Below are 46,212 nucleotides of genomic sequence, written 5' to 3'. Positions count from 1 at the left end.
CCGATGTCGCCGCGGCCATGCCCGGCCATGACGCCGCCCTGGTCGTGCTGGGGGCCGGGGCCGCGCGCCGCTCGACCATCCGGTCGGAGGGCACGCTCACCGTCATCCGCGCGATGCAACAGGCGGGCATCCGCCGCCTTGTCGTGCAATCGACGCTGGGTGCGCGTGACAGCTGGGGCACGCTGAACTTCTGGTGGAAACGGGTGATGTTCGGCGCGCTGCTCGCCCCCGTCTTCCGCGATCACGAGCTGCAGGAGCGGCTGGTGGAGGCCTCGGGCCTCGACTGGACCATCGTGCGGCCGGGGGCCTTCACCGATGCGCCGACCGCCCGCCCGCCGGTGGAGGATGTGCCCGACAGCGCCCGCGGTCTCGACCTCAAGATCAACCGCGCCGACCTGGCCGCGTTTCTTGCGCGCATCGTGGGCGAGGGCGCCTACCTGCGCCGCGCCGTCGGCCTGTCGAGCTGAGAGGAGAGGGCGAAATGAGCTGGATCCTGCTCTTCTCCGCGATCCTCATGGCACTCGTCGCGGGCGTCTTCCTGGGCTTCTCGGATTTCGTCATGCGGGGGCTGGCCGCGGCCCCCGGAACGGCGGGGGCGGCGGGGATGGTCGGGCTCAACCGCACCGTCTACCGCTCGGTTTTCATGGTGCTTCTGATCGGCTTCGCGCCCGGTTCGCTCACGCTGGGCGGTTTGGCGCTCTGGCAGATGCAGGGGGCGGCGCAGGCCCTGACCCTGACCGGCGCACTTGCCTGTCTGCTTGGCGTCATGGCCGTGACGGGGCGTGGCAACGTTCCGATGAACCGCCGCCTCGAGGCGCTGGCCGGGGATGCGCCGGGGCTTGCGGCCTTTTGGCCGGGCTACCGACGCGACTGGACCCGGCTCAACCACCTGCGCACAGGGGCTTCTGCCCTGGCCGCGCTGGCCTGGGGCATCGCGGCGGGCCTTGCGTGATGCAGGCCCGCCCGCGCGCTCAGACCGCGAAGATGTCCGAGAAGACGTGGCGCACGATGTCGTCGCGCGCGATCCCGCGCTCGGCCAGTTCCGCATCGCTCAGCGCCTGCAGGCGGCGGACACGGTCATAGCGGTCCTGCGCGCCCGAGCTTGCGGCAAAGGCTCTCGCAAGCGCGGCGAAGACGCCCTTGACCGGCGCGGCAAGGCGAAGCGGGCGGCTGGGGGCGTGAAGGGTCTGGGTTGCCATGGGACACCTCTTGTCTCGGCTCGTGTTCCTGTTGACCGCCAAGATAGGGCCAACGGCACCGCCGGGTTAGAGGTCATGCTGCAATGCAGCATTGCGCTGCACGCATATATTGCGCGCAGCGCCGGACGCGTCAGGCGGCCTTGTCGAGGCCGAAGGCGTCGTGCAGCGCCTGCACCGCCAGTTCGAGGTATTTCCGGTCGACCAGCACCGAGACCTTGATCTCGGACGTGGTGATGACCTTGATGTTGATGCCCTCGTCGCGCAGCGTCTGGAACATCTTGGCCGCCACGCCCGCGTGGCTGCGCATCCCGATACCGACGATCGAGACCTTGCAGACATCGGTATCGGCCACCAGGCCGGCGAAATCGATCAGCCCCGCCTCCTTGGCATCCGCCATCGCCTTCTCGGCGCGCTTCACCTCGTTCACCGGGCAGGAGAAGGTCATGTCGGTCGTGCCGCCATCCGAGATGTTCTGCACGATCATGTCGACGTTGACGCCCGCCTCGGCCAGCGGCCCGAAGATCGCCGCGGCGATGCCGGGCCGGTCCTCGATGCCCTGCAGGGTCATCTTGGCTTCGTCGCGGGAGAAGGCCACACCGGCCACCACGTTGCTTTCCACGATATCCTCCTCGGCACAGACCAGCGTGCCTGCGTCATCCGACATTTCCTCGAAGCTCGACAGCACCCGCAGCTTCACGTTGTAGCGCATCGCCAGCTCGACCGAGCGGGTCTGCAGCACCTTGGCCCCGAGCGAGGCCAGCTCCAGCATCTCCTCGAAGGCGATCCGGTCGAGCTTGCGCGCCTTGGACGTGATCCGCGGGTCGGTGGTATAGACCCCGTCCACGTCGGTGTAGATGTCGCACCGTTCCGCCTCGAAGGCCGCGGCAAAGGCCACCGCGGTGGTGTCCGAGCCGCCGCGCCCCAGCGTGGTGATCCGGCCCTCGGGGCTGATCCCCTGGAAGCCCGCCACGACGGCGACCTTCATGCCCTCGCCGAATTTCTTCAGGATGTTGGCGGGCGGGATCTCCTCGATCCGGGCCGCGGCATGGGCCGAGGTCGTCTTGAGCGGCACCTGCCAGCCCTGCCAGCTGCGCGCGGGCACGTCCATTTCCTGCAGCGTCAGCGCCATCAGCCCCGCGGTCACGTTCTCGCCCGCGCTGACGACGGCGTCATATTCGCGGGCATCGTAAAGCGGCGAGGTCTCCTCGACGAAGCCCACCAGCTTGTTGGTCTCGCCCGCCATGGCCGAGACGATGACGATCACGTCATAGCCGTTGGCGACCTCGCGGCCCACGCGCTTGGCGGCGCGCCGGATGCGGTCGAGCGTGGCGACCGAGGTGCCGCCGAATTTCATCACCAGAATGGGCATGGTGCGTCCCCCTGCCAGTCGCCGCGCCTCTTACGGCGGCAGGGGGCGACCCGCAAGGGGCCGGTTGCCGCGGGGTGCTGTTCCCGAGGCCTTCATCTTCCCCCAAATACGGAGGCGACCGGCCTGCCACATGCCCCAGGTGCGCAAGGGGCACAGCCCTCGCCACTTGTCCCCCGGCGGGCGTGCGCCCGCCGCCGGGTCGGTGCGCCGAAGGCGCGGCGAAACCCGCTCAGATGGCGTGCGGCCGGCCATCCCAGGTCTCGAAACATCCCGTGCGCGGCAGGTCGAGCGCCTCGAAGCGCGCGACCAGCCCCGCGACGGCCTCGTCCGTTCCGATCTCGGCCTCCGCTCCGCCCATGTCGGTCCTGACCCAGCCGGGGTGATAGATCCCCACCGCGATCCCCCGCGGCGCAAGATCGGTCGCAAGGTTGCGCCCGAGGTTGATGGCCGCCGCCTTCGAGGCGCGGTAGATGTAGCTGCCGCCCGGTGCGCGGGTGGTCGACCCCATCTGGCTCGCCACGATGGCGATCTTCGGAGCCGAACTGCGCCCGAGGTTCGGCAAGAGCGCCTGCACCGCCAGGAAGACGCCGGTGACATTGACCGCAAAACTCCGCGCCCAGAGCTCGGGCGCGTAGCCGTCCTCGAGGCTCTCCCCCCTGTCGAGATAGACACCCGCGTTGCAGATCAGCAGGTCGACCGCCCGGTCCCCCATCTTGTCGGCCAGCACCCGGACCGACATCGGGTCTGTCACGTCGAGCCGCGCCGTGCCGACCCCGTCCCGCGCGGTCGCGGTCACCTCCGCACCCTGCGCCATGTAGGCCGCCGCCAGCCCCGCGCCGATGCCGCGGTTCGCGCCCGTGATCAGAACATGCATGGTCGTTTCCCCTGTCTTGCGTTCCCCGAGGGGTAGCCGCCCCGGCAGGGATTGCAAGCGCGCGCCCGCCGCGCCACGCTGCACGCCCGGAAGGAGACCCATCATGCGTTTCACCCTCGACGAGCTGCACGCCGCTCATGCGCTGGTCACCCGGCACATGGCCCCGACCCCGCAATATGCCTGGCCGCAGCTGGCCGCGCGCACGGGGGCCGAGGTCTGGGTCAAGCACGAGAACCACACCGCCACGGGCGCCTTCAAGCTGCGCGGCGCGATCACCTTCATCGACTGGGTGACGCGCGCCCACCCGCAGGCGCGCGGCATCTGCACCGCGACGCGGGGCAACCACGGGCAGGGGCAGGCGCGGCAGGCGGTGGCGGCGGGGCTGACCGCCAAGGTCTATGTCCCCCACGGCAACTCGGTCGAGAAAAACGCCGCGATGCGCGCCTTCGGCGCGGAGGTCATCGAGTTCGGCGAGGATTTCGACACCGCCCGGCAGGAGGCTTATCGCGTGGCCGAGGCAGAGGGTCTGGTGATCGTGCCGCCCTTCCACCCCGAGCTTGTGCGCGGCGTGGCGACCTACGGGCTGGAATTGCTGAGTGCCGTGCCCGATCTCGACACGGTCTATGTCCCGATCGGCTGCGGTTCGGGCATCTGCGGCACGCTCCTCGCACGCGACGCGCTGGGGCTGCAGACGAAGATCGTGGGCGTCGTCAGCGAGAAGGCCCAGACCGCGAAGCTCTCGGCCGAGGCCGGGCAGTTGATCGAGACCGAGAGCGCGCGCACCTTCGCCGACGGTATGGCCGTGCGGGTGCCGGTGGCCGAGGCGCTGGCGATCTACGGGCCGGGGGCGGAGCGGATCGTCACCGTGTCGGACGCGGAGATCGCCGAGGCGATCCGCATCTATTACCGCGACATTCACAATCTCGCCGAGGGGGCGGGGGCCGCGCCGCTGGCGGCGCTGATGCAGGAGCGCGACCGGATGGCGGGCAGGAAGGTCGGCGTGATCCTGTGCGGAGGCAACATCGACACCGATTGGTTCCTGACGGTGATGTCCGGCGGCGTGCCCGAGGTCTGAGGCGCGCGCCGCGTGCGCGGCGCGGTTGCGAATTTTCGTACGAAAATTCGCATGGCGATCCGTGAATTTTCGTACGAAAATTCGCGTGGCTGGCCGCTGGTCGCGGTCCGTGCCCCCTCGGGGGTATCGGTCCGGATGGCGGATCAGCCGGGCAGGTGGCGCGCCGCCTCTTTCGCGGCGAAGGGCTTCAGGTCCGGGCCGTGCTCGGCGAGCCAGCCCCGGACCCTGTCGGGCTCGCGTTTCGACAGCTCGCGCAGCCACCAGGCCACGGCCTTCTGGATGAACCAGTCACGCTCCGGGGCGAGGGTTTCGCACCAACCGAGGATGCGGGCGCGGGCTGCCGCCTCGGTCGGCGCGGGATGGCGCGACTTGGTGAAGGGCAGGGTGAAGACCAGCGCCGCGCGGCGGGTCCACATGTGTTCCGAGGCGATCCAGCCCTCGACCTGGTCGAGGCGCGCGGGGTTCTGAAGCAGGCGCTTCGCGCCGCCCTGCGCCACGGCATCGGCGATGGCCCAGCTGTCGAATCCGGGCACGAAGCCCGCGATGCAGTCCCATGCGGCCGTGTCGTCCGGGCGCATCCGGGCTTGCAGGAACAGCTTTCCCGCCGCCAGCCGCGCCTCGAATATGTCGCTCTCCCAGAGACCCTGCGCAAGCGCCACGAGCTGAGGCAGATCGAGGGCGCTCCGCCACTCCGCGGCAAGCTCGCCCGTGACCGCGTTCGACAGGCCCAGAACCTCCCGCGTCTGCTTGTGATAGGCGCGCATCTCGTCGGCCCTGACGGGGTTTGCATGGGCGCGCAGCGCGGCGATGGCGTCCTCCGCCTTCATCGCGGCTGCGCGATCTGCCAGTCGAGATGCGCTTTCACCGTCGGCCAGTCCGCCGCCGTCACCGAATAGACCGCCGTGTCGCGGATCGTGCCGTTGGGCTGGCGCATATGCGCGCGCAGGATGCCGTCGAGCTGTGCGCCCAGCCGTTCGATGGCACGGCGGGACTGGTGGTTCAGGCGATGGGTGCGGAATTCCACGGCAAGGCAGCCCCAGGTGTCGAAGGCCTGGCCCAGCATCAGGCGCTTGGCCTCGGTGTTCACCGGCCCGCGCTGCGCCGAGGGGGCGATCCAGGTCGAGCCGATCTCGACCCGAGGCGTGGCATGGTCGATGTTCATGTAGGTCGTCATCCCGACCGGGCGGCCGGTGGCGTCGAGCGTCGCAAAGGGGATCATGGCGCCGATCTCGCGCAGGCGCAGGCGGCGGTCGATCTCCGCAGCCATGCCCTTGGGGGCGGGCACGGTGGTGTACCACAGCCGGTGCAGATCGCCCTCGGCGCTGGCCTCGGACAGGGGCGCGGCGTGGTCGGGCGACAGCGGCACAAGGCTGACGTGGCGGCCCTTCAGCGTCAGGTCAGCCGGGCCGAGGCGGCTCATTCCACGGTCACCGACTTCGCCAGGTTGCGGGGCTGGTCCACGTCGGTGCCCTTATGCAGCGCCGTGTGGTAGGCAATCAGCTGCGCGGGCACCGCGTAGAGCAGCGGCGCGAAGACCGGGTCGACGGTCGGCATCACCAGCGTCTGCCAGACGCCATCGCCCGCGGCCTCGGCCCCCTCGGCGTCGGTGACCAGCCAGACCCGGCCCTCGCGGGCCATGACCTCCTGCATGTTCGAGACGGTCTTGTCGAAAAGCGCATCGCGCGGGGCAAGGACGACCACCGGCACGGTCTTGTCCACCAGCGCGATGGGGCCGTGCTTCAACTCGCCCGAGGCATAGCCCTCGGCGTGGATATAGCTGATTTCCTTGAGCTTCAGCGCGCCCTCCAGCGCCATCGGGAACATCGCGCCGCGCCCGAGGAACAGGACCGAGCGCGCCTCGGCCAACCGCCGGGTGCGTTTCTCGATCTTCGGCTCCAGCGCGAGCGCCTGGTTGATCAGCCCCGGAAGCGCGGCGAAGCCCGCCAGCAGCTCGGCCTCGCGCGGGGCGTCGATGCGCCCGCGCTGGCGGGCGGCCATGATGGCGAGATGGGCCAGAACGCCCAGCTGGTTCATGAAGGCCTTGGTCGAGGCCACGCCGACCTCGACACCGGCGAGGATCGGAAGGGCGAGGTCGCTTTCCCGCGCGATGGAGCTTTCGGCGACATTCACGACCGAGACGATCCGCTCGGCTTTGTCGCGGGCGTAGCGCAGCGCGGCGAGCGTGTCGGCGGTCTCGCCCGACTGGCTGACGAAAAGGGCGGTGGAGCGGTTCGAGACGGGCGGTTCGCGGTAGCGGAACTCGGAGGCGATATCGACGTCGCAGGGCAGGCCCGCGAGTTGCTCGAACCAGTATTTCGCCACGTGGCAGGCGTAATGCGCCGTTCCGCAGGCCACGAGGATCAGCCGGTCGGTCGCGGCGAAATCGAGGTCGCCCTCGCGGATCGAGACCTGTTTGCCGTCCGAGTAATGCCGCAGGCAATCGGCCAGCGCGGTGGGCTGCTCGAAAATCTCCTTGGCCATGAAATGCCGGTGCCCGGCCTTGTCCACGGCGGCGGCCTCGGCGCTGATGACGCGCAGCTCGCGGTTGGCAAGCTGGCCTGCCGCGTCGCGGATCTCGACGCCCGCGCGGGTGACGAAGGCGATGTCGCCCTCGTCGAGATAGGTGATCCGTTGCGTCAGCGGCGCCAGCGCGATGGCGTCGGAGCCCACGAACATCTCGCCCTCGCCATGCCCGATGGCCAAGGGCGAGCCGCGGCGGGCGGCGACGATCAGGTCGTCCTCGCCGTCGAAGAGGAAGGCCAGCGCAAAGGCCCCCTCCAGCCGTTTCACCGTTTCGGCCGCGGCCCCTTGCGGCGTCAGCCCCTCGTCCAGGAACCGCTCGCAGAGCTTCGCCACGGTCTCGGTATCCGTCTCGCTCTCGAAGGGCTTGTCGGACAGTTCGGCGCGCAGCTCGCGGTAATTCTCGATGATGCCGTTATGCACCACCGCGACCCGGCCCGCGCGATGGGGGTGGGCGTTGGCCTCGGACGGGCCGCCATGGGTGGCCCAGCGGGTGTGACCGATGCCGGCCTTGCCTGCCAGCGGCTCGTGGACCAGCCGGTCGGACAGGTTGTAGAGCTTGCCCACCGCGCGGCGGCGGTCGAGCTGGCCATCCTGCAGCGTGGCGATGCCCGCGCTGTCGTAGCCGCGGTATTCCAGCCGCTTCAGCGCCTCGAGGATGAGGGGGGCGACCTCGTGACTGCCCAGAATTCCGACGATCCCGCACATGGGGCTACCCTTTCCTGCCTGCCTTGATCGCGCGCAGCCGCTCCATCAGCCGCACCGCGAGACCGGGCTTGTTCACCTGCTTGGCGCGTCCCAGCGCCAGCGCCCCCTCGGGCACGTCCTCCGTGATGACCGAGCCCGAGGCCGTCATCGCCCGGTCGCCCACCGTGACGGGGGCCACCAGCATCGTGTCCGACCCGATGAAGGCCCCGCGGCCCACGATGGTGCGGTGCTTCATCACGCCGTCGTAGTTGCAGGTGACCGTGCCCGCGCCCACGTTCGTGCCCTCGCCGATCTCGGCATCGCCGATGTAGCTGAGGTGGTTGACCTTGGCGCCTTCGCCGATCTCGGCGGATTTCACCTCGACGAAATTGCCGATGCGGGCGTCATTGCCGATCTTGGCGCCGGGGCGCAGGCGCGCATAGGGGCCGATGACTGCGCCCGCGCTCACATGGCAGCCCTCCAGATGCGAAAACGCGCGGATGCGCGCGCCGCTTTCCACCGTGACCTCGGGGCCGAAGACGACATTCGGCTCGATCTCGGCGTCGCGGCCGACCCAGGTGTCGAGCGCGAAGAAGACCGTCTCGGGGGCCTGCATGGCGACACCCGTCTCGATCATCTCGGCGCGTTTCATCGCCTGGAAGGCCGCTTCCGCCGCGGCCAGTTCCGCGCGGGAGTTGATGCCGAGCGTCTCGGCCTCGGGACACAGGATCGCGGTGGCCGACAGCCCCTCGGCCTGCGCCAGCGCGGGCAGGTCGGTCAGGTAGTATTCCCCCGACGCATTGTCGTTCCCCACGGCGCGCAGGAGCCGCATCATCGTGGCGGCATCGGCGGCCAGAAGGCCCGAGTTGCAGGTCGTCACCGCCAGTTCCCCGGGCGTGGCATCCTTGGCCTCGACGATCCGCTCCAGCCGGTCGCCCTGCAGGATCAGCCGCCCGTAGCGGCCCGGATCGGCGGCCTCGAAGCCCAGCACCACGATGTCATGGGCTGCGCGGGCGGCCTGCATGGTGGTCAGCGTCTCGGCGCGGATGAAGGGCGTGTCGGCGTAAAGCACCAGCGCGTCGCCCTCGAACCCTTCGAGCGCCTCGGCGGCCTGCAACACCGCGTGCCCGGTGCCCAGCTGCTCGGTCTGGCGCACGCAGTTGGCAAAGGGGGCAAGATCGGCCACCGCCGCCTCGACCGCCTCGGCCCCGTGGCCGGTGACGACCACGATCCGGGACGGCTCCAGCGCCGCGCCCGCGGCGAGCGCGTGGGCGATCAAGGGAACGCCGCCCAACGTGTGCAGCGGTTTGGGCCGGTCGGAGTTCATCCGCGTGCCTTGCCCCGCCGCAAGGATGACCAGCGCCATGGGCCGGGGAGTGCCTGTTCCTGCCATTTGTGCCTGCTTTCCCTCTTTTGTTGCCGTTTTACCCCAGACGTGCGGTGGCGCAAGCGCGGGCGGGTTCACTTTGCCCAACGGCCTGTTACAGGGGTCGGCGGAACCCCGCCACCCCGAGGCCCCGATGCGCTGCGTGATTTTCGATCTCGACGGAACCCTTGCCGACACCGCCGGCGACCTGATCGCTGCGGCCAATGCCGCGCTGGGCGTGCTGGGCCATGCCCCGCAACTTCTGATGGGCGCGGACGACGCCACCGCCTTTCGCGGCGGCCGCGCGATGCTGCGGCTGGCCGCTGGACGGCTGGCCCTGCCCGTGTCCGAGGTCGAGGCGATGGTCGAGGCGGGTTATCCCGTGCTGCTCGAGGCCTATGGCGCGGCCATCGACACCCACACGCGGCTCTATCCCGGCGCGATGGAGGCGGTTTATCGCCTGAAAGCCAACGGCATCGCCGTGGGCATCTGCACCAACAAGCCCGCCGGGCTGGCCGAGACGCTGTTGACCCGGCTGGGCATCCGGGGCGAGTTCGCCTCGATGATCGGGGCCGACACCTTGCCCGTGCGCAAGCCCGACCCCGCGCCCCTGCGCGAGGCGATCCTGCAGGCGGGCGGGGCCGAGGGGCGCGCGATCCTGATCGGCGATACGGTGACCGACCGCGAGACGGCGCGCGCCGCCGGGCGGCCCTGCGCGCTGGTGACCTTCGGGCCGACGGGGCGCGCGGTGGCCGATCTGCAGCCCGAGGCGCTGATCGACCATTACGACGGCCTCGACGCGGTGGTCGACCGGCTGATCCCCTGACGGGCATTGACGGCGGGCCTGCGGCGTCCAATTCTCCGCGCATGGAAAAACCCGTGTTCACCGGCAAGTTCACCCAGCAGGAACCGATCCCGGAGGCCGCCATCGAGGCTGCCGTCGCCGTGATGCGTTCGGGCCGCCTGCACCGTTACAACCTCATCGGGGATGAGGAGGGCGAGGTTTCGGCGCTGGAGCGCGAATTTGCCGCCTGCACCGGCGCACGCTTCGCGCTGGCCGTCGCGTCGGGCGGCTACGCCATGGGCTGCGCGCTCAGGGCGCTGGGCGTGGGCCATGGCGACAAGGTGCTGTCGAACGGCTTTACCCTGGCCCCGGTGCCCGGTGCCATCGCCAGCGTGGGCGCCGAGCCGGTCTTCGTCGAGACGACCGAGGCGCTGACCATCGACATCGACGACCTGGCCGCCAAGGCCGAGGCGACGGGCGCGCGCGTTCTGCTTCTCAGCCACATGCGCGGCCATATCTGCGACATGGAGCGGCTGATGGAGGTCGCCGCGGCCCACGGGGTGCAGGTGATCGAGGATTGCGCGCACACGATGGGGGCCGCGTGGAAGGGCGTGCCCTCGGGACGGCACGGGGTGATCGGCTGCTACTCGACCCAGACCTACAAGCACATGAATTCCGGCGAGGGCGGGCTCTTGGTGTCGGACGATCCCGACATCATGGCCCGTGCGATCATGTTGTCGGGTTCCTACATGCTTTTCGGCCGTCACTCTGTGGGCCCTTCTGTGGATAGGTTCGAAAATGTAAAGTACGAGACCCCGAATGTCTCGGGCCGGATGGACCATCTGCGCGCCGCGATCCTGCGTCCGCAGCTGGCTGACCTCGCGGCACAGGTCGCCCGCTGGAACGCGCTCTACCGCACGGTGGAGGAGGGGCTGCGCAACACGCCCGGCCTGTCCGTGATCGAACGACCGCCGCAGGAAAGCATCGTCGGCTCGTCGATCCAGTTCCTGCTGCCGGGCTGGTCGCCCGAGGCGGTGCGTGCGCTTGTCGCCGCCTGCGCGGCGCGGGGGGTGGAACTGAAATGGTTCGGCGCGGCCGAACCGGTCGCCTTCACCTCGCGCTATGACAGCTGGCGCTACGCGCCTGCGCAACGCTTGCCGCGGACCGACGCGATCCTCGCGGGGTTGATCGACATGCGCCTGCCGCTGACCTTTTCCGAGGCCGACGCGCGGCTGATCGCGTCGATCATCAGGGACGAGGTGATGGGCGCACAGGCACAGGCGGCCGAGTAAGGCGGCGTTTTCCTCGAGGAAAACGCTGGAAAACTCGAGTTTTCCAGCCCGGAAAACTGCAGTTTTCCGCCCGCCTCAGACCAGCCGCGAGTTTTCCTTCGCGGCGCGCACGAAATCGCGGAACAGCGGGTGGGGCGCAAAGGGCTTCGACTTCAGTTCCGGGTGGAACTGCACGCCGATGAACCACGGGTGGTCCTCGACCTCGACGATCTCGGGCAGGCGGCCGTCGGGCGACATCCCCGAGAAACACAGGCCCTTGGCCTCCAACGCCTCACGATACTTGATGTCCACCTCGTAGCGGTGGCGGTGCCGTTCCTCGATCGCGGTGGCGCCATAGACCTCGGCCACGCGCGAGCCGGCCTTCAGAACCGCGTCATAGGCCCCCAGTCGCATGGTCCCGCCCTTCGCGTCGGTCTTCTTGCGCGTCACCTTGGCGTTGCCCTGCACCCATTCCTTGAGGTGGTAGACCACCGGCGTGAACCGCTTTTTCCCCGCCTCGTGGTCGAATTCCTCGGAGCCCGCATCGCCCAGGTCGGCGAGGTTGCGCGCCGCCTCGATCACGGCCATCTGCATGCCGAGACAGATGCCGAGATAGGGCACGTTCCGCGTCCGCGCGAACTCGGCGGCCTTGATCTTGCCCTCGGTCCCGCGCTCGCCGAAGCCGCCGGGCACCAGGATCGCGGCGAAGCCCTCGAGATACGGGGCCGGGTCCTCGCGCTCGAAGATCTCGGCGTCGATCCACTCGGCCCGGACCTTCACCCGGTTGGCCATGCCGCCATGGGTCAGCGCCTCGGCGATGGATTTGTAGGCGTCTTCCAGCTGCGTGTATTTGCCCACGATGGCGACGCGCACCTCTCCCTCGGGGTTGTTGATGCGGTCGGCCACGTCCTCCCAGACCGTCAGGTCGGGCTTGGGGGCCGGGCTGATCTGGAAGGCGTCGAGCACCGCCTGGTCCAACCCCTCGCGGTGATAGGCAAGCGGGGCCTCGTAAATCGAGGACAGGTCCTGCGCCGCGATCACCGCGTCGGGCCGCACGTTGCAGAACAGCGCCAGCTTTTCGCGCTCCTTGGCGGGGATCGGCCCCTCGGAGCGGCACACGAGGATGTCGGGCGCAATGCCGATCGAGCGCAGCTCCTTCACCGAGTGCTGCGTCGGCTTGGTCTTCAGCTCGCCCGACGCCTTGATGTAGGGCAGCAGCGTCAGGTGCATGAAGATGCACTGGCCGCGCGGCTTGTCCTGGCTGAACTGGCGGATCGCCTCGAAGAAGGGCAGCCCCTCGATGTCGCCGACGGTGCCGCCGATCTCGCAGAGCATGAAATCGACCTCGTCCTCGCCGATCTTGAGGAAATCCTTGATCTCGTTGGTGACGTGGGGAATCACCTGGATCGTCTTGCCGAGGTAATCGCCGCGGCGTTCCTTTTCGAGCACGTTGGAATAGATCCGGCCGGACGAAACCGAGTCGGTCATCCGCGCCGCGACCCCCGTGAAGCGTTCGTAATGCCCGAGGTCGAGGTCGGTCTCGGCCCCGTCATCGGTCACGAAGACCTCGCCATGCTCGAAGGGCGACATCGTACCGGGATCGACGTTCAGGTAGGGGTCGAGCTTGCGCAGCCGGACGGTGAAGCCGCGGGCCTGCAGAAGCGCGCCGAGCGCGGCCGAGGCCAGACCCTTGCCAAGCGACGAGACCACACCGCCGGTGATGAAAATGTAACGCGCCATGGCTGTATGATCTCCCGTGCCGGGTTTGCCGCAGATGTCCGCGGCCAATGCCCTATCCCTGTGTCACGGGATTTGACAATAACCGGATTCGCCTTGTTGCCGCAAGGCAATCGGCTACATGATGTTGAGTGAGCGGGTCAAAAACCCCAGATATGCGCGCTTTCCGCTCAGTCTGCGCGCGGCGGCAGCGCCGGGGCGTCGCCCGAGACGGGCGGCAGAAGGTCCGAGGCCGGCGGCAGGGCCGGTGCATCCGCGGGGGCCTCGTCGGTGGCGGCCCCCGTGCCGATCCGGTCGAGCACCGAAGACCCGGCCGAGTTTTGCGCCGCGATGATCGTCAGCGTGATCGACGTGGCCAGAAAGGCGATGGCGAAAGCCCAGGTCAGCTTGCCCAGCGCCGTCGCGGCCTGCCGCCCCGTCATCACGCCGCCACCGCCGCCCATGCCGAGGCCGCCCCCTTCGGAACGCTGCAGCAGAACCACGCCGATCAGGCAGATGGCGAGGATGAGATGGACGACGAGAATGACGTTTTCCATGGGCAGGGTCCCTTTTCGAGGCCGGGCTCGGATTTGCGCCTACTTAGGAGATGCGGCATGCCGCCGCAAGACCAACTGGTGCAACTTTAACGTGAATCGCCTCGGCGCATGCAAGCTCTTTTGCGTTGGCGGGCGGTCGTTTCGTGATCTGCACACCGATGTATACCGATTTCCCGCCAGATCAGCGCCGGCCCGGCGTCGGGGTGCGAATTGCGGCGGCGTGTCGCACGGGGCGCGCGCCTCGGCGAGTCTGCGCTTTCAACCGCGCGCCGCGCCCGCTATAGCCGCTCCGGGCTGCAAATCGGAGGATCCGCCATGGCCAATGTCGTCGTCGTCGGCGCCCAGTGGGGCGACGAAGGGAAAGGCAAGATCGTCGATTGGTTGAGCGAGCGCGCCGACGTGATCGCGCGCTTCCAGGGTGGGCACAACGCCGGCCACACGCTCGTGATCGACGGGGCGGTCTACAAGCTGCACGCGCTGCCCTCGGGCGTGGTGCGGGGCAACAAGCTCTCGGTCATCGGCAATGGCGTCGTGCTCGACCCCTGGCACCTGCTGGGCGAGATCGAGACGATCCGCGCGCAGGGGGTGCAGATCACCCCCGAGACGCTGATGATCGCCGAGAACACGCCGCTGATCCTGCCCATCCACGGCGAGTTGGACCGCGCCCGCGAGGAGGCCGCGAGCCCTGGCGCCAAGATCGGCACCACCGGCCGCGGCATCGGCCCGGCCTACGAGGACAAGGTCGGTCGCCGCTCCGTCCGCGTCGCGGACCTTGCCGATGACGCGACGCTCGAGGCGCGGGTGGACCGCGCGCTCACGCATCACAACGCCCTGCGCAAGGGCCTCGGCATCGCCGAGGTCGACCGCGCCGCGCTGATCGCCCAGCTGAAAGAGGTGGCGCCGCAGATCCTGCAATACGCAGGCCCCGTCTGGAAGGTGATGACCGAGAAGCGCAAGGCCGGCAAACGCATCCTCTTCGAGGGGGCGCAGGGCGCGCTTCTGGACATCGACTTCGGCACCTATCCCTTCGTCACCTCCTCGAACGTGATCGCGGGGCAGGCGGCGACGGGCGTCGGCATCGGGCCGGGCGCCATCGACTACGTGCTGGGCATCGTGAAGGCCTACACCACCCGCGTGGGCGAGGGGCCGTTTCCGACCGAGTTGCATGACGCCGACGGCCAGCGCCTTGGCGAGCGGGGCCACGAGTTCGGGACCACCACGGGCCGCAAGCGGCGCTGCGGCTGGTTCGATGCCTGCCTCGTGCGGCAGACCTGCGCCACCTCTGGTGTGAAGGGGATCGCGCTGACCAAGCTCGACGTGCTCGACGGGTTCGAGACGCTGAAGATCTGCGTGGGCTACGACCTCGACGGCCAGCGCCTCGACTACCTGCCGACGGCGGCGGACCAACAGGCGCGTTGCACGCCGATCTACGAGGAAATGCCGGGCTGGTCCGCCTCCACCGAGGGCGCGCGCAGCTGGGCCGACCTTCCGGGCGAGGCGGTGAAATACGTGCGCCGCATCGAGGAGTTGATCGAGTGCCCGGTGGCCCTACTCTCCACCTCGCCCGAGCGGGAGGACACGATCCTCGTGACCGACCCGTTCGCCGACTGACACCTGACCAACCCGAAAGGGATCGCCATGGCGCTCAGCTACAAGACCCGGCGACGGCTGTCGCTGGCGTTTCTCTTCTTTGGCCTGCCGGCCTACATCGCGCTTGCGTGGTGGATCATGAGCCTGTTCGAGCGTCCTTCGCTCTGGGTCGAACTGGCGATCTACACGGTGCTGGGCGTGATCTGGGCCTTCCCGCTCAAGGCCGTGTTCAAGGGGGTGGGTCAGGCCGACCCGGACGCACGGCCGGACGACTGATCCCGCCACTGACCCCGCAACGCGCCATCGCCCCCGCCGAGGGGGCAGACCGTCCCGGTCAGCCCTCGTGCGGGCCTGCGCCCAACCGGAACACGCCGCGCGCCACGCGCTCGACCCGGCCGCTCCGCAGCAGCGTGCTGAAGGCCTCGAACATGTCGTCGCGGTCGATCGAGTTGTCGGTCGCGTCTGCGATCATGCGAAACAGCGTGGGGCGGTCGAACACCTCCGACCCGAACTCCGCCGTGGCATAGACCGCCGCCAGTTCGACCACGTCCTCGATCTCCACCGCGTCGCTCTGCTCGAGGCGCAGGGCGAAGCGTTCGCTATGGGTCAGGGCAATCTCGTCGTCGGCGTGGGGCAAGCCCGCGGGGGCGGCTTCGGGTGCCGGGATCGCCTGTGGCTCTGCCTCGGTGGCCGCGCTCCTGCCTTCGGCGGGGGCGGTCGCGCCGTCCTCGGCAACCGCGGTTCCGCGGCCAAGGCTCATGATCAGCCCGGCGCGCTGCGCGAGCTGCGCAAGGCTGTTGGCCGTCTTGCGCGGCGCGGCCTCGGCGGGCGGCGTGGCCTTCTCGGCCGTGGTCGCGTCCGCGGCAAGCTGCAGCGGCGCAGCGCCTTCGCCACTGGTCACGCGGCGGGGCTGGACCGGGGCGCGGGGCGTCTCGGGCATGTCGTCGATGCGTTGTTCCGACACCAGCACGAGCGGCGTTGCGCGGGCCTCGCCGCGGCGGCGGGTGACATCGACCCGGACGCGGCGTGGACGCATGACCTGTGCAAGGTCCTCGCGGTAATCGGCGGTCGCGTCTTCCTGCGCGTCGGCGTCCTCGGGCGACAGGTGCCGCTCGGCGGTCCGGGCCGCGACCGCGGCCTTGAGATGCTCGATATTGGCCCGGCGGCGCGTGGTGTCGGCATGCGACAGCCGGTCCTCGGTGGCGGTGAACAGGCGGTCGGCGTCCTCGACCTGCGACAGGCGCAAGGGACCATCGCCACCTTCGGAGACCTGCGGGGAAGGCGGCGCGGTCTCCCCGGCAATCGGGGCGTCTGCCTCCCGCGCCGAGGGCGCGCCGCTTGCGGCGGCGATGACTGCCGAGAGGGTCGCATCCTCCTCCGTCTCAGCGGCGGGCGCTGCGGGCACGGCGGGTGCGGCCTCGGCCGACCGGTCGTCGCCGTCGTCGTCCTCATCCTCGTCCAGGGCATCCGGCGCGCCCATGGCGCTGCGCCGGATCATGGCCAGCCTTTCGGCCACCGAAACGCCGTCAAGCGGCGTGGTCGATGCGAAATAGCTGCTTTCGTCGAGGTCGGGGGCCTGCTCCTCGGCTTCGGCGAAGAACGCCGCGGGCAGGGTGTCGGCGTCGTCCTCTTGCTCGCGCCCGGTCCGGTCGTCCTGCGGCGCAAGCTCGGGCGCGGCCACCGGCCCGGCATCGGCTGCGACATCGGGCGTCTCGGCCAGCGCCGCGGCAACCGCGGCCAGCGTGTCGGTGCCGTCACCGACCTCGGCGATTGTCTCCTGCGGGGCCTCGTCCGCGTCGGTCTCTTCCGTGGCTTCGGTCGGCGCAGCGGGCTCGTCGGCCACGGCAGTCCGCACAGGGGCCTCGGCTTCGGCCTCGGCTTCGGGCTCGGCCTCGGGCGGCGTGACGTCCTCTTCCTCCGGCGCGATGTCGCGCGGCGCGGCGGCTTCGGACGCCACCGGCTCTGCAACCGCGTCCGCGCTTTCCTCACCATATTGGCGCAGCAACAGGCCGCTTTCCAGGATGCGCGCATCCACCCGGCGCTGGATCGCCGCCTCGGTGATGCGGTGCAGCATCTCGGTGTCCGGCGTCGGAGGCTCGGCCCCAAAATACCTGTCCTCGGCGGCGAGGTCGCGGAAATACTCCGCGATGGCCTTCATCGCCTCGAACGGCTTGTCGAAGCCCTCGAGGGTGCAGGAAAAGGTGCCGTAGGACACCGTCAAAATCTTGTTCGCGTCGCTCATGGGTCTCTATCGCTCTGCTCGACCGGACGTGTCCGATTTTTTAATGATTGCATTCGTTCTTCCAAAGTGATTCCGCGAAAACGCGTCATGAATAGGGCGTTTCAAGGGAGATAATGCTGAACATGGGCAACAATGTGACGCGCTTCGAGGCAGGGGAGGGGGTGACCCTGCTGGGCGGCGGCACGCTGGGCGCGGGGGATCTTGCGCTTGCCCTGTCGCTGGCCCCCCGCCTTGTCGCAGCCGACGGGGGCGCTGCGAGGGCCCTCGCCGAAGGTCATATGCCCGAGGCGGTCTATGGCGACATGGACAGCCTCGGCCCCGAGGCGATGGCGCGCATCCCCGCCGAGCGGCTGCATGTCATCGCCGAGCAGGAGACGACGGATTTCGACAAGGCGCTGCGCCATGTCGTGGCCCCCGTGATCCTTGCGGTGGGCTTCACCGGCGCGCGCATCGACCACGAGCTTGCGGTCTACCACGTCCTTGCCGCCCGCCCCGACGCGCGCTGCATCGTGCTGGGCGTGGCCGATATCGTGCTCCATGCGCCGCCCCGCCTGCGGCTGGACCTGCCCGCGCAGACGCGCGTGTCGATCTTTCCGCTGGCGCCGGTGACCGGGCGCAGCCGCGGGCTGGACTGGCCCATCGACGGCCTCCGGCTCGACCCGCTGGGGCGCATCGGCACCTCGAACCGCAGCACGGGGGCACAGGTCGAACTGTGCTTCGACGCGCCCGGCGCGCTGCTGATCCTGCCGCGCGATCACCTGGCCGCGGCCCGTGACGCCGTGGCGGCGGCGTCAGTTTGGTCTCGCCCCGCGCGCACGGCTTCGCTATGACGTAGAAAATACCAGTGCTTAAGGAGACGAGCCGCGCCATGACCGCCGAGCTTTCCCCCATCGACAAGGCGAAATACGTCGCCGCCCGCCGCGCCGTCGAATTCGTCGAGGACGGCATGCGCGTCGGCCTCGGCACCGGCTCGACCGCCGCCTGGATGGTGCGCTGCCTCGGCGAGATGGTCCGCGAGGACGGCATGAAGATCACCGGCGTGGCCACCTCGGCCCGCACCGCGCAACTGGCGGCCGAGGTCGGCGTGCCGATCAAGACGCTGGACGAGGTGCGCTGGCTCGACCTGACCATCGACGGGGCCGACGAGTATGACCCGAACCTCAACCTGATCAAGGGCGGCGGCGGCGCGCTGCTGCATGAAAAGATCGTGGCGACCGCGTCCGACCAGATGGTCGTGATCGCGGACCTGTCCAAGCAGGTCGACACGCTGGGCAACTTTCCCCTTCCGGTCGAGGTGATCCCCTTCGGCTGGCAGACCACCAAGGCGCTGATCGAGGAAATGCTGTCGAACGTCGACGTGATGGGCCGCTCGGCCAGCCTGCGGCTGAACGGGGCCGACCCGTTCCGCACGGACGAGGGCAATTTCATCCTCGACCTGCACCTGCGCCGCATCGCCAACCCCACGCAGCTCAGCCTCGTGCTCAACCAGATCCCCGGCGTGGTCGAGAACGGGCTGTTCCTCGACATCTGCGACGTGCTGGTGATCGGCAACGGCGACGGCACGGTCGAGGTGCGCGACATCAACAACGGCACCGTCGAGCATGAGCGCATCGACATCACCGATACCGAGAACCTCTTCGCCGACAGCGCCGACTGACCGCACCGTCCCCGCGCAGGCCGCAACCGCCGCGACAGGACGCGGTCTGGCATCGGGGGCCTGTCCGTGAAATACCGGGGCCGCACTTCAGAAGCGGACGGCAGGGCAGAGATGGCGGATTTCGACTATGACCTCTTCGTGATCGGCGGCGGATCGGGGGGCGTGCGCGCGGCCCGTGTCGCTGCGGCGACCGGCGCAAAGGTTGCGCTGGCCGAGGACAGCCGCCTTGGCGGCACCTGCGTGATCCGCGGTTGCGTTCCGAAAAAGCTGATGGTCTTCGCCAGCGAATACAGCGAGATCTTCTCCGACGCCCGCGCCTATGGCTGGGACATCCACGAGGGCAGTTTCGACTGGGGCCGCTTCGCGGGCCAGCTCAACACCGAGCTTGACCGGCTGGAAGGCGTCTACCGCGGCCTGCTCGAGGGATCGAATGTCGAGATCTTCGACCAGCGCGCCAAGCTTGCCGGCACCCATGAGGTGCGGCTTTCGGACGGCAGCACGAGATCAGCCAAGCACATCCTGATCGCCACCGGCGGCCACCCGGTGCGCCCCGAGATGCCGAACGCGCATCTGGGCATGGTGTCGGACGACATCTTCCACATGGAGAGCCTGCCCAGGTCGATCCTGATCGTCGGGGGCGGCTATATCGCCTGCGAGTTCGCCTGCATCCTGCACGGCCTCGGCGTCGAGGTGACGCAATTCTACCGCGGTGCGCAGATCCTGCGCGGCTTCGACGAAGAGGCCCGCGGCCTCATCGCCGACCAGATGCAGGAGCGCGGCATCGACCTGCATCTGGGAACCAACATCGTCGAGATGTGCCCCGCCGATGCCGAGCGCCCCGAGGGGCCCGCGGGCGAGGGGCTGGGCGCACCGGTCTCCGAGCCGCGCCCCGATGCCGAGGGCGGCAGCGCCGGGCCGGTCTGGGTCAAGGCCTCGAACGGGATGGCGCGCAGCTTCGACGCCGTCCTGTTCGCCACCGGCCGCGCGCCCAACACGCGCGACATGGGGCTGGAGGAGGTGGGCGTGACACTCGGCCGCCGCGGCGAGATCGTGGTGGATGACTTCAGCCAGACCGCCGTGCCCTCGATCTACGCGATCGGCGATGTCACCGACCGGGTGAACCTGACGCCGGTGGCGATCCGCGAGGGGATGGCCTTCGTCGAGACGGTGTTCAAGGGCAACCCCACGCCCGTCGATCACGAGCTGATCCCCTCGGCGGTCTTCACCCAGCCCGAGTTCGGCACCATTGGCCTGTCCGAGGAAGAGGCCCGCGACCGCGAGCCGGTCGAGATCTACTGCACCTCGTTCCGGCCGATGCAGACGGCCTTTGCCGGGCGGCCCGACCGGGTGATGATGAAGCTGGTGGTCTCCAAGGAAACCCGCCGCGTGCTGGGCTGTCATATCGTCGCGCCCCATGCGGGCGAGATGATCCAGCTGGCGGGCATCGCGGTCAAGATGGGCGCGACGAAAGAGGATTTCGACCGCACCGTCGCGGTGCATCCGACCATGTCCGAAGAGCTGGTGACGATGAAATCCCCCGTGCGAAGCGCGTGATGCGCCTTGATCTCGGGGGAAAAACGCACAGCTTGGCGTGAAACCGGGGCATGAGTGCCCCATATGTGACAAGACAGACGTTTTGCAGTTGAGGGGAACGACGATCGATGGCTGGCAATAGTGGCGGACCCTGGGGCGGCGGTGGCGGCTCCGGCGGCGGGGGCGGAGGCAACCGCGGCAACAACGGGTCGGGCGGACCGGGCGGGCGACGCCCCGGCGGCCCCGACCAGCAGATCCCGGAACTAGACGAGATCGTCCGCAAGGGCCAGGAACAGCTGCGCGTCCTGATGGGCGGCCGTGGCGGCCGCAACGGCGGGCCCGGCGGTGGCGGCGGTGGTGGTGGCGACCTGCCGGTCAGCCCGCGCACCCTGACGCTGGTGGGCATCGCGGCAGCCCTCCTGTTCTGGGGATACCAGTCCTTCTACACCGTCCGGCCGGAAGAGCAGTCGGTCGAACTGTTCCTCGGCGAGTTCTCGTCGGTGGGCAATCCGGGCCTGAACTTCGCGCCCTGGCCCGTCATGACCGCCGAGGTGGTCAACGTGACCTCCGAACGGACCGAGGATATCGGCGATATCGTGTCCAACCGCGTCGGTGGTTCCACCGGCCTGATGCTGACGACCGACGCCAATATCGTCGACATCGACTTCCAGGTGGTCTGGAACATCAACGACCCGGCGAAATTCCTGTTCAACCTGCGCGACGGGCGCGACACGGTCCGTGCCGTGGCCGAGGCCACGATGCGCGAGATCATCGCCCAGACCGAGCTGGCGCCGATCCTCAACCGCGACCGAGGCCTGATCGCCGACGGCGTGCGCGAGGGCATCCAATCCACGCTCGACAGCTATGAAAGCGGCATCACGATCATTCGTGTGAACCTCGACCGGGCCGATCCGCCGGCCGAAGTGATCGACGCCTTCCGCGCGGTGCAGGCCGCCGAACAGGAGCGTGACCGCCTCGAACGGCAGGCCGACGCCTATGCCAACCGCGTTCTCGCAGGGGCCCGCGGTGAAGCCGCGCAGGTCCTCGAAGAGGCCGAGGCCTATCGCGCGCAGGTCGTCAACGAGGCCGAGGGTGAGGCAAGCCGCTTCCTTGCGGTTCTCGCCGAATATGACGATGCGCCCGAGGTCACGCGCCGCCGTCTCTATCTCGAGACGATGGAGCGGGTGCTGGGCGACGTGGATCTCGTGATCCTCGACCAGAACGGCAATGGCGGCCAGCAAGGCGTCGTGCCCTACCTGCCGCTCGACCAGTTGCGCCGCAACCAGGGCAACACCTCGACCGTCACGACCGGGAGTTCGAACTGATGCGCCGTATCACCTATCTCATTCCCGTCGTCGTGCTCGGCGTGGCTGTCCTGCTGAGCTCGATCTTCGTGGTCGACGAACGCCAGCGCGCGCTGGTGCTGCAATTCGGCCAGATCCGCCAGGTGATCGAAGAGCCTGGCCTGAACTTCAAGATCCCGTTCATCCAGGAGGTCGTCTATTACGACTCGCGTATCCTCGCGCTCGATACCGAGACGATCGAGGTGACGCCCTCGGACGACCGCCGCCTCGTGGTCGATGCCTTCGCCCGTTACCGGATCGCCGACGTGGTCCGCTTCCGGCAGGCCGTCGGCGTGGGGGGGCTGCGCGCCGCCGAGGATCGCCTGTCCTCGATCCTCAACGCGCAGATCCGCGAAACGCTGGGTGCGGGCGGTGTCACCTCCGACACGATCCTGTCGCCCGAGCGCGTTGATCTCGCCACCAATATCCGCAACGGCGCGCGCACCAGCGCGCTGGCCCTCGGGCTCGACATTCTCGACGTCCGGCTGAAGCAGACCAACCTGCCTGCTCAGAACCTCGAGGCGACCTACGCACGTATGCGCGCCGAGCGGGAACGCGAAGCTGCCGACGAGATCGCCCGCGGTGAGGAAGCCGCGCAGCGCGTGCGCGCCCAGGCCGACCGGACCGTGGTCGAGCTGGTGTCCGAGGCGCGCCGCGAGGCCGAGATCACCCGAGGCGAGGCCGATGCCGAACGCAACCGCACCTTCGCCGAAGCCTTCGGCCAGGACCCGGAGTTCTTCGAGTTCTACCGCTCGATGACCGCCTACGAGCGCGCGCTGCGGCGGCAGAACTCGACCATGGTCATCTCGCCCGACAGCGAATTCTTCGAATACCTGTCGGGTGCCGGTGGCGCAGGGCCCTCCGGTCGGTGACGGGGGCGCCGCAATGCTCCTGATCCTCGTTCTGGGTCTGGGAATGGTTCTCGTGATCGAGGGGCTGGTGTTCGCACTGGCCCCTTCGCGTCTGGAGGACCTGTTGAAGCTCATGCAATCCATCCCGGTGGAAACCCGCCGCCTGATCGGGCTGGGCGCGATGACGCTCGGGGCGGTGCTGGTGTCCTTCGCGGTGTCCGCCGGTCTGTGATCCACGCTGTCGGGCGCGTCCATTACGGCCTGCGCTGGCGTTTGCCCGGGATCGCGTTACCTTGTGTCACGACGATGTGACGCGCGCGGCCGTGCCAGGCGCAGGATCCGGCATTGATCCGGGGGGCTCGCGGCCAAATATGTGATGGGAGAGGGCCGCGCAGCAGCGGCCCGCCAATGGCTTGGACAGGAGGGAAGTTCGTGACGATCCAACAGGCCCGATACATCACCGAGCGCCGCGCCGTGCCCGCGCGGGTCGCAACGCGCGCCGCCGCCAGCGGCCCGGCGCTCTACCGCCTTGCGACGGCGGCATTGATCTCCGCGATGGTGATCCTCGCCACCGTGACCACGGCGCAGCAGGCCCGCGCGCAATCCGCGCCGCCCGCGACCTTTGCCGATCTCGTCGACCAGGTCGGCGACTCGGTCGTGAACATCACCACCTCGGCCATCGTGGCCGGACGCCAGGGCGGCCCCGCCCCGATGGTGCCCGAGGGCTCGCCGCTCGAGGATTTCTTCAATGAGTTCCTCGACCGTCAGAACCCCGAGCGCGCGCCGCGTCGCAGCCAGGCGCTTGGTTCGGGCTTCGTCATCTCCGAGGACGGGTTCATCGTCACGAACAACCACGTCATCGAGGGTGCCGACGAGATCGTCATCGAGTTCCGCGCCGGCTTCGAGTTGGAGGCCGAGATCATCGGCACCGACCCCAACACCGACATCGCGCTTCTGAAGGTCGAGGCGGACGCGCCGCTGCCCTTCGTTCCCTTCGGCGACAGCGAGGCGATGCGCGTGGGTGACTGGGTCATGGCCATGGGCAACCCGCTGGGGCAGGGGTTCTCCGTGTCCGTGGGGATTGTCTCGGCCTCGGGCCGGGCGCTCTCGGGCACCTATGACGACTACATCCAGACCGACGCCGCCATCAACCGCGGCAACTCGGGCGGCCCGCTGTTCAACCTCGACGGCGAGGTGATCGGCGTCAACACCGCGATCCTGTCGCCCACCGGCGGCTCGATCGGGATCGGCTTCGCCATGTCCTCGGCGGTGGTGACCAACGTGGTCGACCAGCTGCGCGAGTTCGGCGAGACCCGCCGCGGCTGGCTCGGCGTCCGCATCCAGGACGTCAGCGCCGACATTGCCGAGGGGCTCGGCCTTGCCGAAGCCCGTGGCGCGCTGGTGACGGACGTGCCCGACGGCCCCGCCGCCGAGGGCGGCGTCGAGGTGGGCGACGTGATCCTGTCGCTCGACGGCGAAGACATCGCCGACACCCGCGAGCTTGTCCGCGTCGTGGGCGACAGCGCCGAGGGGCAGACCGTGCGCCTGCTGGTGTTCCGCGACGGTGACACGCGCACGCTGCGGGTGACGCTGGGACGCCGCGAAACCGCCGAGGGGATCGGCGCCACCACGCCGGACGGCGCCCCGGTCGCGCCCGTCTCCTCCGAGGTGCTGGGCATGGAGCTGGTGCCGCTCACCGACGAGCTGCGCGACAGCCTCGGCGCGCAAGGCATCGCGGGCGGGCTGGTGATCGAGGCGGTCGACCCCGCTTCGGATGCCGCGGCCAAGGGGCTGCAGCCCGGCGACGTCATCACCGAGGTCGCGCAGCAAGCGGTGGACAGCGTCGGGGATTTCCGCGAGCGCGTCGAGACGGCGACGGAGAACGGGCAGAAATCCATCCTTCTGCTGATCCGCCGCGGCGGCAATCCACGCTTCGTGGCCCTCGCCCTCGGCGACTGACGGCAGCCACGCGCGATATCTCCCGGACCCCCGTGCCCCAGCGCGGGTGTCTTTTCATGCCGGACAGGGTGCGCGCCACATGGGGGCGCAAGATCGCCATGCGTGGCGGCATCACTCCCTAGTCGACCGGAACCGTGACCGTCAGGCTGTCCACGACCTGCCCGTCGCGGATCAACGTCACCGTGCCGGTGTAATCGCCCGGCGGGATCGCGCCGCGAACGCGCCGTCCCGAGGCGCGGAAAAGCTGCGCCTGCGTGCGGTCGAGCGTGACCTCCTGCGCGTGAAACGCCGCGCCGCGCGCGTCGGTGATCGCCAGCTGCAGCACATCACCCGCCCGACCGCCATGGACGAAGGCCCAGAGCACGACGGCCGGGCCGGCGGCGTCGAGCCGGTCGGCATCCGCCGTGCCGCTGCGGATCGCCCCGAACTCTGGCACCCCTGGCGCAAAGCCCGCCGACAGGATGCCGCCGCCGGGATTGACCACGGGCTCGGCCCAGAGCGGGGCGGCGCCGGTCGCGCAGGCCGTGGCCTCGCCGGGGTCGAACGGGTCGATCACCGCGCCGTCGCGGCGCAGGATGAATTCGAGATGCGGAAACTCGGTCGCGCCTGAAAACCCGATCAGCCCGAGGGGCGTTCCGGCCTCGACGCGCGTGCCCTGCGCCACGGCGATGGACCCGCGCATCAGGTGGCAATATTGCGTCTCCCACCCGCCCGGATGGGTCAGCACCACGCCGTTGCCGCAGCCCTGCCCCTCGGGGGCGGTGAAGGTGCCGCCATCCGGCACACCGTCCCGAACGGCGCGCACCACGCCCCCGGCGGCGGCAAGCACGCTGACGCCCTGCGCCATCGCCTCGACATCGGCGACCCGGATGTCGGTGCCGCTGTGGCCGTCGTAGCTTTGCGGGCCGCAGTCGAAGGCGCGCGCACCGGGGCCGGGGTCGCGGTCGACGAATTGCTGCAGGAAACAGGTCGCGCCCAGGGTGCAGTCCACGGGAAAGAGCAAAGGCGGCAGGTCCTGCGCGAGGGCGGAGGCAGGCAGGGCGAACGACAGGCACAGGGCACGGGCGATACTCATCATGCGCGCAAGCCTAGCCGGAATGCCGAAAAGGAAAAGGCCCGGATCGCAGGGATCCGGGCCATTTGCCTTGTCGCACGGGCGGCGTGTCAGTCCGCGGTCAGAAGCGGCGGCTTCTTCGAGCCGATCCGGGGGCTGCCCGGTTCCTCGATCCGCAGGTCGATCTTGCCGTCCTTGACGCCGACCTTGACATTGCCGCCCTTGGCCAGCTTGCCGAAGAGCAGTTCCTCGGCCAACGGCTTCTTGATGTGCTCCTGAATCACGCGACCCAGCGGACGTGCGCCCATCTTGTCGTCGTAACCCATGTCGGCCAGCCATTCGGCGGCGGGCCGCGTCAGCTCGATCGTGACGTTGCGGTCCATCAGCTGCGCCTCGAGCTGGAGGACGAACTTTTCGACCACCGAAAGGATCGTCTCCTTGCCGAGCGGCGCGAAGCTGATCACGGCATCCAGGCGGTTGCGGAATTCCGGCGTGAAGGTCCGCTCGATGGCGGCCGTGTCCTCACCCTCGCGGCGGTCGCGGCCAAAGCCGATGGCGGCCTTGGCCTGTTCGGCGGCTCCCGCGTTCGAGGTCATGATCAGGATCACGTTGCGGAAATCCACCTTGCGGCCGTTGTGATCGGTCAGCGTGCCGTGGTCCATCACCTGCAAGAGGATGTTGAACACGTCCGGATGCGCCTTCTCGATCTCGTCGAGCAGGAGGACGCAATGCGGGTGCTGGTCGACCCCGTCGGTCAGCAGACCGCCCTGGTCAAAGCCGACATAGCCCGGCGGTGCGCCGATCAGCCGGGAAACCGCGTGCTTCTCCATGTATTCCGACATGTCGAAGCGCATCAGTTCAACGCCCAGCGTATCGGCAAGCTGCTTGGCGACCTCGGTCTTGCCGACGCCGGTAGGGCCCGCGAACAGGTAGTTGCCGATGGGCTTCTCCGGCTCGCGCAGGCCTGCACGGGCCAGCTTGATCGACGACGACAGCGCCTCGATCGCGGCATTCTGGCCGAAGACGACGCGTTTCAGCGAGACCTCGAGATCCTTCAGCACCTCGGCATCGTCCTTGGAGACGTTCTTGGGCGGGATGCGGGCGATCTTGGCGACGACCTCCTCGATCTCCTTGGCACCGATGGTCTTGCGACGCTTGCTTTCCGCCACGAGATGCTGCGCCGCGCCTGCCTCGTCGATGACGTCGATGGCCTTGTCGGGCAGCTTGCGGTCGTTGATGTAGCGCGCGCTGAGTTCCACGGCCGTCTTGATCGCATCGGCGGTGTATTTCACGCCGTGGTGATCCTCGAAATAGGGCTTCAGGCCCTTGAGGATCTTGACCGCATCCTCGACCGAAGGCTCGTTCACGTCGATCTTCTGGAACCGGCGCGACAGCGCGCGGTCCTTTTCGAAGTGCTGGCGGTATTCCTTGTAGGTGGTCGAGCCCATGCAGCGCAGCTTGCCGCCCTGAAGCGCGGGTTTCAGCAGGTTCGAGGCATCCATCGCCCCCCCGCTGGTGGCACCGGCGCCGATCACCGTGTGGATCTCGTCGATGAACAGGATCGCGTCGGGGTGATCCTCAAGTTCCTTCACCACGGCCTTCAGCCGTTCCTCGAAGTCGCCGCGATAACGCGTGCCCGCCAGAAGCGAACCCATGTCGAGCGAATAGATCGTGGCCCCCTGAAGCACCTCGGGCGTCTCACCCTCGACGATCTTCTTGGCAAGCCCTTCGGCGATGGCGGTCTTGCCCACGCCGGGGTCGCCCACGAGAAGCGGGTTGTTCTTGCGGCGGCGGCACAGCACCTGGATGCAGCGCTGCACTTCGTGGGCGCGCCCGATCAGCGGATCGACATCGCCCTTGGTCGCCTTGGCGTTCAGATCGACGCAGTATTTCGCCAGCGCGGATTCCTTCTGCTCGCCCTCGGCGGCCGAGGCTTTGCCGGTCTGCGCCTCTTCCTCCATGTCGGTGGCACCCGACACCGGACGGCTTTCGCCATAGGATGGATCCTTGGCGACGCCATGGGCGATGAAATTGACCGCGTCATAGCGGGTCATGTCCTGCTCCTGCAGGAAATAGGCGGCGTTGCTCTCGCGCTCGGCGAAGATCGCCACCAGCACGTTGGCCCCGGTCACCTCGGTCCGGCCCGAGGACTGGACGTGGATCGCGGCGCGCTGGATCACGCGCTGGAAGGCGGCGGTCGGCACCGCTTCGGAGCCCTCGACATCGGTCTCGAGCGTCGAGAGGTCATCGTCGATGAAGCTCACGAGGGTCTCGCGCAGCGCCTCGATGTCGACCGAACAGGCAAGCATCACCTTGCGCGCTTCGGGTTCGTCGATCAGCGCAAGCAACAGGTGCTCGAGCGTAGCGAGTTCGTGGCGGCGCGCATTTGCGTTGGCCAGCGCCGCGTGAATGGCCTGCTCTAGGGTAGTCGAAAAAGACGGCACGGACGTGCTCCTTTCCTGTGCATCGGGGCAGGCGGAACCTGTCGCCGATCATGGCCTCTTGGTCTTAAGCTTTGCTTTCTGCGGGCGTGTTTCAAGCAGAAATTCGTCAAGGTCTCGTGTGCGGGTCGTGCCGGGGCCTCTATCCCTTGGCTATTCTTGGGCTCCGGCCGGTCTGCATCATTTTTGTGCATCCGCAGCGGGACACCTCAGAACGCGTCCTTGAGGCTGCGGATACGGGCGAAGACATCGGCGGGGGCCGCGCCCGCCATCTCGAGCTGCGCCGCGATGCCCGGATCGGCCGCGCGCAGGAATGGGTTGGTCGCCAGCTCCTCGGTCAGCGAGGAGGGGACGGTCGGCCGCCCCTCGGCCCGCGCCGCGGCGACCGCGTCACACCGTGATCTAAGTGCCGTGTTGCCCGGTTCAATGGTCAGCGCGAAGCGCGCGTTGGCGGCGGTGTATTCATGGCCCGAGCAGACCAGCGTTGCAGGTGGCAGGGCGGCGAGCTTTTGCAGACTCTCCCACATCTGTCCCGGCGTCCCCTCGAACAGCCGCCCGCACCCCAGCGCCATGAGGCTGTCGGCGGTGAAGACCGCGCCGGCCCCGGGAAAGTGGTAGGCGACATGGCCGACGGTATGGCCCGACACGTCGATGACGTGGCCCTGCAGCGTGCCGATCTCGACCGTATCGCCCTCGGCCAGCGCGTGATCGAGCGGGGGCAGGCGGTGGGCATCGGCGGCAGCCCCCCAGACCCGCGCGCCGGTGGCGCTGCGCAGCGCCTCCACGCCGTCGACGTGGTCCCAATGGTGATGCGTGATCAGGATGTCGGTCAGCTGCCATCCCCGCGCGGCCAGCGTCGCCTCGATCGGGGCGGCCTCGGGCGCGTCGACCAGGGCCGTTCGGCCCGTCGCGGGATCATGCAGCAGGTAGGCGTAATTGTCCTGCAGGCAGGGGATGGTGACGATTTCGGGTCTGGTGCCGGTCTCGGGCATGGAAATCCGTGGTTGCTTGGGTCAAGGTCGGGTGGAGGGCCACCCTGTCCCAGCGATCAACGTAGTGCAATGCATCTCGACGTCACCGATCTGCGCCAATTCTATTACCGCACGCGGCTTGGGCGCATCGCGCAAAAGGCGGTGCGCGACCGGATGCTCGCGCTCTGGCCCGAGGCGCAGGGGCAGACCGTCGTGGGCTTCGGCTTTGCCGTGCCGCTGTTGCGCCCCTACCTCGCCGAGGCGCGGCGCGTCGTCGGCCTGATGCCGGCCGAACAGGGCGTCATGCCCTGGCCCGCGGGGCTGGAGAATGTCTCGGCGCTCTGCCGCGAAGGCCTGTGGCCACTGCCCACCGGGATCGCCGACAAGATCGTGTGCCTGCACGGGCTGGAGACCTCGGAACATCCGACCTCGGTGCTCGAGGAATGCGCCCGTGTGCTGGGGCCGGGGGGCAAGGCGCTGTTCGTGGTGCCGAACCGGTCGGGCCTCTGGGCGCGGCGGGATGCGACGCCCTTCGGCTTCGGGCGGCCCTATTCGCTGGGCCAACTGGAGACGCAGATGAAGCGGCACAATTTCATGCCCGAGCGGCACGCCGCGGCGCTCTTCGCGCCCCCCTCCGAGCGGCGCTTCTGGCTGCGCTCGGCCGACGTGGTCGAGAAGATGGGCGCGAAATTGAGCAGTTATTACGCCGGGGGCGTGATCCTGCTGGAAGTGTCAAAGCGCGTTCACGCGCCCACGCGGCCGGGCCTTGCCGAACGGGTGCGCCAGCCACTGAAGATCCTCGAAGGGGCCCCGGCGCCGGTCGGTGCGGGCGCAAGCAACCGCCACCGCGATTGAATCGAGGGATAACAACGGGTTGGTCGCGCCAACGCGCGCCGATGCCTGTCGCAAGAATCGTGGCGCGGGGCCGGGCAAAGCGTCGCAAGGCCAAGCTTCAAAGCGTCGCATATTTGGGCAGAGAAGCTTGCCCCTTGTTTTGGAAGGATTTTCCTTGCGCGCCGCTACGGTCTATCGCGGTTGCAGCATTGCGGGGGCTCTGCTACATGGGCCGCGATTTATGGGAAATTGGCTGCCATCCGCTGCCGAAAACGAGACGCCCGGGGGCGCGACTTGCGCCCTGCCGGGATACCTATGTGAGAAAGGGTGGACGTGAGCGAACCTGCTTCAATCTCGACCGGCATTGCCGCGCGTTACGCGACCGCGATGTTTGATCTGGCCGAAGAAGAGGGCGCTCTCGCCGCGCTCGAAAGCGATGTGGTGGCCCTCGAGGGGGCACTGGCCGAAAGCGCGGACTTGCGCGACGTCATCACCTCGCCGCTCTATGGGCGCGACGCGTCGGCCGCGGCCATGGGCAAGGTCGCCGAGGCGATGGGCCTTGGCGCGATCACCGGCAACACGCTGCGGCTGATGGCGCAGAAACGTCGCCTGTTCGTGCTGCCCGCGATGCTGCGCGCGCTGCGCGAGAAGATCGCCGAGCACAAGGGCGAGATCACGGCCGATGTCGTCTCGGCCAAGGCGCTGACCAAGACGCAGGCCGAAAAGCTTGCCGCGACGCTCAAGGCGTCGGTCGGCCGTGATGTGAAACTGAATGCGACCGTCGATGAAAGCCTCATCGGCGGTCTTGTCGTCAAGGTTGGCTCCCGCATGATCGACACCTCGATCAAGGCGAAGCTCAACGCACTCCAGAACACGATGAAAGAGGTCGGTTAAGATGGCGATCCAAGCTGCAGAAATCTCTGCGATCCTCAAGGACCAGATCAAGAATTTCGGACAGGACGCCGAAGTGGCCGAAGTCGGCCGCGTGCTGTCGGTGGGTGACGGTATCGCCCGCGTCTACGGCCTCGACAACGTGCAGGCCGGCGAGATGGTGGAATTCCCCGGCGGCATCCGCGGCATGGCGCTGAACCTCGAAGCCGACAACGTCGGCGTCGTGATCTTCGGCTCGGACCGCGAGATCAAGGAAGGCGACACCGTCAAGCGCACGAACTCGATCGTGGACGTTCCCGCCGGTGACGCGCTGCTGGGTCGCGTCGTCGACGGTCTCGGCAACCCGCTGGACGGCAAGGGCCCGATCGCGGCCACCGAGCGTCGCGTCGCCGACGTCAAGGCACCGGGCATCATCCCGCGCAAGTCGGTTCACGAGCCGATGGCGACCGGCCTAAAGGCCATCGACGCCATGATCCCGATCGGCCGCGGCCAGCGCGAGCTGATCATCGGCGACCGCCAGACCGGCAAGACCGCCGTGGCGCTCGACACGATCCTGAACCAGAAGGTCTACAACGAGCGCGCGGGCGACGACGAGAGCAAGAAGCTCTACTGCGTCTATGTCGCCGTGGGTCAGAAGCGCTCGACCGTGGCGCAGCTGGTGAAGAAGCTCGAGGAAACCGGCGCGATGGAATACTCCATCGTCGTGGCCGCAACCGCATCCGACCCCGCGCCGATGCAGTTCCTGGCCCCCTACGCCGCGACCGCGATGGCGGAATACTTCCGCGACAACGGCCGTCACGCGCTGATCATCTACGATGACCTGTCGAAGCAGGCCGTTGCCTATCGCCAGATGTCGCTCCTGCTGCGCCGCCCGCCGGGCCGCGAGGCTTATCCGGGCGACGTGTTCTACCTCCACTCCCGCCTGCTGGAGCGGTCGGCCAAGCTGAACGAGGACAACGGCTCGGGTTCGCTGACGGCTCTGCCGGTCATCGAGACGCAGGGCGGCGACGTGTCGGCCTTCATCCCGACCAACGTGATCTCGATCACCGACGGCCAGATCTTCCTCGAGACCGAACTGTTCTTCCAGGGCATCCGCCCTGCCGTGAACACCGGTCTGTCGGTCTCCCGCGTGGGCTCGTCCGCGCAGACCAACGCGATGAAGTCGGTCGCGGGCTCGGTGAAGCTGGAGCTGGCGCAGTACCGTGAAATGGCGGCCTTCGCGCAGTTCGGCTCGGACCTCGACGCCGCCACCCAGCGCCTGCTGAACCGTGGTGCGCGCCTGACCGAGCTGATGAAGCAGCCGCAGTATTCGCCGCTGACCAACGCGGAGATCGTCTGCGTGATCTTTGCCGGCATCAACGGCTACCTCGACAAGCTGCCCGTCGGTGACGTCGGCCGCTTCGAGCGTGGTCTCGTGACCTTCCTGCGCTCCAAGAAGCAGGACGTTCTCGACTGGATCACCAACGAGGACCCCAAGATCAAGGGCGACGCCGCGGACAAGATCAAGGCTGCACTCGACGAATACGCCGCCGATTTCGCCTGAGGGGTCTGACAGATGCCCAATCTCAAGGACCTCAAGAACCGGATCGCGTCGGTCAAGTCGACCCGCAAGATCACCAAGGCGATGCAGATGGTCGCCGCCGCGAAACTGCGCCGGGCGCAGGACGCGGCGGAGATGGCGCGCCCCTACGCGGAAAAGATGGAGGCCGTCATGTCCGGCCTCGCCCGCGCCGTGGGCGACAGCGAGGGGGCACCGCGCCTTCTGGCGGGAACCGGCAAATCGGACGTGCACCTGCTGGTCGTCATGACCGCGGAACGCGGCCTGTGCGGCGGTTTCAACTCGTCGATCGTGAAGCTGGCGCGCACGCGCATCTCCGAGCTTTTGCGCGACGGCAAGACGGTCAAGATCCTGACCGTCGGCAAGAAGGGCCGTGAGCAGCTCAAGCGCGACCATGCCGACAAGTTCGTCGGCCATGTCGATCTGAGCGAGGTCAAGCGCCTCGGCTATGCCGATGCCGCGGGTATCGCTTCGGACGTTCTGGGCCGCTTCGACGCGGGCGAGTTCGACGTGGCGACGATCTTCTTCAACCGCTTCCAGTCGGTGATCAGCCAGATCCCGACCGCGACGCAGGTGATCCCGGCGCAGTTCGACACGGCCGAGGATGCAGGCGAAGATACCGGCCCGCTCTACGACTACGAACCCTCGGAAGAAGCGGTTCTGGAAGACCTGCTGCCGCGTGGCGTGGCGACCCAGATCTTCACCGCGCTCCTGGAAAACGCCGCCTCGGAGCAGGGCGCGCGCATGTCCGCCATGGACAACGCGACCCGCAACGCGGGCGACATGATCGAGCGGCTGACGATCGAATACAACCGTTCGCGTCAGGCCGTCATCACCAACGAGCTGATCGAAATCATCTCGGGCGCCGAAGCGCTCTAAGAACCGGAGACACGACACATGGCAAATGAAGTCGGAAAAATCACCCAGGTCATCGGCGCCGTCTGCGACGTGCAGTTCGACGGCCACCTGCCCGAGATCCTGAACGCGCTCGAGACCGACAACAACGGCAAGCGCCTGGTTCTCGAGGTCGCGCAGCACCTCGGCGAGGGCACCGTGCGTTGCATCGCAATGGACGCGACCGAGGGCCTCGTGCGCGGCCAGTCGGTCAACGACACCGGCAAGCCGATCTCGGTTCCGGTGGGGTCGGCCACGCTGGGCCGCATCCTCAACGTCGTGGGCGAGCCCGTGGACGAAGGCGGCCCGGTCGAGGCGGATGAATACCGCTCGATCCACCAGCCCGCGCCCGAGTTCAACGACCAGTCCACCGAGTCCGAGATCCTCGTGACCGGCATCAAGGTGGTTGATCTGCTGGCCCCCTACGCGAAGGGCGGCAAGATCGGCCTCTTCGGCGGTGCCGGCGTGGGCAAGACGGTTCTGATCATGGAACTGATCAACAACATCGCCAAGGTGCACTCGGGCTATTCCGTGTTCGCCGGTGTGGGTGAGCGGACCCGCGAGGGCAACGACCTCTACCACGAGATGATCGAGTCGAACGTGATCAAGCCCGACAACCTGGCCGACAGCCAGGTGGCGCTGGTCTACGGCCAGATGAACGAACCGCCGGGCGCACGTGCGCGCGTCGCGCTGACCGGCCTGACGCTGGCCGAGCAGTTCCGCGATGCCTCGGGCACCGACGTTCTGTTCTTCGTCGACAACATCTTCCGCTTCACGCAGGCGGGCTCCGAGGTGTCGGCGCTTCTGGGTCGTATCCCCTCGGCCGTGGGCTACCAGCCGACGCTGGCCACCGACATGGGCCAGATGCAGGAACGCATCACCTCGACCAAGGCCGGCTCGATCACCTCGATCCAGGCCGTCTACGTTCCCGCGGACGACCTTACCGACCCGGCACCGGCCACGACCTTCGCCCACCTCGACGCCACGACCGTTCTGTCGCGCGCCATCTCCGAGCTGGGCATCTACCCGGCCGTGGACCCGCTGGACAGCACATCGCGCCTGATGGACCCGCAGATCGTGGGTGAAGAGCACTACCAGGTCGCCCGTGACGTGCAGGGTATCCTCCAGCGCTACAAGTCGCTGCAGGACATCATCGCCATCCTCGGGATGGACGAACTGTCGGAAGAGGACAAGCTGACCGTGGCCCGCGCCCGGAAGATCCAGCGCTTCCTTTCGCAGCCCTTCGACGTGGCCAAGGTCTTCACCGGTTCGGACGGCGTGCAGGTTCCGCTTGACGTCACGATCGCGTCCTTCAAGGCCGTGGTCGCGGGCGAATACGACCACCTCCCCGAGGCGGCCTTCTACATGGTCGGCGGCATCGAGGACGTGATCGCCAAGGCCGAACGCATGGCGGCCGAAGCCGCGTAACGCAATGGTGGGTTGCCCCCATCCTACGGCACAGCGCGCGTAGGGTCGGGGCAACCCACCACCCGCCAAAGGAGAGCCGCGAATGGCTGCGAAGATGCAATTCGATCTGGTCTCGCCCGAGCGGCGTCTTGCCTCGCTCGAGGTGGAGGCCGTGCAGATCCCCGGCACCGACGGGGACATGACGGCGATGGCGGATCACGCGCCGATGATCACCACGCTGCGCCCCGGTGTCCTGCGGGTCGACGGTGCGGGGTCGGGGGCCGAGACCGCCTATTTCGTGACCGGCGGCTTCGCCGATGTCGCGGGCCCCTCGGTCACGGTTCTGGCCGAGCGTGCCCTGCCGGTCAGCGAAGTGACCGCCGAGATCATGGACGGCTTCATTGCCGAGGCCCGTGCCGCCCATGACAAGGCCCGCGCCGCAAGCGACGCACCGGACACGGCGGCCGATGCCGCGGCGAAGCTTCTCGCCGACATGGAGGCCGCAAAGGGCCACATGCTGGGCTGAGCATCGCCTTTCGGACGTTGGATCGGCCCCTGCAGCACGCTGCGGGGGCCTTTTTCGTGGCCAAACCCGCGGTTTTGCCGCTATGTCTCCACGGAACCGGCCAAAACACCCGGTATAAGGTCGGACCGTGCAGGACGAACAAGACAGCGCATGAAACGCCTCAGTCATCATCTGATCGGAGCCGAGCAGGGCTCGTTGGTCCTGTTCAGCGATTTCGAGGACAATGGCCCGATGTGGACGGGCGAGGGCCCGCGCGAGGTGCGCCGCACCGTGCAGTTCTCCGAGGCGTTTCGCGCCGCCCCCATGGTGACGGTCGGGATCTCCATGTGGGACACCGGCGGCGACACGAACCAGCGCGCCGACCTGCGGGCCGAGGCGGTGACCGCCGAGCGGTTCGAGCTGGTTTTCCGCACATGGGGCGACAGCCGCGTCGCCCGCATCCGCGCGGACTGGATGGCCCTGGGAGAGCTCGCAGGCGGGGACGACTGGCAGCTGTATTGAGCTGCCCCAGCCCCGGCGGACCATGTCCGAGGGGCGGACAAGCACCACCGCGGGCCCGGCACCGGGGCGTTTGTCGCCGCCTGTTCGAGGCGACAGCACCGGGTCCGGCTGCGGCGCGACAGACCTCAGCCGCCGCTGTCGCCCGCCGCGAGTTCGGGGTTCCACAGGGCCAGCCCCAGCTGTCGCGCCGCGGCCAGCGACAGGATCTCGCTGTCCAGCCCCTGCGGGGCCTGGAAATCATGCACCGCGCGCAGGGTGCGCCGGTTCATCACCCCCGTCGCGGGACCGAGGTAAAGCCCCCGCACCGCAAGCGCGCGCTGCACCGAGGCGATGAACTCGGGGTCGCCCCGCTGCAGCTGGCAGGGGATCTCGAACCACAGCTCGCGCCGTTCCTCGACGATGCGCTGCTGGGTCTCGGTCACGAAGACCGCGGGCTCGCGCACGCTGCCGTCGCTGGCGACCTGCGGCGGCTGGAGCATCACCTGCTCGGTCACGGTCTCGATCACCGCGGGCGTGGATTCGTTGGCGTAGCAGGCGCTCGGGTCTGCATCCGGCGGCCCCGCCCCGCGGGTGACCTCGATCGCACCCTCGCTGACCCGCACCGGCACCACGAAGGCATTCCGCTCGGAGGCCGGCACGCAGGCCGACAGGGCCGCGAGACCGGCCAGAAGGATCATGAAACGCATGGACTGCCCGTCCTGCCTGTCTTGTTGTTCCGGGCAGGATACACGGGTTTCCCGCTTCGGGAAAGCGCGGGCTTGGTCAGGGCTGATCGGCCGCGCGCGTCGGTTCGTGCAGGCGGACAAGTTCGTCCAGCATCTCCGAGATGTCCTCGACCACTTCGGCGACCACATGGGTGACGCCCGACTGCCGCTGCACCCGCCCCGTCACCCGCAAAAGCCGCCCCGCGATCACCGCGCGGCGGAAGCGCTGGTAGATCTTCTGCCACACGACCACGTTGCAGACCCCGAACTCGTCCTCGAGCGTGACGAAGATCACCCCCTTGGCCGTGCCCGGCCGTTGCCGCACCAGCACAAGCCCCGCCACGGCCACCCGCGCCCCCTCGGGCGGCAGGTGCAGCAGGTGATGCGGCAGGCACGCGGGCGGGCGCGGCCATGCGGGGGGGTAAAGGGCGGGCTCCATGGTGAACGAATGTAGAACATAACGACATCCGCGCAAGCCCGGCAATTCGGGCTGGAAAGCGCGGGGCGCGCATATTACCTACAGCCGCACGCGCGCAGGCGGCCCAGGATCAGGAAAGGCAAGAGATGGCGAAGATCACCTATATCGAGCACAACGGAACCGAACATGTGGTCGAGGTGCCCAACGGTCTGACCGTGATGGAAGGCGCCCGCGACAACAACATCCCCGGCATCGAGGCCGATTGCGGCGGGGCCTGCGCCTGTTCCACCTGCCATGTCTATGTCCATCCCGACTGGGTCGCCAGGCTGCCCGGCATCGACCCGATGGAAGAGGACATGCTGGAATTCGCCTACCAGCCCGACGCGACGCGCTCGCGGCTGACCTGCCAGCTCAAGGTCTCGGACGCGCTCGACGGTCTCGTCGTGCAGATGCCCGAAAAGCAGATCTGATCCAACCGCCGATGGCGCCGCGCGATCCGTTGCGCACCTGTCCAGGGCTCGCCCGCGGCGCAGGTCTGGCGTCGGGCCTGTGGCTGGCGGGGGCCCTAACCGCGGCGGCCTGCCAGGCCCCGCCGTGGCAGGGCCCGGCGATGGACGGGTCGCTGACCCGCGTCGCCGCGCAGGACGGCCCCGTCGCCGCCTGGTTCGAAGACCCCACCACGCGCTACGCGCATGCCGTGCTGGGCGACGGCATCGAGGCCGGAACGCTGGCCGTGCAGACCGCCCCCGCGCCCGACTGCCGCGTCGCCCGGATCACCCTGCCACCGACCGAGGTCTTCGAGGATATCGCTCCCCGCCTCGCCGATCTCGACGGCGACGGCAGGGCCGAGGTCATCGCCGTCCACAGCCACCGGGACCGCGGCGCGCGGCTCGCCGTCTTTGCGGTCACACCTGACGGCAGCGCGCTCCAGCTTGCCGCGGCCACGCCGCATATCGGCCGCGCGCACCGCTGGCTCGCGCCCGTCGGCGCAGCCGATCTTGACGGGGACGGCGCGATCGAGATCGCCTATGTCGACCGCCCCCACCTCGCCCGCACCCTGCGCGTCTGGCGTTATCTGCCCGAGGGGACGGGGACGGGGCCGGGGCAGGGCAGGCTGACCGAGGTCGCGGCCCTCGAGGGGCTGACCAACCACCGCATCGGCGAGGCTTTCATCTCGGGCGGCCTGCGCGACTGCGGCGCGGGCCCCGAGATCATCACCGCCGACGCCACGTGGTCCCGCGTGATGGCCACCCGCCTCGAGGGCACCACCCTCACCACCCGCCCCCTCGGCCCGTGGAACGCCACCACCGCCGCCGCCGCGCTGGCTTGTCGCCACTGACCGCCCGTCGACCTTGACGCGCGCGCCCTGCCTTCATCTTTCCCAAAATACGCATGTCCCACGGTGCCGCCAGCCTTGCCGCCGGGGTTGACTTCACCGCCTGCCGACGCTCTATCGGCGCGACGCCAGACCCGAGCCGAGACACCCAGAAAAGGGACCGCCCATGCACGCCTTCCGCAGCCACACCTGCGCCGCCCTGACCGCCGCCCATACCGGCGAAACCGTCCGCCTGTCGGGCTGGGTCCATCGCCGGCGCGACCACGGCGGCGTGATCTTCATCGACCTGCGCGACCATTACGGCATCACGCAGGTGCTCTGCGATCCCGACAGCCCGGTCTTTTCGCAGGTGGAAAAGCTGCGCTCCGAATACTGCATCCGCATCGACGGCATCGTGAAGGCGCGCGCGCCCGAGCTGGTGAACCCCAAGCTGCCCACCGGCGAGATCGAGGTCTTCATCCGCGACATGGAGATCCTCGGCGGCGTTTCGGGCGACCTGCCGCTGCAGGTCTTCGGCGACCAGGACTACCCCGAGGAAACGCGCCTGAAATACCGCTACCTCGACCTGCGCCGCGAAGGGATGCAGGCGAACATGACGCTGCGCTCGGACGTGGTCGCCTCGATCCGCCGCCGGATGTGGGACATCGGCTTCCGCGAATACCAGACGCCGATCATCACCGCCTCTTCGCCCGAGGGCGCGCGCGACTTCCTTGTGCCGTCGCGGCTGCATCCCGGCAAGTTCTACGCCCTGCCGCAGGCGCCGCAGCAGTTCAAACAGCTCCTGATGGTGTCGGGCTTCGACCGCTATTTCCAGATCGCGCCCTGTTTCCGCGACGAGGACCCCCGCGCCGACCGCTCGCCCACCGATTTCTACCAGCTCGACCTCGAGATGTCCTTCGTCGAGCAGGAGGACGTCTTCGCCACGATCGAACCGGTGCTGAAGGGCCTGTTCGAGGAATTCGGCAAGGGGCGCAGCGTCGACAAGGTCTGGCCGCGCATCTCCTACCGCGAGGCGGCGCTGAAATACGGCACCGACAAGCCCGACCTGCGCAACCCGATCGAGATGCAGGTCGTGTCCGAGCATTTCGCGGGCTCGGGCTTTGCGATCTTCGCGCGCATCCTCGAGCAGGACGGCACCGAGGTCCGCGCGATCCCCGCGCCCGGCGGCGGCAGCCGCAAGTTCTGCGACCGGATGAACGCCTGGGCGCAGAAAGAGGGCCTGCCGGGGATGGGCTACATCTTCTGGCGTGACGGCGATGACGGGCTGGAGGCGGCGGGGCCGCTGGCCAAGAACATCGGCCCCGAGCGGACCGAGGCGATCCGCCAGCAGCTTGGCCTGAAGTCCGGCGATGCGGCCTTCTTCCTCGCCGGCAAGCCGGCCGAGTTCGAAGGCATCGCGGGCCGCGCCCGGACCGAGATCGGGCAGGCGCTGGACCTGATCGACGAGAGCCGCTTTGCCTTTGCGTGGATCGTCGACTTCCCGATGTACGAGAAGGACGCGGAGACGGGCCGCGTCGATTTCAGCCACAACCCCTTCTCGATGCCGCAGGGCGGGCTGGACGCGCTCTCGGGCGATCCGCTCGAGGTGCTGGGCTACCAGTATGACCTCGCCTGCAACGGTTACGAGCTGGTGTCGGGCGCGATCCGGAACCACAAGCCCGAGATCATGTTCAAGGCCTTCGAGCTTGCCGGTTATGGCGAGGACGAGGTGCGCAAGCGCTTCGGCGGCATGGTCAACGCCTTCCAGTATGGCGCACCGCCGCATGGCGGCTGCGCGGCGGGGATCGACCGGATCGTGATGATCCTTGCGGGCACATCGAACATCCGCGAGGTCATCCTGTTCCCGATGAACCAACGGGCCGAAGACCTGATGATGAGTGCGCCCTCCGAGCCGACGAGCGATCAGCTGATGGAACTGGGCCTGCGCGTCATTCCGCAGGATTGATCCACAGGTTATCCACAGCCTGTTCGATTTCTGACAGGATCAGGGGCCAAGCCGCGGGTTTGGCCCCTTTTCTTGTCCATATTTGAATGCATGGCCGTAGCCCCGCCCGTCACATCGCCACCGGCATTGCGCCCAGCCGTTGCGACAGGAACGCCCTGAGCCCCGACTTGTCGCCGGCGCTGAACGGCTCCGACATCCGTTCGGCGCGGTCGGCCAGCCCCTCGTCCCGCGCGCTGCGCGCAAGGCCCAGCAGGAAGCGGCGCAGGTAGCCCACCGGCGGCGCGTCGAGCGCCAGCAGGTCCATGGCGTGACCAAGATCCTCCCGGTAGGCGAGGATGTCGGGGGTCGGCGCCGTGGTCTCGGCCGCGTGGAGGGGCTTGGCCATCATCTCGGGCGGCATATGCGCGAGGATCGCGGCCTGGAACCAGGCCAGCGACGTGACGGGCTTGGGCAGGAAACCGTCCGCGCCCGCCGCCAGCATCTCCTCAGCCGCGACATCGGGCTCGGCCCCCGATGTGCCCAGGATGATCGGCACCCGCGGCTGCATCGCCGCCATGCGCGCGACCAGCCCCAGCCCGGACCCGTCCGGCAGGCCAAGGTCCACGATCGCCACCGAGGGGCGATAGACATCGAGATGCCGCTCGGCCGAGGCGACGCAATCGGCCCGCCGGATGCGCGCGCCCGAGCGCAGGCACAACAGGCGCAGCGCCTCCGAGGCGTAGCGGCTGTCTTCCACGACGAGGACGGTCAGCCCGAGCAGCGGCCGCTCGGGCGTCGGGCGCGGCTTGAAGTCGAGATCCGGAACCATGTCATCCATTGCGATAATCCCCCTTGGATGCGGACGAGTCGTGCGATCGACCCGAGTAAAGACCGGTCCGGTTGACAGGCGGTTAACACCGCCCCTGCGGCGCTTCATCTCTTGGCAGGCCTGCCCCTGCGGGCCATATCAGGCCCCGACCACAACAGGAGAAGCGCCCATGATCGGCCGTCTGAACCATGTCGCCATCGCCGTCCCCGACCTCGAGGCCGCCGCCGCGCAATACCGCGACACGCTGGGCGCGCATGTGAACCCGCCCCAGGACGAGCCCGACCACGGCGTCACCGTCGTTTTCATCGAATTGCCGAACACCAAGATCGAGCTGCTCTACCCGCTGGGCGAGAATTCCCCCATCCGCGGTTTTCTCGACAAGAACCCATCGGGCGGCATCCACCATGTCTGCTACGAGGTCGAGGATATCCTGGCCGCGCGCGACAGGCTCAAGGCCGCGGGCGCGCGCGTTCTGGGCGATGGAGAGCCCAAGATCGGCGCGCATGGCAAGCCGGTCCTCTTCCTGCACCCCAAGGATTTCACCGGCACGCTGGTGGAACTGGAGCAGGTCTGATGAACATCGTCACCGGCATCGTGCTTTACGCGCTCATCTGGTTCATGACGCTCTTCATCGTGCTGCAGGTCGGCGTGACCAGCCAGTCCGAGGCGGGCGCGCGGGTCCGCGGCACCCATGGCTCCGCGCCCGAAAACCCGCAGCTCAAGCGCCGTTTCCTTGTCACCACGGGCGTGGCCGCGGCGATCTGGGCAGTGATTGCCTGGATCATCATCGCGGGCGTGATCTCGATCGAGGATATCGACCTGTTCACCCGCTTCGGGCTGGGTGAGCCGCGCTGAGCATGTGGTAAAGGTGCGTGAACACCGCTGCGCCCAGCACGGGCACCAGCAGGTTCACCACCGGGATCGTCAGGGGCACGACCATCAGCACGCCCGCCGCGAACAACACCAGACGGTGCCGCCGCCGGAACGCCCGCGCGCCGGCGGCATCGGTGCGGCGCAGCGCGACCAGCTGGGCGTATTCCCTGCCGAGAAGTAGCCCGTTCACCGCCCAGAACAGCAAGGGCGCGATGGGCGCGAACAGCAGATAGGCCACCAAGGCCAGCAGGTTCACCCCGATCACCACGCCGAGAAACCGCACGCCATCCGCGATCCCCTCGGCCAGCCCGATGCTGCGCGCGGGCGGCAAGCGCGGATAGTGCCGGTCCTCGACCGCATCGGCCACCTGTTCGAGGAAGATGCCCATGAAGGCCGAGGCGACGGGCACCATCAGAAAGACCGACAGCACGAGGAACAGCGGCACCGCCGCCCAGCTCAGCGCTTCGTCGGCCCAGGCGATCTCGCCGATCCAGGGCAGGGTGAAGGCCTCGGGCAAAAGCCAGCCGATCAGCGTGACGAACCCCACGTAGACCGCGACCAGCAGGGCCAGCGTCAGCCCGACGCCCAGACCCACAACCCCCAGGAACCGCCGGTCCGACAGCTGCCCCAGGGCGCGGGAAAAGGCGGTCAGGATCACGTCTCGACCCAGCGGGTGATCGCGTCCAGATCGGGCCGCGGCCGCGCGGCGGGCGCGGCGGTGGGCGTTCCCAGATGCACGAAACCGGCCACGACCTCGGGCGGCTCGATCCCCAGGCCCGCGCGCAGAAACGCCGGGTCGCGGGCCATCCAGCCGGTCAGCCAATGGCCGGCAAAGCCCGCCGCCTGCGCCGCGTTCACAAGGCTCAGACAGGCCAGCGCGGCGGTCTGTTCCTGCTCGATCAGCGGGATGGCGCTGTCGGTGCGCGGGCTGAAGACGACGGCCACGGTCAGGCGTGCATCCTCGAAGGCGGCGGATTGCTTCACCAGCTTGTCGGGGTCGCGCCCCTGCGCGGTGCCGACTTCGCGGGTGACGGCGGCCAGCCGGTCGGACGCGGCGCAACGCAGCACCTCGAAGCGGAAGGGCACGAGCTTGCCATGGTCGGGCACGCGCGCGGCCGCGGTCAGCAGCCGCCGCAGCGTCGCGTCATCGGGGGGCGGGTCCGCGTGCAGGCGCACCGGAACCGAACGGCGGGTCAGAAGAAACTCGAGAAGGTCATGCGTGTCCATAGGGCTCATTTCTGCGCTCGGCGACCGGTAATCAAGCCCCCACCGGCGCCGCCGTGCCGGGCGCGCCGGAGAGGGGGGCAGGGCGCATGACGCCCCCGCGCCTCACTCTGCCTTTTTCGCGGCCGCCTTGGGCTTGGCTGCCGCCTTGGGCTTTGCCGCGGCCTTGGGCTTCGCCGCGGCCTTGGGCTTTGCGGCCGCCTTGGGCTTTGCCTTGGCCTTGCCGCCCTTCGTTGCCTTTTCGGCGATCAGCGCCACGGCCTGCTCCATCGTCAGCGCCTCCGGCTCCACGTCCTTGGGCAAGGTCGCGTTGACCTTGTCCCACTTCACGTAAGGCCCGTAGCGCCCCGACATCACGTTGACCGGCCCGCCATGCTCGGGATGCTCGCCCAGCTCCTTGAGTGGCGCGGCCGCGGCCCCGCGCCCGCCGCGGCCCGCGGCCTTGGCCGCCAGCAACTCGACCGCGCGGTTCATGCCCACGGTCCAGACCTCCTCGACATCGGGCAGGTTGGCATAAAGCGGCTTGGCCGCGTCCTTGGCCTTGTAGCTGACATAAGGGCCGAAGCGCCCGATCGCGGCCTCCACGGGCTGGCCGTCCTCGGGGTGGTCGCCAACGTGGCGCGGCAGGTTCAGAAGCTGCAGCGCCTTGCCGATGTCCATGTCATCCACCGACCAGCCCTTGGGCAGCGAGGCGCGCTTGGGCTTCTTCACCTCTTCGGTGACCTCGCCCAGCTGGACATAAGGGCCAAAGCGCCCGTCGCGCAGCGTGACCGGTTCCGAGGTGTCGGGATCCACGCCCAGCATCTTGCCATCCGGCCCGATCGCCGTGCCGTCATCGCCGTCCGGGTTGGGCGGGCCGAAGGGGCGGGTGTAGCGGCATTCGGGGTAGTTCGAACAGCCGATGAAGGCCCCGCCCGAGCGCGCCGTGCGCATCGACAGTCGCCCTTGCCCGCAGTTGGGGCAAAGCCGCGGGTCGGTGCCGTCGGGGGTGGGCGGGAACAGGTGCGGCTCCAGCACCTCGTTGATCTTCTCCAGCACATCGGTGATGCGCAGCTCGGAGGTTTCCGAGATCGCCGCCGAAAAATCGCGCCAGAACTTGTCCAGCACATCCTTGTAGGCACGCTCGCCCGCGCTGACCTCGTCGAGCTGGTTCTCCAGGTCGGCGGTGAAGTCATATTCCACGTAGCGGCGGAAATAGTTGACCAGGAAGGCCGTCACCAGCCGCCCCTTGTCCTCGGGGATCAGGCGGTTCTTGTCCTTGCGCACGTAGCCGCGCGCGACGATCGTGTCGAGGATGCTGGCATAGGTCGAGGGCCGCCCGATGCCCAGCTCCTCCATCCGCTTGACCAGCGTCGCCTCGGTGTAGCGGGGCGGCGGTTGGGTGAAATGCTGCTGGCCCAGAACCGCGCCATCGGCCGACAGAAGCGCCGCCTCGGATTTGCGCAGATCGCCCTTGGCGTCGGCCTCGACCACCGCGTCGGACTGGCCCGCGAGCTTCGCCCAATCCGCGCTCAAGGCTTGCGCGGCGGGCTTCAGCCGGTCGCCCTGCGTGATCTGCGGCAGGCGGTTGCCGTCCTCGTCCTCGACGTCGTCGCGGCCCTCCTCGTAGACCTTGAGGAACCCGTCGAACAGCACGACCTGCCCCGTCGCGCGCAGCTCGACCTGCCCGTCGGGCGCGCCGATGGTCACGGTGGTCCGCTCCATCCGGGCGGCCTCCATCTGGCTGGCGATGGTGCGCTTCCAGATCAGCTCGTAGAGCTTGCGCTGGTCATCTTCCGACAGGCGGATGTCGCCGGGGGCCTTGGCCATGTCGGTGGGCCGGATGCACTCATGCGCCTCCTGCGCGTTCTTGGCCTTGTTCTTGTACATCCGCGGGTCGGCGGGGACATACTCGGCCCCGTAGCGCGTCTTGATCGTGTCGCGCGCGGCATGGACGGCCTCGGGCGCCATGTCGATGCCGTCGGTCCGCATGTAGGTGATGTGCCCCGCTTCATAGAGGCGCTGCGCCGCGCTCATCGTCTGGCGCGCGCCCATGCCGAACTTGCGGCTCGCCTCCTGCTGGAGGGTGGAGGTCATGAAGGGCGGGGCGGGGTTGCGGCTGGCGGGCTTCGCCTCGACGCTGGTGACCGACAGGGCGCGCGAGGACACCGCCTGCACCGCCAGGCCCGCCTCCACGGCGGTCTTCAGGTCGTAGCGGTCGAGCTTCTTGCCGCGCAGATGCGTCAGCCGTGCCTCGAAGCTCTGGCCCCGCGGCGTCTCGAGCATCGCGCGCACCGACCAGTATTCGGTCGCGCGAAAGGCCTCGATCTCCATCTCGCGGTCGGTGATGATCCGCAGCGCCACCGATTGCACCCGCCCCGCCGATTTCGCACCCGGCAGCTTGCGCCACAGCACGGGCGACAGGTTGAACCCCACGAGGTAATCCAGCGCGCGGCGGGCGAGATAGGCCTCGACCAGTTCCATGTCGACCTGGCGGGGGTTCTTCATCGCCTCGGTGACGGCGGACTTGGTGATCGCGTTGAAGACCACGCGGCTGACGGCGGTGCCCGCCTTGATCGCCTTGCGCTTGGTCAGCGCCTCCTGCAGGTGCCAGCTGATCGCCTCGCCCTCGCGGTCGGGGTCGGTGGCGAGGATGAGCGTGTCGTCATCCTTCAGCGCGTCGGCGATGGCCTTGACGTGTTTCTTGCTGTCGGCGCCCACCTCCCACAGCATCTCGAACCCGTGCTCGGGGTCGACCGATCCATCCTTTGACGGCAGGTCGCGGACATGCCCGTAGGAGGCGAGAACCGTGTAATCGCTGCCGAGATACTTGTTGATTGTCTTGGCCTTGGCAGGCGATTCGACGACGACGACGGGCATGCGGATACGGTCCTCAAAGGGTAAGGGCCCGGGAGGGGGCCTAATGGCGGCGGAACATGTGGGCTGTGCCCCCGGCTTGTCAATGCGTCAGGGGGCGGGGCCACGCCCTCATTTTCAATGAGGATTTTTTCGCTTCGGGTCGGCTTCGGAATGTTGGGTGCGTGACGGCCCGTCAGCTGCGCGAGACGAAACCGCCCGCGCTGCGGGTGATGCGACCGGCCATCTCGAGCACCGCAAGGGCCTGTGCCACGGCGCGCGGCGGGCGGCCGAGATCGCGGATCAGCTGGTCCTCGGCCACGGGTTCCGGGCCGAGCAGCGCAAGGATCGCGCCTTCGTCCCCGCCCTCCGGCACCGGCCTGGCGGCCGCGGCAGCGG

Annotated in this window: 46 protein-coding genes; 26 read left to right on the top strand and 20 right to left on the bottom strand. The window is 68.5% G+C overall.

Annotated elements, in window-relative coordinates:
• Nucleotides 1-467 (top strand): NAD(P)-dependent oxidoreductase (locus tag QQK83_RS10770; protein WP_284264134.1); only part of this gene is annotated, 467 nt, incomplete at its 5' end.
• A 14-nt stretch (nt 468-481) separates the two neighbouring features.
• Nucleotides 482-952: an anthrone oxygenase family protein gene (locus tag QQK83_RS10765; protein ID WP_284264133.1), complete on the top strand. Its 471-nt coding sequence runs from the start codon at nt 482-484 to the stop codon at nt 950-952.
• Nucleotides 953-971: 19 nt separating this feature from the next.
• Here the strand turns inward: QQK83_RS10765 and QQK83_RS10760 are convergent, their stop codons facing one another.
• The 3 genes from QQK83_RS10760 to QQK83_RS10750 all read right to left on the bottom strand — a co-directional run bounded on the left by QQK83_RS10760 (nt 972) and on the right by QQK83_RS10750 (nt 3,442).
• A complete protein-coding gene (locus QQK83_RS10760) occupies nt 972-1,199 on the bottom strand; it encodes a hypothetical protein (RefSeq protein ID WP_284264130.1) in 228 nt (75 codons plus the stop codon).
• A 130-nt stretch (nt 1,200-1,329) separates the two neighbouring features.
• Nucleotides 1,330-2,568: an aspartate kinase gene (locus QQK83_RS10755; RefSeq protein WP_284264128.1), complete on the bottom strand. Its 1,239-nt coding sequence runs from the start codon at nt 2,566-2,568 to the stop codon at nt 1,330-1,332.
• 229 nt (nt 2,569-2,797) lie between these two features.
• A complete protein-coding gene (locus QQK83_RS10750) occupies nt 2,798-3,442 on the bottom strand; it encodes an SDR family NAD(P)-dependent oxidoreductase (protein ID WP_284264126.1) in 645 nt (214 codons plus the stop codon).
• 103 nt (nt 3,443-3,545) lie between these two features.
• Between QQK83_RS10750 and QQK83_RS10745 the strand changes: the two genes are divergently transcribed.
• The gene (locus QQK83_RS10745; RefSeq protein ID WP_284264124.1) at nt 3,546-4,517 is read left to right on the top strand and encodes a threonine dehydratase; all 972 of its coding nucleotides are present in this window, start codon (nt 3,546-3,548) and stop codon (nt 4,515-4,517) included.
• Nucleotides 4,518-4,660: 143 nt separating this feature from the next.
• Here QQK83_RS10745 and QQK83_RS10740 read toward each other — a convergent pair whose 3' ends face one another.
• The 4 genes from QQK83_RS10740 to glmU are packed head-to-tail and all read right to left on the bottom strand — an operon-like array spanning nt 4,661 to nt 9,090.
• Nucleotides 4,661-5,344, bottom strand: coding sequence for a DNA alkylation repair protein (locus QQK83_RS10740; protein WP_284264122.1), 684 nt, complete (start codon nt 5,342-5,344; stop codon nt 4,661-4,663).
• Nucleotides 5,341-5,937, bottom strand: a complete 597-nt coding sequence (locus tag QQK83_RS10735; RefSeq protein WP_284264120.1) for a GNAT family N-acetyltransferase — start codon at nt 5,935-5,937, stop codon at nt 5,341-5,343. The genes QQK83_RS10740 and QQK83_RS10735 overlap by 4 nt, the downstream gene beginning before the upstream one ends.
• Nucleotides 5,934-7,745 carry a glutamine--fructose-6-phosphate transaminase (isomerizing) gene (gene glmS / locus QQK83_RS10730; protein ID WP_284264118.1) on the bottom strand — a complete coding sequence of 604 codons (1,812 nt, stop codon included), beginning with the start codon at nt 7,743-7,745 and terminating at the stop codon, nt 5,934-5,936. The genes QQK83_RS10735 and glmS overlap by 4 nt, the downstream gene beginning before the upstream one ends.
• 4 nt (nt 7,746-7,749) lie before the next feature.
• A complete protein-coding gene (gene glmU / locus QQK83_RS10725; RefSeq protein ID WP_284264116.1) occupies nt 7,750-9,090 on the bottom strand; it encodes a bifunctional UDP-N-acetylglucosamine diphosphorylase/glucosamine-1-phosphate N-acetyltransferase GlmU in 1,341 nt (446 codons plus the stop codon).
• 154 nt (nt 9,091-9,244) lie between these two features.
• Between glmU and QQK83_RS10720 the strand changes: the two genes are divergently transcribed.
• Together QQK83_RS10720 and QQK83_RS10715 are read left to right on the top strand one after the other, a co-directional pair.
• Nucleotides 9,245-9,916 carry an HAD-IA family hydrolase gene (locus QQK83_RS10720; protein WP_284264114.1) on the top strand — a complete coding sequence of 224 codons (672 nt, stop codon included), beginning with the start codon at nt 9,245-9,247 and terminating at the stop codon, nt 9,914-9,916.
• 41 nt (nt 9,917-9,957) lie between these two features.
• Entirely contained in the window at nt 9,958-11,166 is a 1,209-nt protein-coding gene (locus QQK83_RS10715; RefSeq protein WP_284264112.1) for a DegT/DnrJ/EryC1/StrS family aminotransferase, read from the top strand.
• A gap of 75 nt (nt 11,167-11,241) precedes the next feature.
• Here QQK83_RS10715 and QQK83_RS10710 read toward each other — a convergent pair whose 3' ends face one another.
• Complete coding sequence (locus QQK83_RS10710; RefSeq protein ID WP_284264110.1) at nt 11,242-12,885, bottom strand: CTP synthase; 1,644 nt, start codon at nt 12,883-12,885, stop codon at nt 11,242-11,244.
• Nucleotides 12,886-13,052: 167 nt separating this feature from the next.
• Complete coding sequence (gene secG, locus QQK83_RS10705) at nt 13,053-13,418, bottom strand: preprotein translocase subunit SecG (RefSeq protein ID WP_284264108.1); 366 nt, start codon at nt 13,416-13,418, stop codon at nt 13,053-13,055.
• 315 nt (nt 13,419-13,733) lie between these two features.
• On the opposite strand from secG, the gene QQK83_RS10700 reads away from it, so the two are divergent.
• Both QQK83_RS10700 and QQK83_RS10695 read left to right on the top strand, forming a co-directional pair.
• Entirely contained in the window at nt 13,734-15,029 is a 1,296-nt protein-coding gene (locus QQK83_RS10700; RefSeq protein WP_284264106.1) for an adenylosuccinate synthase, read from the top strand.
• Between the two features lie 27 nt (nt 15,030-15,056).
• On the top strand, nt 15,057-15,284 hold the full coding sequence (locus tag QQK83_RS10695) for a DUF2842 domain-containing protein (RefSeq protein WP_284264104.1): 228 nt from the start codon (nt 15,057-15,059) through the stop codon (nt 15,282-15,284).
• A gap of 58 nt (nt 15,285-15,342) precedes the next feature.
• Here the strand turns inward: QQK83_RS10695 and QQK83_RS10690 are convergent, their stop codons facing one another.
• On the bottom strand, nt 15,343-17,250 hold the full coding sequence (locus QQK83_RS10690) for a hypothetical protein (protein WP_284264102.1): 1,908 nt from the start codon (nt 17,248-17,250) through the stop codon (nt 15,343-15,345).
• Nucleotides 17,251-17,372: 122 nt separating this feature from the next.
• Between QQK83_RS10690 and QQK83_RS10685 the strand changes: the two genes are divergently transcribed.
• The 7 genes from QQK83_RS10685 to QQK83_RS10655 all read left to right on the top strand — a co-directional run bounded on the left by QQK83_RS10685 (nt 17,373) and on the right by QQK83_RS10655 (nt 24,593).
• Complete coding sequence (locus QQK83_RS10685) at nt 17,373-18,080, top strand: thiamine diphosphokinase (RefSeq protein ID WP_284264100.1); 708 nt, start codon at nt 17,373-17,375, stop codon at nt 18,078-18,080.
• 38 nt (nt 18,081-18,118) lie between these two features.
• A complete protein-coding gene (gene rpiA / locus QQK83_RS10680) occupies nt 18,119-18,907 on the top strand; it encodes a ribose-5-phosphate isomerase RpiA (RefSeq protein WP_284264098.1) in 789 nt (262 codons plus the stop codon).
• A gap of 111 nt (nt 18,908-19,018) precedes the next feature.
• Nucleotides 19,019-20,461 carry an FAD-dependent oxidoreductase gene (locus QQK83_RS10675; RefSeq protein ID WP_284264096.1) on the top strand — a complete coding sequence of 481 codons (1,443 nt, stop codon included), beginning with the start codon at nt 19,019-19,021 and terminating at the stop codon, nt 20,459-20,461.
• Between the two features lie 107 nt (nt 20,462-20,568).
• Nucleotides 20,569-21,765: an FtsH protease activity modulator HflK gene (hflK, locus tag QQK83_RS10670; RefSeq protein WP_284264094.1), complete on the top strand. Its 1,197-nt coding sequence runs from the start codon at nt 20,569-20,571 to the stop codon at nt 21,763-21,765.
• A complete protein-coding gene (hflC, locus tag QQK83_RS10665; protein WP_284264092.1) occupies nt 21,765-22,655 on the top strand; it encodes a protease modulator HflC in 891 nt (296 codons plus the stop codon). Before hflK ends, hflC begins: the two co-directional genes overlap by 1 nt.
• A 13-nt stretch (nt 22,656-22,668) precedes the next feature.
• On the top strand, nt 22,669-22,866 hold the full coding sequence (locus QQK83_RS10660; RefSeq protein ID WP_284264090.1) for a DUF2065 domain-containing protein: 198 nt from the start codon (nt 22,669-22,671) through the stop codon (nt 22,864-22,866).
• Between the two features lie 323 nt (nt 22,867-23,189).
• The gene (locus QQK83_RS10655; RefSeq protein WP_284264136.1) at nt 23,190-24,593 is read left to right on the top strand and encodes a Do family serine endopeptidase; all 1,404 of its coding nucleotides are present in this window, start codon (nt 23,190-23,192) and stop codon (nt 24,591-24,593) included.
• A gap of 118 nt (nt 24,594-24,711) precedes the next feature.
• On the opposite strand, the gene QQK83_RS10650 is transcribed toward QQK83_RS10655, so the two are convergent.
• The 3 genes from QQK83_RS10650 to gloB all read right to left on the bottom strand — a co-directional run bounded on the left by QQK83_RS10650 (nt 24,712) and on the right by gloB (nt 29,080).
• Entirely contained in the window at nt 24,712-25,668 is a 957-nt protein-coding gene (locus QQK83_RS10650) for a M23 family metallopeptidase (RefSeq protein ID WP_284264088.1), read from the bottom strand.
• Between the two features lie 89 nt (nt 25,669-25,757).
• Entirely contained in the window at nt 25,758-28,091 is a 2,334-nt protein-coding gene (gene clpA / locus QQK83_RS10645) for an ATP-dependent Clp protease ATP-binding subunit ClpA (protein WP_284264086.1), read from the bottom strand.
• A 206-nt stretch (nt 28,092-28,297) separates the two neighbouring features.
• A complete protein-coding gene (gene gloB, locus QQK83_RS10640) occupies nt 28,298-29,080 on the bottom strand; it encodes a hydroxyacylglutathione hydrolase (RefSeq protein WP_284264084.1) in 783 nt (260 codons plus the stop codon).
• A gap of 69 nt (nt 29,081-29,149) precedes the next feature.
• On the opposite strand from gloB, the gene QQK83_RS10635 reads away from it, so the two are divergent.
• The 7 genes from QQK83_RS10635 to QQK83_RS10605 all read left to right on the top strand — a co-directional run bounded on the left by QQK83_RS10635 (nt 29,150) and on the right by QQK83_RS10605 (nt 35,670).
• Nucleotides 29,150-29,914, top strand: coding sequence for a methyltransferase domain-containing protein (locus tag QQK83_RS10635; protein WP_284264081.1), 765 nt, complete (start codon nt 29,150-29,152; stop codon nt 29,912-29,914).
• A gap of 312 nt (nt 29,915-30,226) precedes the next feature.
• Nucleotides 30,227-30,787: a F0F1 ATP synthase subunit delta gene (locus tag QQK83_RS10630; RefSeq protein ID WP_284264079.1), complete on the top strand. Its 561-nt coding sequence runs from the start codon at nt 30,227-30,229 to the stop codon at nt 30,785-30,787.
• Between the two features lies 1 nt (nt 30,788).
• Nucleotides 30,789-32,327 (top strand): F0F1 ATP synthase subunit alpha, encoded by a 1,539-nt coding sequence (gene atpA / locus QQK83_RS10625; protein WP_284264077.1) that lies wholly within the window; start codon nt 30,789-30,791, stop codon nt 32,325-32,327.
• A 12-nt stretch (nt 32,328-32,339) separates the two neighbouring features.
• On the top strand, nt 32,340-33,221 hold the full coding sequence (locus QQK83_RS10620; RefSeq protein ID WP_284264076.1) for a F0F1 ATP synthase subunit gamma: 882 nt from the start codon (nt 32,340-32,342) through the stop codon (nt 33,219-33,221).
• Between the two features lie 18 nt (nt 33,222-33,239).
• Complete coding sequence (gene atpD / locus QQK83_RS10615; RefSeq protein ID WP_284264074.1) at nt 33,240-34,664, top strand: F0F1 ATP synthase subunit beta; 1,425 nt, start codon at nt 33,240-33,242, stop codon at nt 34,662-34,664.
• An 82-nt stretch (nt 34,665-34,746) separates the two neighbouring features.
• Complete coding sequence (locus QQK83_RS10610) at nt 34,747-35,169, top strand: F0F1 ATP synthase subunit epsilon (RefSeq protein WP_284264072.1); 423 nt, start codon at nt 34,747-34,749, stop codon at nt 35,167-35,169.
• Nucleotides 35,170-35,319: 150 nt separating this feature from the next.
• Nucleotides 35,320-35,670 carry an H-type lectin domain-containing protein gene (locus QQK83_RS10605; protein ID WP_284264051.1) on the top strand — a complete coding sequence of 117 codons (351 nt, stop codon included), beginning with the start codon at nt 35,320-35,322 and terminating at the stop codon, nt 35,668-35,670.
• A gap of 125 nt (nt 35,671-35,795) precedes the next feature.
• Here the strand turns inward: QQK83_RS10605 and QQK83_RS10600 are convergent, their stop codons facing one another.
• Nucleotides 35,796-36,356, bottom strand: a complete 561-nt coding sequence (locus QQK83_RS10600) for a peptidoglycan-binding domain-containing protein (protein ID WP_284264050.1) — start codon at nt 36,354-36,356, stop codon at nt 35,796-35,798.
• A gap of 76 nt (nt 36,357-36,432) precedes the next feature.
• Nucleotides 36,433-36,813 carry an OB-fold nucleic acid binding domain-containing protein gene (locus tag QQK83_RS10595; RefSeq protein ID WP_284264048.1) on the bottom strand — a complete coding sequence of 127 codons (381 nt, stop codon included), beginning with the start codon at nt 36,811-36,813 and terminating at the stop codon, nt 36,433-36,435.
• Nucleotides 36,814-36,938: 125 nt separating this feature from the next.
• Here QQK83_RS10595 and QQK83_RS10590 point away from each other — a divergent pair, with 125 nt between their 5' ends.
• From QQK83_RS10590 to aspS, 3 genes are all read left to right on the top strand, one after another.
• Nucleotides 36,939-37,262, top strand: coding sequence for a 2Fe-2S iron-sulfur cluster-binding protein (locus QQK83_RS10590; RefSeq protein ID WP_284264046.1), 324 nt, complete (start codon nt 36,939-36,941; stop codon nt 37,260-37,262).
• A 140-nt stretch (nt 37,263-37,402) separates the two neighbouring features.
• Nucleotides 37,403-38,131: an FG-GAP repeat domain-containing protein gene (locus QQK83_RS10585; RefSeq protein ID WP_284264044.1), complete on the top strand. Its 729-nt coding sequence runs from the start codon at nt 37,403-37,405 to the stop codon at nt 38,129-38,131.
• A gap of 163 nt (nt 38,132-38,294) precedes the next feature.
• Nucleotides 38,295-40,073: an aspartate--tRNA ligase gene (gene aspS / locus QQK83_RS10580; protein ID WP_284264042.1), complete on the top strand. Its 1,779-nt coding sequence runs from the start codon at nt 38,295-38,297 to the stop codon at nt 40,071-40,073.
• Nucleotides 40,074-40,182: 109 nt separating this feature from the next.
• On the opposite strand, the gene QQK83_RS10575 is transcribed toward aspS, so the two are convergent.
• Nucleotides 40,183-40,890 (bottom strand): response regulator, encoded by a 708-nt coding sequence (locus QQK83_RS10575; protein WP_284264040.1) that lies wholly within the window; start codon nt 40,888-40,890, stop codon nt 40,183-40,185.
• Between the two features lie 160 nt (nt 40,891-41,050).
• Here QQK83_RS10575 and mce point away from each other — a divergent pair, with 160 nt between their 5' ends.
• Nucleotides 41,051-41,455, top strand: coding sequence for a methylmalonyl-CoA epimerase (gene mce, locus QQK83_RS10570; RefSeq protein WP_284264038.1), 405 nt, complete (start codon nt 41,051-41,053; stop codon nt 41,453-41,455).
• A complete protein-coding gene (locus QQK83_RS10565) occupies nt 41,455-41,736 on the top strand; it encodes a DUF1467 family protein (RefSeq protein WP_284264036.1) in 282 nt (93 codons plus the stop codon). The genes mce and QQK83_RS10565 overlap by 1 nt, the downstream gene beginning before the upstream one ends.
• Here the strand turns inward: QQK83_RS10565 and QQK83_RS10560 are convergent.
• The 4 genes from QQK83_RS10560 to QQK83_RS10545 form a co-directional block, all read right to left on the bottom strand.
• Nucleotides 41,705-42,412, bottom strand: a complete 708-nt coding sequence (locus QQK83_RS10560; protein ID WP_284264035.1) for an EI24 domain-containing protein — start codon at nt 42,410-42,412, stop codon at nt 41,705-41,707. The two genes, QQK83_RS10565 and QQK83_RS10560, sit on opposite strands and share 32 nt — an antisense overlap.
• Nucleotides 42,409-42,981, bottom strand: coding sequence for a nitroreductase family protein (locus QQK83_RS10555; RefSeq protein WP_284264033.1), 573 nt, complete (start codon nt 42,979-42,981; stop codon nt 42,409-42,411). Before QQK83_RS10555 ends, QQK83_RS10560 begins: the two co-directional genes overlap by 4 nt.
• A gap of 102 nt (nt 42,982-43,083) precedes the next feature.
• Complete coding sequence (gene topA, locus QQK83_RS10550; RefSeq protein WP_284264031.1) at nt 43,084-45,837, bottom strand: type I DNA topoisomerase; 2,754 nt, start codon at nt 45,835-45,837, stop codon at nt 43,084-43,086.
• 172 nt (nt 45,838-46,009) lie between these two features.
• Nucleotides 46,010-46,212 (bottom strand): DprA-like winged helix domain-containing protein (locus QQK83_RS10545; protein WP_465250985.1); only part of this gene is annotated, 203 nt, incomplete at its 5' end.

Origin of the sequence: Roseicyclus amphidinii, from assembly GCF_030163755.1 — a bacterium.
GTDB lineage: Bacteria > Pseudomonadota > Alphaproteobacteria > Rhodobacterales > Rhodobacteraceae > Roseicyclus > Roseicyclus amphidinii.
This window is presented reverse-complemented; position numbering and strand designations above follow the sequence as displayed.

Coding starts and splice junctions, on each gene's coding strand:
- QQK83_RS10715 (WP_284264112.1), top strand. CDS start 9,958: ATGGAAAAACCCGTGTTCACCGGCAAGTTCACCCAGCAGGAACCGATC.
- QQK83_RS10685 (WP_284264100.1), top strand. CDS start 17,373: ATGGGCAACAATGTGACGCGCTTCGAGGCAGGGGAGGGGGTGACCCTG.
- QQK83_RS10660 (WP_284264090.1), top strand. CDS start 22,669: ATGCTCCTGATCCTCGTTCTGGGTCTGGGAATGGTTCTCGTGATCGAG.
- QQK83_RS10590 (WP_284264046.1), top strand. CDS start 36,939: ATGGCGAAGATCACCTATATCGAGCACAACGGAACCGAACATGTGGTC.
- QQK83_RS10620 (WP_284264076.1), top strand. CDS start 32,340: ATGCCCAATCTCAAGGACCTCAAGAACCGGATCGCGTCGGTCAAGTCG.
- QQK83_RS10600 (WP_284264050.1), bottom strand. CDS start 36,356: ATGCGTTTCATGATCCTTCTGGCCGGTCTCGCGGCCCTGTCGGCCTGC.
- QQK83_RS10720 (WP_284264114.1), top strand. CDS start 9,245: ATGCGCTGCGTGATTTTCGATCTCGACGGAACCCTTGCCGACACCGCC.
- aspS (WP_284264042.1), top strand. CDS start 38,295: ATGCACGCCTTCCGCAGCCACACCTGCGCCGCCCTGACCGCCGCCCAT.
- QQK83_RS10565 (WP_284264036.1), top strand. CDS start 41,455: ATGAACATCGTCACCGGCATCGTGCTTTACGCGCTCATCTGGTTCATG.
- glmS (WP_284264118.1), bottom strand. CDS start 7,745: ATGTGCGGGATCGTCGGAATTCTGGGCAGTCACGAGGTCGCCCCCCTC.
- QQK83_RS10755 (WP_284264128.1), bottom strand. CDS start 2,568: ATGCCCATTCTGGTGATGAAATTCGGCGGCACCTCGGTCGCCACGCTC.
- hflK (WP_284264094.1), top strand. CDS start 20,569: ATGGCTGGCAATAGTGGCGGACCCTGGGGCGGCGGTGGCGGCTCCGGC.
- QQK83_RS10740 (WP_284264122.1), bottom strand. CDS start 5,344: ATGAAGGCGGAGGACGCCATCGCCGCGCTGCGCGCCCATGCAAACCCC.
- QQK83_RS10750 (WP_284264126.1), bottom strand. CDS start 3,442: ATGCATGTTCTGATCACGGGCGCGAACCGCGGCATCGGCGCGGGGCTG.
- mce (WP_284264038.1), top strand. CDS start 41,051: ATGATCGGCCGTCTGAACCATGTCGCCATCGCCGTCCCCGACCTCGAG.
- QQK83_RS10555 (WP_284264033.1), bottom strand. CDS start 42,981: ATGGACACGCATGACCTTCTCGAGTTTCTTCTGACCCGCCGTTCGGTT.
- QQK83_RS10700 (WP_284264106.1), top strand. CDS start 13,734: ATGGCCAATGTCGTCGTCGTCGGCGCCCAGTGGGGCGACGAAGGGAAA.
- secG (WP_284264108.1), bottom strand. CDS start 13,418: ATGGAAAACGTCATTCTCGTCGTCCATCTCATCCTCGCCATCTGCCTG.
- QQK83_RS10690 (WP_284264102.1), bottom strand. CDS start 17,250: ATGAGCGACGCGAACAAGATTTTGACGGTGTCCTACGGCACCTTTTCC.
- QQK83_RS10745 (WP_284264124.1), top strand. CDS start 3,546: ATGCGTTTCACCCTCGACGAGCTGCACGCCGCTCATGCGCTGGTCACC.
- QQK83_RS10675 (WP_284264096.1), top strand. CDS start 19,019: ATGGCGGATTTCGACTATGACCTCTTCGTGATCGGCGGCGGATCGGGG.
- QQK83_RS10710 (WP_284264110.1), bottom strand. CDS start 12,885: ATGGCGCGTTACATTTTCATCACCGGCGGTGTGGTCTCGTCGCTTGGC.
- topA (WP_284264031.1), bottom strand. CDS start 45,837: ATGCCCGTCGTCGTCGTCGAATCGCCTGCCAAGGCCAAGACAATCAAC.
- atpA (WP_284264077.1), top strand. CDS start 30,789: ATGGCGATCCAAGCTGCAGAAATCTCTGCGATCCTCAAGGACCAGATC.
- gloB (WP_284264084.1), bottom strand. CDS start 29,080: ATGCCCGAGACCGGCACCAGACCCGAAATCGTCACCATCCCCTGCCTG.
- QQK83_RS10635 (WP_284264081.1), top strand. CDS start 29,150: ATGCATCTCGACGTCACCGATCTGCGCCAATTCTATTACCGCACGCGG.
- QQK83_RS10735 (WP_284264120.1), bottom strand. CDS start 5,937: ATGAGCCGCCTCGGCCCGGCTGACCTGACGCTGAAGGGCCGCCACGTC.
- atpD (WP_284264074.1), top strand. CDS start 33,240: ATGGCAAATGAAGTCGGAAAAATCACCCAGGTCATCGGCGCCGTCTGC.
- QQK83_RS10760 (WP_284264130.1), bottom strand. CDS start 1,199: ATGGCAACCCAGACCCTTCACGCCCCCAGCCGCCCGCTTCGCCTTGCC.
- QQK83_RS10605 (WP_284264051.1), top strand. CDS start 35,320: ATGAAACGCCTCAGTCATCATCTGATCGGAGCCGAGCAGGGCTCGTTG.
- QQK83_RS10610 (WP_284264072.1), top strand. CDS start 34,747: ATGGCTGCGAAGATGCAATTCGATCTGGTCTCGCCCGAGCGGCGTCTT.
- QQK83_RS10595 (WP_284264048.1), bottom strand. CDS start 36,813: ATGGAGCCCGCCCTTTACCCCCCCGCATGGCCGCGCCCGCCCGCGTGC.
- QQK83_RS10765 (WP_284264133.1), top strand. CDS start 482: ATGAGCTGGATCCTGCTCTTCTCCGCGATCCTCATGGCACTCGTCGCG.
- glmU (WP_284264116.1), bottom strand. CDS start 9,090: ATGGCGCTGGTCATCCTTGCGGCGGGGCAAGGCACGCGGATGAACTCC.
- QQK83_RS10585 (WP_284264044.1), top strand. CDS start 37,403: ATGGACGGGTCGCTGACCCGCGTCGCCGCGCAGGACGGCCCCGTCGCC.
- rpiA (WP_284264098.1), top strand. CDS start 18,119: ATGACCGCCGAGCTTTCCCCCATCGACAAGGCGAAATACGTCGCCGCC.
- QQK83_RS10650 (WP_284264088.1), bottom strand. CDS start 25,668: ATGAGTATCGCCCGTGCCCTGTGCCTGTCGTTCGCCCTGCCTGCCTCC.
- hflC (WP_284264092.1), top strand. CDS start 21,765: ATGCGCCGTATCACCTATCTCATTCCCGTCGTCGTGCTCGGCGTGGCT.
- QQK83_RS10695 (WP_284264104.1), top strand. CDS start 15,057: ATGGCGCTCAGCTACAAGACCCGGCGACGGCTGTCGCTGGCGTTTCTC.
- QQK83_RS10655 (WP_284264136.1), top strand. CDS start 23,190: ATGGTGATCCTCGCCACCGTGACCACGGCGCAGCAGGCCCGCGCGCAA.
- QQK83_RS10575 (WP_284264040.1), bottom strand. CDS start 40,890: ATGGATGACATGGTTCCGGATCTCGACTTCAAGCCGCGCCCGACGCCC.